The sequence below is a fragment of the Alkalihalobacillus pseudalcaliphilus genome (genome assembly GCF_028610675.1).
Classification (GTDB): domain Bacteria; phylum Bacillota; class Bacilli; order Bacillales; family Bacillaceae_D; genus Alkalihalobacillus; species Alkalihalobacillus pseudalcaliphilus.
Genome location: NZ_JAQQWS010000001.1, coordinates 1,275,377 through 1,327,703, shown reverse-complemented (window position 1 = coordinate 1,327,703; position 52,327 = coordinate 1,275,377). Strand labels below are relative to the sequence as shown.

The following is a 52,327-nucleotide window of genomic DNA, read 5'->3' as shown; positions in this document are numbered from 1 at the left end:
CGGGAGCGCAAGGAGTAACAGGAGCACCCGGTCCGACGGGAATAGGAGTAACGGGAGCACAAGGAGTAACAGGAGCAACCGGTCCGACGGGAATAGGAGTAACGGGAGCGCAAGGAGTAACAGGAGCACCCGGTCCGACGGGAATAGGAGTAACGGGAGCACAAGGAGTAACAGGAGCACCCGGTCCGACGGGAATAGGAGTAACGGGAGCGCAAGGAGTAACAGGAGCAACTGGGCCTGCAGGTGGTACAGGAGGGCCAACACCATTTTTTATTCAAACGACTACGTTGGCTAGTGTTGAAACTGAAATTTCATTTAATGAGGGTGGTGGGAATAACCAAGCCATAGGAGCATTATTTTATATACAGCAAGTCACTACTGTTTCAAATATGACTGCATATATTGTGCAAAGTGGAACAGGTACAGGGGAGTTTCAAATGGCTGTTTTGCTACCGACGTCTAATGTTGAAGCAACAGTAATTGCCATTACAGATATAGTTGACACAGTAACGAGCGGTATTTTTACATTACCATTGATCTCACCCGTTACATTAGTTGATGATACCATTTATTATCTGGCTGTCTATAATCAAGTGAATGGTTCTGCGTTAGCAGGAAAAAATTCTGGATTTGGCAGTGTACAAGAAGTCCCACCCATCAACTTTAGAGCACAGAATTTAACCGGATTTACATTAGGTCAATCAATTAATACGAGTGATGTGTCATTACAACTAAGTCCGTGGTTAGCGGCTGAATAAAAAAGGTAGTTGATTAATTCTTATCAATTGACTGAGTTTCATAATTCTCAGTCCGAGTCAATACATTCTCCCATCACTTTTCTCCTCGGGAAGTTTAAACAATGGCAAAAGCCGCAATTCCATTTTTAACTTGAATCCATGAACGACTACCTTTAAACTCTCTACGCTATCAAACAATGGGTGTTGGTTATGATTTTGAGCCGAACTATGAATAGATCTATCGTAGGGGGAACATTCCGTCATTTCCAATAAACGGAAAGCGAAAAATGGTTGGCTTTGATGAGCATTTTGCACCCTGTGTCAGGGAATATGCACAAGGTTTTGAATAAGGTGAACAGTAGTTTTGGATTGTAAGTATACGACGATTTGGACATTCGATTAATGAAGTAAACGTAACAAGTAAGCCCGCAGAATGATAAAATTCTGCGGGCTTCTTACATCATTATGCTTTCGTTTCTGTATTTTCTACTTCGAAATCCTCTTTTTCAAGTTTATCGACTAATGTAATAATCGCTCCATCCCCGGTAACGTTAGCGGCAGTGCCAAAGCTATCTTGGGCCATGTAAAGAGCTATCATTAAACCAATCGCTGCCTCGGTAAAACCTAACATTTCTGTTAATACACCAACAGCTGCCATCACTGCTCCGCCAGGAACACCCGGTGCAGCAACCATAACAACCCCTAACATGAGAAGAACAGGGAGCATTTGCATAATTGTAGGTATTTCAAAACCTGGTAACATCATCATCACGGCTGTCGAACATAAAGTAATGGTAATCATACTACCAGATAAGTGAATAGAAGCTCCTAGTGGAACACCAAAATTAGCAATACCTTCTCTTACCTTTGTTTGTTTGAGGGAACGTAGGGTAACGGGAATTGTTGCCACACTACTCATCGTTCCAAGTGCTGTAAAATAAGCAGGAAGCATTTTCCTCAAAATCGCAAAAGGATTTTGGCGTGTGATCATTCCAGCAATCGTATATTGGATAAGTAACCATACCCAATGAAGCGTAATTACCATTAATAAGACAAGGCCAAATACTTTTAGTGTTTCAAAAACGGTTCCTTCAGCTCCCATTGAGGCGAAGATACCTGCGATATAAAAAGGAAGTAAAGGAATAATAATTTTAGCAATAACGAGTTCAACAATATCTTTTCCTTCATCAAAAAAGCTTTTTAACCAAGTCCCTTCAATTTTGGTCAACCCAATTCCAAAAACAAAAGCGATCATTAATGCGGTCATAACACTCATGAGAGGTTCAATTTCTAGTTCTAAAAATGAAGTAAGTCCGGTGCTTTCTGTGATTTCTTGTCCACTAGGAGATAATAAGGGAATAACTGTAATCGCGACGAAGAAAGCTAAGGTACCAGCTATAATCGTTGATACATACGATAAGCCTACCGTTGAACCTACAAGTTTTCCAGAGCTTTTACCAAGGCCACTAACACCACTGGCAATAAAGAAAAGAATAATAAAAGGAATCATAAAGGTAATAAAACTACCGAAGATATCTTGAAATGTAATAAATAATCTTATGATACCATAAGGAGCAAATAAACCAACTAAAATACCGATAATAATTCCCATTAATAGTTTAAGGATTAATTTCATGATTGTTTCTCCTTTGTCTAGTTGATAAATACAAATGTATTTTCTAGTGTTACATGTTTTGTGTGGACAAGCAATAGCTGTGGTTTTATTCGGAATTGCAAGTTAATTAATGGATTAATTTTTTTATTTTGAACGAATTCTAAACTTCTTACGTCATATAGTTGAAAGCTAAAAAAGGGAGGTGTCTTATGAGTGAGTTATCAGATGAACAAATAATAGTAGCCGTATTAAAAGGAAATGATGAAGCATTTACAAGGCTTTATCAGAGGCACTTCCCTTTTTTATATAAATATTTGCTCAAACTAACCGTCCAGGAGGATGTGAGCCAAGATTTAGCCCAAGAAACGATGTTGAAGGCTTATTTGAAACTAACAACATTTAAAGGTGATAGCTTGTTCTCAACATGGTTGATTTCCATTGCTTCAAGGTTATATCTTGATTTGAAAAGAAAGCAAGCCAAGGAAAAGAAGAAAATGAAACAAATGAAAGAGTTAATTTCTAGACAATTAAATTGGAATGCGGATAAACACGGTGTGAGCTGGAGTGAGCATTTTATTGAATTTAATGAACTTGAACCACAATTTAAGGTACCGATTTTGCTCAAGCATTATTATGGTTATCAGTACGATGAGATTGCGAAGCTTTTACAAATTAAAGAGGGAACCGTTAAATCAAGGGTACATCATGGCTTAACAAAATTAAGGAAGGATTGGAGGGAGCAAGATGAAGAGGGAAGATGAAAAAGTCATTCAACAACTACAAAGGGATTGGCAAAAAGTAGATGATCTAAGTCAAGATGTAACTACTAGTCGTTTTGAAGCTAGTCAGCAAGTTCAACTTTTTGTGAAAGAGAAAAGAAAAAGGCTTGTTAAGGAGTTGTTGTTGTTTCTGTTAACGGCTGTTGTCCTACTAAGCACTATTAGTATCTTATTTCTCCAATCGCAAAAGCTGTTTTTAGTCATTCAAGCACTTGTTTTCTTCATGGCAGTCGTTATTGTTTTTTATCTATTTAAGAAGGAAAAAGGCAAGGAAGGACAGTGGGTCGAATGAATCAACTCAATGAATTAAATAGGACGATAGCAACGGAAATGAATTTGTATGTGCTTATTCCATTCATTGCTGCGATTTTGTTGACACAAAGCATTTTACTGTTTATTGATGCGAAAAAAAGAAATAAATATCCATGGTTTTGGGGGCTATGGGGTCTGATTCAAGCACCGACCCCAACACTATTTTATTTATTGTTTATATATATATCCAAAAGAAGACAAATCAAAAGGATGGAGGAGTAAGAAATGGATATTTTACAAGAGCTTAACTGGGGGTTAATTACACCGATTATTATTTTACAATTGATTTTAATGACATTTGCTTTAGTGAATTGTTTCAGAAGTGAAGCAACAAATGGTCCGAAGTGGGTATGGGTACTGGTGATTATTTTCATTAATATCATTGGTCCAATCCTATACTTTGTTTTTGGTAGGAGGAATGACTAATGCAAAGTGGGGAGAGGGAGGTACTCGTAAATGTCGATCAATTATCGAAAAGATATCAAGGCGATTGGGCGGTAAAAGATGTTTCTTTTAAAATTCAGCATGGTACATGTATCGCACTACTTGGACCCAATGGAGCGGGGAAAACGACAACTTTACACATGTTAGCTGGATTACTGGACGAAAGCCAAGGAACGATTCATTTCCACAATAAACAGAATGATTTTCGGAAGTCGATTGGTTTTTTGCCTCAGCAACCACAATTATTTGGTTGGATGACGGCAGAGGAATTTTTGAATATATGTGGCCAGCTTTCAGAGCTACCAAAAGCCAACAGAGAAGCACGTTTAGAGGAAGTATTGAAATTTGTAGGACTTAAGGATGTAAGAAAAAAGAAAATCGCTGGTTTTTCTGGTGGAATGAAGCAGCGTTTAGGCCTTGCACAAGCTATTTTACACGAGCCAGAATTATTAATATTAGATGAGCCTGTATCCGCTCTTGACCCAACCGGACGGAGAGAAGTACTTGAATTAATTCGTGAAATGAAAAAGAAAATGACGGTTTTGTTTTCGACTCATATTCTCCATGATGCTGAGCAGGTATGTGATCAAGTGCTGATCTTAAAAAAAGGTGAATTAAAATGGAATGGAGAGCTTGAACAGCTCCGCTCAAGTATGGAAGAACTGACAATCCAAATTAAAACGAAAACAACCTTAAAGAATGTGTTTCAGACAGGTGAAGGCATTCTACATGTAAAAGAAGTAGCGGATAATGAAGTTCTCTTACAAGTGGAGAAAGGATATGATGCTAATCTTTGCTGGAGAAGACTACTTGAAAAGGGGATGGATGTGGAATATTTTAATGCCAATCCTGTTACGTTAGAACAGGCGTATTTGGAGGTGTTACAAAAATGAATGCCATAGCTATATTGGTAAAAAAAGAATGGACGGAAAGTTTAAGAAACGGGAAATGGATATGGTTACCCATTGCCTTATGTATTTTGGGTATCTCGCAACCGTTAAGTATGTATTATTTGCCTCAATTATTAGAAGCCGCAGGTGGATTGCCAGAAGGAGCGGTTATTGATATTCCAACACCGTACGCATCAGAAGTGTTAATCGGCACCTTGTCACAATTTGCTCTACTAGGTACGTTACTTTTTGTGCTAGCTTCGATGAACTCCATTGCTCATGAGAGAAATAACGGTTCGATTGTATTTGTTCTAGTTAGACCCGTTTCGTTTGTTCACTATATTTTAAGTAAATGGATGAGTTTGCTTATATTATTTGGTGTTAGTTTTGGACTTAGTTACTTTTTGACATGGTATTATACTGTACAATTATTCGGTACTGTTACGCTAGAAAAGCTCGTATATAGTACACTTATTTATCTTTTGTGGATTGGCTTTCTTATTGCCTTAACGTTATGTATAAGCACATTCTTAAGAAACGGGGCAGGGATTGCCGGACTCACCATTTGTATTGTCGCAATTTTAGCTTTGGCAGACATGCTTATCCCCGCTTTTATGAAATGGAGCCCAACCCAATTACAAGCGGAGGCTGGTCAAATTCTAGTACGATCATCAAGTGGGGAGCTTTGGATGTCACTTATTACGACTCTCCTACTCACTGGATGTTTATTGTATATAGCTACAAAGAAAATGAGATCTTGGTCAAAAATATAATAAAAATACTCGTCTTATTGATAAGGCGGGTATTTTTTGTTTTGGTTTTTTGTGTGCGAGAGATTAGTTATGGTCCTTTTGGTCTAAAATGCTATAAACCTACTTGTGTCTTCCCTCTTTATAGTAATCATTTCTAAAAAATGGTAATAAATAGGTTTTTTTCCTTATTGAAAAGGGTAGTAATTACATGGATACTTAATAATTGAGAAAAACTAGAAAGGGAAGAGTGAAAATTGAAAAAATGGCTATTGTATGTTCTGGTTACAAGTTCACTTTTATTTATTGTTGCTTGTAATAATGGTGGTACAACATCAAGTGAAGAAGTGGAAGCAGAAACAGATGAACCTGTTATTACAGACAATAACGAAGAAGAGTCAGAAGAAACAAAGGGAACAGAGAGAAAGTCTGTTGATGTAACGGCTCTTGGTGCAGGTGACGCTCCGGATGATCAAGGGGATTTAGAAGTAAGGTTAGAAATAAAGGTAGAGGAATTTGAAGAGCATTATGAAGTAGAGGGGAAGTCCAATCTCATACCTGGAACAAAGGTCTGGGTACAGCCTGATTCGCTAGATTATACGTTTATTAATTATGGAGTATGGTTAGACGTAGAAGAGGATGGTAGCTTTTCGACAGAATTAAAGCATCCGCAAAAATATGATACTGAAATTGCTATTTCTGCCACTTTTAAATCGACTGCTACACAGCCTGATGAAGTGTATCAGCATTATGGAGAAGATTTAGGCCAAATAACAGGACCTTATACTCGTATAGACTATGAGAGCGCACAGGTGCTTGAATATATGGCTCAGGTTCTGGTGTCGCATGAACCAATCGAAGGAGAGTTTGTTGTACTTGAATCAGAAGAGCCAGTCATGAATTATCCGAATGACCAAGGAGATGTTGATGTTTGGTTGGATAATATTCAAGTTGAGCATGATAGTAAATATTATTATATAACCGGGCGTTCTAATTTGGCGGATGGGGCAGAAGTGAAAGCTAATTTGGAGATTACTGATTATGTGACAATCGGTTATTCAGATTCATCTTTCGTCAATTCGGACGGATCTTTTGCTTTAAGAATTTTGTATCCAGAGGATATTGATGATTCAGCTGAAGTAAATGTAAAAATTCAATTTGCACCTGAATTATATCAGAGGGACCATATTCTTGACATATATGGAGAGGACGGTGCGAATCTAGAAGGAGAACTTGTGGAAGAATTAAATGGAGAAAAATTTGTTGAAATAATGGTGAACATTTGATAAGCCATTTTTATATCTGGAATCAGATACCTCTTTGCTGCCGACATTCATAATAGTCATGGGGTGGTAAAGAGGTGAAACTAGCCGCCAAAGCGGAGTAAATGAAAATACGCGGTAATGAAGAGGTAAAAGCAGCCCCTCAATGTGGAGCAAATGAAAATACACAGAAATGAAGCTGAAAAAGAGCACTCAATATAGCCTGAGTGAATAAGACAGTCAATTTGATATCAAAAACAAACCCGTAATTACAACCATTAACAACAGGCATTTATCTAAGCTGATTTTGGCTTTTTTGATTAGTGGTCTTTCTTTCATTTTGGTTTTGTGCTTTTCATACTAATGATTATCCTAAGAATGTTTTTTGAACTTGAAATTTTAGACTAACCCAAGCGGGCGAATTATGCGGAGACTCCATGGGACGTAGTGACGGGCTGAGATCCGCTGGCATAGCCGATTAGCTCAGCGACACCCCGCAGGACGCGGAGCGAATATTTCTGTAGCGACGAGCAGCGCACTATGTTCGCACCAACTGTCATACAAAAGAGGCAGCCCTTAGGCTGCCTCTTTTGTATGACATAAACTAGTTAAACTTTACAATGATTGAGTCATTCTCCATGTCCACTTTAATGGATTGAACTTGTTCTTCATCTAAAATGATATCGGTTATTTTGTCTTCGAGATGTTCTTGAATAGTCCGACGAAGTGGCCTAGCACCAAACGCTTTGTGGTAACCTAGCACCGCTAGCTTTTCTTTAGCGGACTGGCTAACCTCGAGATTTACATTTTTCGACGCCATTGAATGTCTTAATTCGTTTATCATTAACTCTACAATTTCAATCAAATGCTCTTTTTCGAGATGTTTAAATTCAATGATATTATCAAAACGGTTAAGGAATTCAGGTTTAAAGAAGCTTGATAATGAATCTAGTACAGAAGCCTCTTTCATCGCTCCATTCCCTTTTTCAAAACCTACTTCTACTTTTTTAGTAGCAACGCCTGCATTACTTGTCATTATAATAACCGTGTCTTTGAAGCTTACCTTACGACCTTGACTATCCGTTAAGTGTCCATCTTCTAAGATTTGTAAAAACATGTGCTGTACATCTGGATGTGCTTTTTCAATCTCATCTAATAAAATGATGGAATATGGTTTTCTACGCACTTTTTCCGTTAACTGACCAGCTTCATCATGTCCGATATACCCTGGGGGAGAACCGATTAATTTAGAAACAGAATGCTTCTCCATGTATTCACTCATATCCAATCGAACCATTGCCTCTTTTGAACCAAATAATTCAGCGGCTAATGTCTTGGTGAGCTCAGTTTTACCGACACCAGTTGGTCCGACGAATAGGAAGGAACCGATTGGGCGATGTTTGGCTTTTAGGCCAGCTCGAGAACGACGTATTGCTTTTGCGACTTTATTGACGGCTTCTTCTTGACCAATTACTTTCCCAGCTAAAGAAGCAGCTAGATTTTTCATTTTGGCCGCATCGTTCTTTTGGATTTTACCTACAGGAATACCTGTTTTCTTTTCGATGATTTGTTCAATATCTTCGACTGTGACCTTAGTACGTTTTGTTTGAGTTGAATCTGAATGTTCCTTTTCAAGCTTGACCTCTTCATCACGAAGTTTAGCAGCTAACTCATAGTTTTCGAGTTGTAAGGCTTGGTCTTTTTCAACTTCGATTTCTGTTAAGCGTTGTTTCACATCATCTTGACTTGTTATACCTGCTTGTAAGTTCTTTTTAGAACCTGCTTCATCTAAAAGGTCAATCGCTTTATCTGGTAAGAAACGATCTTGGATATAACGTGATGATAAATGTACACAAGCGGTAATGGCCTCATCGGTAAACTTGACTTGGTGGAAATCTTCATATTTAGATTGAATTCCTTTTAAAATCTTAACCGCTTCTTCTTGATTAGGTTCTAGGACGGTTACAGGTTGGAAACGACGTTCTAAAGCAGCGTCTTTTTCGATATCACGATACTCTTTCAAGGTGGTTGCACCGACTAGCTGTAACTCACCTCGTGCTAAAGCTGGCTTAAGTATATTACCTGCATCCATCGAGCCTTCTGCTGAACCTGCTCCAACAATGAGGTGGAGTTCATCGATAAAAAGAATGACGTTTTTTCTTTGTTGTAGCTCGGAAATAAGCTGTTTCATTCTTTCTTCAAATTGTCCGCGTATTCCTGTATTGGAAACTAGTGAGGCAACATCAAGTAAGATTACCTCTTTCTTCTTTAATTTATCTGGTACATCACCTTCAGCGATTTTAAGGGCAAATCCTTCGATGATCGCTGTTTTTCCAACTCCGGGCTCTCCGATTAATACGGGGTTATTTTTATTGCGTCGATTTAATATTTCAATTACACGTTCGACCTCAGCATTACGGCCAATAACAGGATCGATTAAACCGGCTCTTGCTGCATCGGTTAAGTTGTATCCAAATTGGTCAAGAAAGCCACCGCCACCTTTTCGTTGGCTGGGCTGTGGTTGATTCTTTTGTTCGTTATTCTGACCTTGATTACCTAGTAGTGATTGGAATAAATGGTCCATTCCCATAGAATGGTCAAATCCACCATTAAATCCAGATGGTATTTGCTTGGACTTCTGTATTTCTTGGTAGCAGGCTGAACATAGTTTCATTTCGTGTTGCTCGTGGTTATATTGTAAACGAATATTTATACGTGCTTCATGTTGTTGACAGTTTTGACATTTCATTGGTTGTGCCTCCTTCAATAAATGTAAATGTTTCATCGAAGTTGAAAGATTCAATGAGTGAAGGTCAATTATTTGACTTTGACTATATTTGACCTTTATTGATTATAGTATACTCTGACCTTTTCTGACTTTCAAGTTTTTTGCTTTAAAAATTTTGTATGAAAGAGTGCGAACATGGAGCACTACTCGTCGCTACCGAAAATCATGCTCCTCGTCCCCTATGGGGTGGCACTAAGCTAACTGGCTACGTCAGTGGAGCACAGCTCTGTCACTACGTCCTATGGGATTCACCGCACGTGAATGTTTTTCTTGGTTATTTGTTCTGTTTTGTAAACCATTACCCGTTATGCCTTTGTTTATAAACATGTACGAATTATAATAATGATTAGAAGAAAGGGTGTTTTTTAGATGGGGAAACATTATGTCATTATTGGAGCGGGAATATTAGGAGCATCAGCAGCTTTTCATTTAGCCGCTTTGAACGAGAAAGTTACGTTGATCGATCGAAACGACCAGGGAAAAGCGACAGATGTAGCAGCAGGGATTATTAGTCCGTGGTTATCCCAACGTCGAAATAAGGCTTGGTATTTTTTGGCGAGAAATGGAGCCGCCTATTACCCTAAGTTAGTAGAGATGTTAGCCAAACATGACGAATACGATGTGGGCTATCAAAAGGTAGGGGCGTTACATGTACATACTGATGAAAGTAAAATTGATAAGATAATTGCTTTAGCCAAAGATAGAAAAGCTCAAGCTCCTGAGATGGGAGATGTGAGTAAGCTATCGTCTGAACAGGTTGCTCACATGTTCCCGTTATTAACAGAGAGATTATTTGCAGCGTATGCTAGTGGTGGGGCAAAGGTAGATGGGAAAAAGCTCAGTCAGGCTTTAAAAAATGCAGCTATCCAGTTAGGAGCAAATTTTATAGAAGGAGATGCGGTCTTATCGCGACAGAATGAGGAATATGTACAAGTTAATGTTAATCAGCAGACATTAACAGCTGATGAAATTATTGTAACAACAGGTGCATGGGGGCAAGAAACTTTAAGATCTCTTCATGTTGATTTTCAAGTGAAACCTCAAAAAGCACAGTTGTTAACCATGCAACTACAGGAAAGAGAAACTGAAGATTGGCCAGTTGTGATCGCCCCTTCTACGTTATATATGCTTGCTTTTGAACAAGGAAGAACGGTAATTGGGACGACGCATGAAGATGATAAGGGATTTGATTTAATTCCGACAGCTGGTGCAGCCCATGAAATACTTAGTAAAGCTTTTAGCTTAGCACCAGATATGAAAAAGGAAGAGTTAGTTGAAATTAAAGTGGGGTTTAGACCTGTAGTACCGCATGCATTACCTGTCATTGGACGACTCCCTCATGTTAAAAACGTTATGATTGCAAATGGATTAGGTTCAAGTGGTTTGACGGTCGGTCCATATTTAGGGAAGGAACTAGCACAGCTTGCACTAGGTAATGATACCGAAATTGATTTAGATCTTTATAAAATTGAGCAAGTAATAGGAGGTGGCAATGCTGTTTGATCCAACTGTTTTTGAGAATCTGAAGGTCGGATTTGAAAATGAAGTGTATGACCGTGATAACCTAGATCAAGAAATTATAATAAGCGGGAGAAAAGACCATCTCGATTTGGCGAATATGTCTCGTTCGTTTTCTCTCACATTTCAATTAGAAGAGACTAGTACGGTACAAGCTGAAATCCATTTGCATACAGATTTAGAAAATATCTCTGCAGAACTTCTAGAATTACCCGGTACTGAGCCAAGTTGTGAACTACTTATACAATTTGAATGCAAACTTGTAAACCCGGAAAGAACATGTGCTGAAATTGAGGGGGCATTCAAATCAGTTTGGGAGCGGGATTTAAACGTAGAACAAAAGTTATCGCAATTATTTAAAAGGCCTCTGCAAGCGAAACAGTGGGATAATCACATCACCTTACATTTTCAAAGAAGGATTACAGAAGAACAAATGAATGATATATCAGGATTAATTGATTATACAATCAATTCATTACATGCATTAGAACAAATAGCTGGTATCGTTTAAAGCGGTGCCGGGTGTTGTAGGAAAGGCCTGAAAGTAACAACATAGAGAGTAAAAGTGGTGCCAGTTGTTGTAGGAAAAGTAGGCCTCCATTCTCGGAGAGCTTATTGAAGAAAAGCACCTCGCCTTTAGGGTAACGTTCCAACAAAAAATACATTGACAAGTTAAGGTAAAAGGATTAAAGTAATCTTATAAATAATACAGCTGAATAAACCTCCTAAAGGGGAGTAGCTTTTACAGCAAAGTCGTCATTACGGAGCAGATGCTCTCGGCTTTGTTGGCAACTTTACATAATGTTGTTAGCAAGACCTTTACTGATAACGGTAAAGGTCTTTTTCTGTTCATTTTGACCTTTACCGAAGCGGTGAAGGTTTTTTTAGTGTTAGAGGGAGGTTACATGAAACTAAAGAGGTGAAAAAATGAAACGGTTCTTCAAACGATTATTATTTTTATTAACATTTTGGCGCTCAATACCAAAAATAGTAAGATTTTATCGCATGAAGGAGATCAAACTTTCTACAAAAGTGATATACACAATAGCTATCATAGGCTATTTGGCTTTACCGTTTGATTTAATACCTGATTTTATTGTCGGTCTTGGATTTGTTGATGATGTTTTTATTGTCGGATTTCTACTTGACCGCATGATTAGAAAGACGATAGCACAAGATAAAAAAAGATAATCTTGGTTGCCAAGAGAGGAGCTTTTAATTGGATGTTTCATTAATACTTGAATACGGTTGGGTTCTTTTATTATTAATATTATTAGAAGGTATATTAGCGGCAGATAACGCATTAGTATTAGCGATTATGGTCAAACATTTACCAGAAAAGGAGCGTAAAAAAGCATTATTTTATGGTTTAGCTGGTGCTTTTGTTTTCCGTTTTGCTTCCTTATTTATCATTTCATTTTTAGTCGATGTATGGCAAGTTCAAGCGATTGGTGGATTGTACTTATTATTCATTGCCTTAAACCATATTATTAGAAAATGGGTATTTCGAAAGCGGCCAGATGACGAAACAAAAAGACCTAAGAAAAAAGCAGGTTTCTGGGTTACGGTATTAAAAGTTGAAATAGCTGATATCGCTTTTGCGGTTGACTCGATATTGGCTGCTGTGGCACTTGCGATAGCCTTACCACCTACTGGGCTCGGAACCATTGGTGGAATGGACTCAGGACAATTTATGGTTATTTTAACAGGTGGATTAATTGGTGTTATTATTATGCGATTTGCGGCTACTTGGTTTGTAAAAGTACTTCATGCCAGACCAGGACTGGAGATTGCTGCATTTATGATTGTAGGTTGGGTCGGGGTGAAATTAATTGTCCTTACATTATCTCACGAAGATCTCGCCGTTATCCCGCATGACTTTGCTCATTCAACAGGATGGAAATTATTCTTCTATTCAGTCCTTATATTAATTGCTGTAGGTGGATGGTTCTTATCTAAGAAAGATCCTGAAGCTGAAAAGAAAGTTGAGAAAATTGAAGAAGAAGTAGAAGAGGAATTAAAAGAAGAGAATCAAGTGAAAGATCGTGAATTTTAATCCAAATAAAACGAGTGACCATAGGGTTGCTCGTTTTTTCCTATTGAAGATACTGAAAATTGTAAAAATAATAAAATTATGATATAATTAACCTTTACTTAAGGAGGGATTAGTCCAATGGTAGCTCTTTTCTAAGAGAGAATTTCTATAGCTAATTAAATTTACAACATGTAGAAAGTCTCTCGCATTCATGAGGAATATAAATGAAGAAGAGGAGATTAACATGTTAAATAAATGGAATGAACATATCTATTATTTGTCACATGATGAAAAACAGGAAAGACCAGTATTAGGGTTAGTATGTGGTGAAAAGTATAGTTTAATCATTGATGGTGGCAACTCGCCACAACATGCCCAAGAGTTTTTAAGAGAAATAGAGAAATTATCAATTCCACCTATCCGTTATCTGGTCATTACTCACGCTCATTGGGATCATTTCTTAGGAGCGAATGAGTATGATGCCACAATCATTATGAACCGACGGACGCATCAGAAATGGAAAAAATGGCAGCTAGATTCACTTACTGATGCCTCATTACAGCAATTAGTCGATCAGCAACTAATCAATGAATATGCGATGAAAGCCATTCAGGAAAATCTGATAAATGACCCTTTATTTCAATTAAGGGACCCGGACATTATTTTTGATGAGACACTGAAAATAGATTTAGGTCATAAAATATGTCAAATCGATACAGTAAGCAGTACACATACTAATGACTCCACCATTGTCTACTTAGAAGATGATGAACTAATCTTTTTAGGAGATTGTGCGTATGGTAAAACTAGAAATTCATTGTTTCACTATGAACAACAAATGTTAAACCCAATGATTGAAGATATTCAAAAGTATCAAGCTAAATATTTTCTATTGGGACATGAATCAATCTGTGACTTAGCTGAAATGGATTTATATTGGAAGGAATTACAAATAGCCAATAAGGCTGTGAAGTCAACATCTTTAGAAGAAGCAATGATTCATTTCGAAAAAGAGTTCAAACGAAAAGCAAATGAGAATGAGACTTTTTTTATACAAGCATTTGTTAACGATCAAATATTAAAACAGCATTAATCAAGTAATTGGATATATGGGACACTCCTGCTTCTAGCAAGGGGTGTCTTTTTAATGCTATAGTTAAAAAATGATAATGACTTATAAAAAAGGAGTGAAAAAATGAGAAGATTAACTACATATGACCAATATGTAAAAAAATTAACGGTTTTAGAGGAGCGAATAGAAAATAAAAAGCAGTTCCCTTTTTCTTTGCCTGCAATTCGTTCATTAGACGAGCTTATTTTTCATCCAAATGTAACGTATATCATGGGTGAGAATGGGATGGGAAAGTCGACTCTTCTAGAAGCAATTGCCGTTAACTATGGTTTCAATCCTGAAGGAGGAACGAAAAATTTTAACTTTGCAAGTTATGAAAGTCATTCGAATTTAGATCGTTATATTCGATTAAGTAAAGGTGTGAAAAGACCAAAGGATGGCTTTTTCTTTCGAGCAGAAACTTTTTATAATGTTGCAACCAATATTGAAGAGTTAGATGAAGGTGATGGAGGTCCAAAAATTATCGACCGCTTTGGCGGGAAGTCTTTACATGAGCAATCACATGGTGAGTCTTTTTTTGCTGCCTTTATGAATCGGTTCTCAGGGAATGGGTTATATATTCTTGATGAGCCTGAGGCAGCCTTGTCACCTATGCGTCAACTGTCGTTATTAGCAAGGATTCATGAATTGATCGAAAATGGTTCGCAATTCATCATATCCACACATTCACCATTGTTAATGGCTTATCCGGAATCGACATTATATCAATTAAATGAAGTTGGCATATCCACGGTTACGCTCGAGGAAACAGAGCATTATCAGATCATGGAGCAATTCTTTAATGATAAGCAGCGGTTGTTCTATCACTTGTTCCAACGTTAAAAAAATATCAGTTGCCAAAGCGAGTGAGAAAGCTATAGACTAGTAGAGTTGATCATAAAGCAAGTGGAGCTGGAAATATGAAAAAAGTGACAGAGCAAGAAGTTCAAATATGTTTGCAATTATTAATAGAAAAGTATCGAGTACCAATAAGATTGCTCATACGTATTCTTGGGAAAGAACGATTAGACGATATCCAAGACATGTTAATAGAACTGACAGGACAATCCTTAACGGAACAAAAAATAGCAGAATTAATTATTCGTGAAAAAGCTGAGTTATTATTTGCAGGAAGTGAGCTAGCGGTTCGAGAGCTAAGGAGCTATTTACTGAAGCAACTGGAAGAACCTGACCTTATCGCCCTGTATCAACGAAATCCTGATACGAAGAAGGTGATAACAGCTTCAAAATATATGGTAACACCACTCGTAAAGAAGAAGTGGTTAGTCGGTGGGAGATGGCCGAAGGATTTTGTCAGAACTTTAGGGTTTCCAACTAGTTTTGCAGGCAAATCCGCTAATAAAGTCATTAGAAAAGAATCTTTTATTGATGTTGAGCCCAAAAGGATTGTACCGCCATTAGTTCCTTTTCAAGAACAGTTGAAAAATGAGCTCTTAAAGGTTCTAAAACTAGAGGGAAACCATACGAGATGTGTCGTAACAATGCCTACTGGCACAGGGAAAACACGTGTGGCGGTTGAGAGTTATATTGAATGGATGAGAGAAGGCTTTGCAAAAGGACGTTATTTTATATGGATTGCACAAAGTGAGGAATTATGTGAACAGGCAATCGCGTGTATAACAGAGATGTGGCAGGAAAAGGATTATCCAGAATCTTTACGGTTATATCGTTATTTCTCAGGAAATCAAATCGATGAAGAAGAGCTTTGCGGTGGTGCTGTGGTGGCAAGCATTCAACAACTCTTTTATCGATTAAAAAGTAAAGACCCTATCATAGCTGAGATATTATGTGATTGCGGGGCAATGATTATTGATGAAGCACATCATGCTGTCGCTCCTATGTATCAAGAGTTATTAGAGAAAGCAGAAGAACTTTCTGGTGGACGTTCATTTCCAATATGTGGATTGACTGCTACCCCAGGTCGTAATGATGAACAAACGATGAAGCTGGTTAATAAATTTGAAGCTCATCTCATTCAACCAAAAATTAATTTAAATCAACAAGAAACACCTTTACGTTTTTTTAGGGAACATGGCTATTTAGCGAAACCTAAGCATGTAATCTATCAATCGGGACGTGTGTATGAAGTTGATGAACAATGTGTGACTGCAAATGGAGAACGTGACTTCACAGAGTTATTACGCGTGCTAGCAACTGATGTTTGGCGGAATAAACAAATCGTCTCATCGCTTGTAAAATTACCAAAAACGGCCAGCGTTCTTATTTATGCTTGTACGGTCGAACATGCAGAATTATTAGCTCAGACGATGAATGTGTTAAACAGTTCTGCGGTAGCGATTACTTCGGACACACCAAAAACGGCAAGAAGATTGTATATTGACCAATTTAAAAAAGGTCAGATCAAGTTCTTATTTAATTATGGGGTTCTAACAACAGGTTTTGATGCTCCAAAGACTGACTACATTGTTATTACTCGCCCAACTACGAGTGTCATTTTGTATGAACAAATGATAGGGAGAGGCTTAAGAGGGCCAAGGTTTGGGGGGACTGAATCTTGTACAATTATTGATTTTGCCGATAACTTGTTACGATTAGGTAAACCGCTCGCTTATGCACGATTTAAAAACTTCTGGGAGCGAGAGTCTGTACGGGAATTATCATAAGTAGAATTTAAAAAAGCTGAACAAAAATATGTTCAGCTTCCTCATGCTTATTCACCTAATAAAGCTGTTTCAAAGATTTCTAAAAGATATTCTAAAGTAATAGGGTCACTATAAGTAGAAGCTTTACTATTAATTTCAATTATTTGCTCATTTTTAACAGCAGGAATATTGTTCCATGTCTCAGTTTCCATAAAAGAATTATCAACATCTGGATTTTTACTTAAAACGATAAAGTCCCCAGCGAAGTCTGGTAATAATTCATACGATAATGTATAAACACCAGACTCTAATGCTTGTTCCTCAACTTTTTCAGGCATATTTAAATTCATTGCCTGATAAAGGATTTCTGTACCTCGTGCATAGTTGTCGCCAAATACGTAAATTTCCTTATTTCCGGTTTCTAAAACAGAGATGGTTGAATCCTCACCAATCTTTTCACGAATGGCTTTTCCAGATGCTTCGGCACGCTCTTGAAAATCAGCTACCCATTTCGTTGCTTCTTCTTCTTTATTGAGAAGCTTTCCGATTTCAACTTGTTGATCAAGGTAATCCAATTCTCCCCATGTGTAGACGACAGTTGGAGCGATATCACTCATTTTATCAAGATTCTTCATATAAGAACCTGCAATGATCAAATCAGGGTCAAGCTCAATAATTTGTTCTAAATTTTCTTCGGAAACAATTTCAACATCCTCTAATTTATCATCAAATAAAGGGTTCATATTTGTCCATTGGTCAATACCAACAACTTTACCATCTAAAGCTAGGACGTTTGGGCCGTTTGTTAAAGCGATTATACGTTGTGGATCCGCAGGTACTTCAATCGGACCCGTTTCTGAATCATATGTAACGGTTGAATCTTCAGTTTCGAGCCCATCAATCCCCCCGTTTGTTGAATTTTCATTGCCGCATGCTGTTAGAAAAACACAGGCAAATAGGATAAGCAAGCCTAATCTTTTCATGTTCATTCTCCTCAAGTAAAATTGCACTATGTACCAATAATGATAATCATTATCAGTAGTTGCATTCTTATCTTAATTCTGAGGGCAGTGAATGTCAACAAAAAAAGAATTAGAATTTAAAAATAAAAAGGTAGCTCATCATTTCTGATCAACTACCTTTCCGTATAATCCGCCTCCACCAGTCTGGAACGTAAGTCCGCCCGTTCTAGCTGCGATAATTAATTTTGCTATTTTTTCTGGCACAGCTTTTAATAGTTGTTCGGAAGGAACATGGTGGAGAATATTCATTTCTGTACCAAAATGATCCTTTAATTTCATGAGTGTTTTTGGACCTAGACCTGGTAAGTATTCAAGTGGAACTTGGTGAATGTAAGGGGGTCTTTCCCTTAAGGGTGAGTATGTGTCGGTATTGGACAATTCTTTTAAACGCTCACTTACCCCTTTGACAAAACGGTGATGACCACATTGAAGACAGGTGTTTTCATCCCTTGATTTAGGAGAAATACATTTTTCGCAAGTTGTTTGGTGATATTTACCGATTTGCGGTTTAAGACCATAGTTGGCTAAAATCGTTCTTCCTAATTCATTTTTTAAAGCCATTGCGAATTCATTAAAATTGCAATCCTTCAACCTCAATTGCTGATATTCCCTACCAATTTTACCTAGAGAATGTGCATCAGAATTAGTTAAAAACGTAAAAGAATCGAGTTCTTTAATTTGTGCTGCCATTTTTGTATCGGAACTTAAACCTAATTCAACAGCATCAATTTTATTTGGGTCAAAAACTTCTGTAAGTGATTGCTTGACACCACTCCCATATAAGCTCTTAAACGGGGTGAATATATGAGCAGGAATAAACAATCCTTGAAGGCTTTTGACCATTTTCTGTACGTCAAGTCCCGAAGTGTAAATTCGCTGTGAACTTAAATGGTGGTTTTTCATTTTAGTCGATAACCAATTTGAGAATTTCTCCATACTAGTTAGAGTAGGGAGGAAGGCAAGGACATGAATTGGACCACTACTTAACTGGTCATTGATTTCTAATTCACAACCAAGTAGTAAAGTTGTTCGTTCAAAGCGTACTCCACCTTCAGTAAGTTCCGTACAATCACCGTTACTTACTCTCTGTTTGAGTGTCTGAATTACTTCAGGAACATGACAATCAATGACTCCGATTAAATCAAGTCCTTTTTCTTGACTGGCTTCACGTAAAATAGAGTCGATGGTTAGAGATTTGGAACCGGTGATTTTTACGGGGCGTCCCGACTCAGTCCGACCAATATGGATATGTAAATCTGCAAAGTATGTATTCATTTTATCGCCCACTTCATATAAATCTCATTTTAGTCGATTATTGATGAGATGGGGAAGAAAGTCAATACATCTAAATATTTTGAAAATAAAGTCTTTACTAACGTAACAGTGTTATGTTACATTGTAATTAAGAAATCCCATTTGGAGGTGATGATTGATGGAAGAGGAGCTTATATCTAAGAAGGATTTATTAAAAGAAGCTGGAATTTCATATGGACAGCTTTATAGATGGAAGAGGAAGAACTTAATTCCTGAATCATGGTTTATTAGAAAATCAACATTTACAGGACAAGAAACATTCTTTCCAAAAGCAAAAATGATGACAAGGATTAAGCAGATCATTGATTTAAAGGATGGTTTATCACTTGATCAGTTAGCAGACCAATTATCTGGAAATTTAAATGTAAATACAACCAGTTTGTCTAAAGAATATCTGATGGAACGTAACATTGTTTCAAGTGAAGTCATGGAATTATTTCCATTAAATCAAAGTACAACATCAGAATTTCAATACTCTACGATTCTAAGCTTATTGATAGTAGAAGAGGGATTAAAGAGTGGAGAAATAAGTTTGGAAGAAGCGAAACAAATGATAACACTTCTAATAAACAATGGAAAAAAGGGTCAAGACGCAGAGGAATTACATGTATTTATATTAAGGAAGATGGGTGTTTCTTTTGTAATGATTACGGAAAACGCCAATATGATTGTAGAAGCCAATGTCAAAATCGTCATCCATATAGAAGTGAAAAATGTTAAACAAAAACTAGCAAGATTACTCGTTTAATACCGGCTTAGTGAAAGAAGACATTGTAAACAAAGATGAAAGATCGGTTAGGCTCTTTGATTGTTGGCACTTCGTTCATTTTGCCTTTGTTTTTATTATTAATGATAGTAAAGTGTTTTGTAAACTTGAGAATTAACAGTACCCCAAGCGGGTGAGTTATGCGGAGACTCCCTCGGAAGTAGTGGCGGGCTGAAATCCACTGGCAAAGCCAGTTAGTTCAGCACCACCCCGCAGGACGCGAAGCATAATTTTAGGTAGCGGCGAGTAGCGCTCTATGTTCGCACTTTTATACAAAGGAAAATAACTATGAAAAAAATAATCGAAAAACAAGAAGATTCTTGTCAGCAAGATGAGATAAAAAACCCACCATCCAAAAGCGAAAGTATCCTATTTTCAGGAAATTGGTATATTTTATTCAATCATTAAATAAGGAGTGAAATCAATGAGTAGTACATTAAAAGAAAAAGGAAATTTAATTATTTCAGGAAGTGGAAGTGCAACAGGGGGAGAGTATGATCAGGTAAAAATTAGTGGCAGTGGTAGAATTTCTGGAGATATAGAATGTGAAAAGTTTCTTTGTAATGGCTCTAGTAAAGTGGAGGGAGACATTGAAGGGGTACAAATAACAATAAACGGGAGTACTAAAGTGGGTGGCGATGTAAGAAGTAAAGAAACACTTAAAGTGAATGGTAGTACGGTTATAGAAGGGAGTGTACTGTATAAAGAGTTCAAAATCAGTGGTTCCTCCAGAATCCTTGGTGATACTTCAGGAGAACATTTAATTCTTAGAGGTAGCGTAAAAATAGAAGGCGATTGTGAGGCGGAATATGCTGAGTTTAACGGAAGTTTTAAAATAGAAGGTCTTTTAAATGCTGATAAAGTTGAAATCGAATTAAACGGTCGCTCTTATGTGAAAGAAATAGGTGGAGAAATCATCTCTGTAACAAGAACGAAGTCTAACTTGTTAGACAGACTATTTAAACCATTAGCGAAAGAACTTACTGCAGAAGTTATAGAAGGTGATAAAGTGGAAATTGAATATACACAGGCAGATGTGGTACGTGGTAATCATATTAAGATTGGACCGGGGTGTAAAGTTGATTTAGTAGAGTATAAGGGTGAGTTAGATATTCATGACAATGCAAGTGTAAAAGAAATTAAAAAGGTTTAGAAAAAAGAAACAAATAAATATATCTGGATGAGGTGGTGCTGAGGGTAAGAACTTTAGCACCACCTTATTTGTGTGATGCGAAGAAAAAAATGAAGGGAACTGTCACAGAGAGCCGGGCAGGTGCATACATTTAAATGATGAAAAAGAGTAAGTAGGTAAATGCATATGTATATGCATATGGATGATTAAGATAAGGAGGCATTATATGCAAATTCATGTCGTTCAAAGTGGACAGTCCTTATGGCAGATTGCTCAAGCCTATAGTATTAATGCAAACGAAATTACTACGGCTAATGAACTTGAATTCCCTAACCAATTAGTAGTCGGGCAGGCATTAGTTATTCCCATAACTGGTCGCTATCATTGGGTTACACCTGGGGAAAACCTGTATGGAATAAGTCAACGATACCAAATACCTTTACAAACATTATTAGCGTTTAATAATTTGAATACAAACAATCTTCCTGTGGGATATCGATTATATATCCCGGCAAATCCTGAAAACCGTCGTCAAGCAGACGTTGGAGCTTATCTGTCTATGGAGATTTCGGGAGCGAACGCAGCCAATGATGTAGATGCTGTTGGTGAGCACTTAAGTTATTTACCTATATTTAGCTATAATATACAACCAGATGGTTCACTTTCAAGTTTGAATGAAGAGCAAGTTATCCAAACCGCATATCGTCATCAAGTAGCGCCATTATTGGTATTAACAAACCTACAAGAAGGTGGTTTTAGCACAGAGTTAATCACACAAATTTTACAGGACGAATCTTTGCAAAATAAAGTGTTAGATGAAGTTGAAGTGATTATGGAACAAAAAGGGTATCTTGGACTAGATTTAGATTTAGAATATGTAGGTGCAGAAAATCGAGAAGCCTATAATCAATTTTTATTAAAAGCTCGAGAAAGAATGGATGCTCGCGGTAATTGGTTATCAAGTGCGTTACCACCTAAGACTTCAGCTGATATGCAAGGTGTTTTATATGAGGGAGCTGATTACCGGTTTCATGGAGAAGTAAATGATTTCGTCTTTCTTATGACATATGAATGGGGCTGGACAGGAGGACCACCGATGGCCGTAGCACCTCTAAATCAAGTTAGAAGAGTGTTAGATTACGCAGTTTCCGAAATACCAAATGAGAAGATTATTTTAGGTATTCCTTTATATGGTTATGATTGGACCTTACCTTTTGTTGAAGGTGAATCGAGAGCTCGTGCAATTGATCATCAACAAGCGATAGCTCTTGCGGTTACGCATAATGCTCAAATTATGTATGACGAAGAGGCACAGGCACCATATTTCTTCTATATAGATGAGCAAGGCAGACAACATGAAGTTTGGTTTGAGGATGCAAGAAGTATTCAAGCGAAATTTGATGTAGTGAAGGAGTACAATTTAAGAGGATTCTTCTATTGGGTATTAAGATGGAACTTTCCGCAAAATTGGCTACTTGTCGACGAAAATTTTACCGTAAATAAATATGTCTAGGCATTGGAAAAAGTGAAAAAGAGGAAGAAAGAGTTCGGTGAGAAAAATAACTCAGCGAACTTTTTTGTTGTGCCATTTAAAAAAGTGCTAACCGTATTGTAAATAAGTAGGCACAAAGCATACGAAGTTTAAAGGAATTTTTAGGCATAGTTAAGGTGGAAGCTGGAAAAAATAAAAGAATACATATATAATGTGGTTGATAATTATAAAAAAGAACTAAAAAAAAGTTATATTTATACTTGTTTTTGGTTTTAAATACCTAGTTTTAGTTGTATAATAATAGTTCATAAGTCCTTTATCGGATGAAGTAAAAGAGGGTGAGCATATGAATGAGGAAATGGATGTAAAAAGTGATTTTTCTGAAACAATCGAATTAATTAAGGGAGGTCTTGAACCTTATAAAAGACTCTCAAAAACACAAGTAAAGATTTTAGATGCTGCAAGAGAGTTATTTTCTACCAAAGGTTTTGAAAATAGTTCAACTATGGACATTGCCAAGCTCGCAGGTGTTGCAGAAATTACCCTTTTTCGTAACTTTAAATCAAAAACGAATTTATTATTTCAATTATTAGCACCAGCCATAGCAAAAGTCTCAATGCCAACGAAGATTAATAAAGATAAATATCTTTTACCTGAGGAAGCAATTAAAGATATTATTTTAGAAAGGGTTCGAGCTTTTAAAGAACATAATATAGAAATGACAATTTTACTCAGCGAAAGTATTTATCACGAGGAAGTAAGGAGAGCAACAAAAGAGTTTATGATTGAACCATTAAAGAGCGCGATGAGAGTATTTATTCAGGAGAAGGTCAATGAGGGATATTTCCGTAACGTTGATATCGATGCAACGATTGACTTGATCTATTATAGTGTCTTAGGTTTTATCATTAATTATTATTTGTTGAATGAATCTCCAGAAAGTGAAAATGTGGAGGAGTTAGTTCGTACTTACCTACAAGTTTTATTAAAAGGGCTGTTTCAACATACGTAAAATCTATTAAAAATGCCCTTTCTTTGAGTTATTACCTTAAATCTAGTATAATGGTCAGATAGATAGAGACAAAAAACCGTTGTATGGAATATGATTAAGCTTAGAATTTTTCAATTATTTGAAATTATCTCTTCTTATTGAAAAGCAAAATCTGAGCTGGAGAGTATGGAGGTTGGGTAAATGACAGCAATGACAGATAATAACGTATCATTACGGAATGATGTTAAGAAGTTAGGGAATATATTAGGGGAAATTTTACAGCATCATGGTGGTACAGAACTATTTAATAAAGTAGAAACTATCCGTGAAATGACCAAAAAGTTAAGACAAAATTATGACCCTAATACGTATGAAAAACTTAAAGCAGAAATCAGTAATTTAAAGCCACCTACAAGACAGCAGGTTATTAGAGCTTTTTCTGTATATTTTCATTTAGTTAACATGGCTGAACAAAACCACCGTATCCGTAGAAGAAAGCAATATCAGTTACAAGAAGGTGCCAAGCTTCAATCATTCTCATTGGAGAAGTCTGTTTCTACATTGAAGGATTTGGAAATGACTTCTGATGAAATAAAAAAAGTACTTAACAATCTGTCCATTGAATTGATCATAACAGCTCATCCGACAGAAGCTACCAAAAGAACGGTTTTAGAAATTCAAAAACGTATATCATATATTTTAAATCAATTGGACTCTCCACTTGTAACAAAAAAAGAGAGAATTCGTTTGGAAGATAGCTTATACAATGAAGTCGCAACTTTATGGCAAACAGACGAGCTTCGTCATAGAAAACCAACTGTTATCGACGAAGTTAAAAATGGTCTATATTATTTTGAGGAAACTTTATTTGAAACGATACCGGAAATACATCAAGAACTTGAACAGTATTTACAGGAGTATTATCCAGAGGAAAAGTTAGAAGTACCTAATTTCCTTCACTTTGGTTCCTGGATTGGTGGTGACCGAGATGGTAACCCAAATGTTACCCCTGAAGTTACATGGGAAACCTTACAACTTCAACGACAGTTAGTCCTGAAAAAATACCGTAAGTCGATCACTGATCTAATGAAACGCTTTAGTCAGTCAAGTTCAAGAGTAGTGGTTAACCAGGAGTTTGTATCACATGTTGAACAAGAAGAGTCAAAGTATTTGGAGTCGGGTGAAGAGTGGTCCGTCAAAAGTGAAATATATCGACGTAAATTTGCGATTATCTTAAAAAGGTTAAGTGAAGTAGGAAAATCTGACCTTGGTTATCAACAATCTGAAGAGCTTGAAGCAGACTTAATAAGAATTCGTGAACTTGTAGAAGAACATCAACCATCAGAGAAGAAATTAAAGACAATCCGTCATATCATTAGACAGGTTCAATTGTTTGGTTTCCATTTAGTAACGTTGGATATTCGTAACCATAGTGGAGAACATGAAATTGCTGTTTCTGAATTATTAAATGCTGTGAAACTATGTGATGATTACTCATCATTAACGGAAGAAGAAAAGATAAAGGTATTAACGAGTGTATTAAAAGATCCAAGGCCTATTTCTTTATTAGAAGCCGACTATTCGGAAGAAACACTAAAAGTTCTTAATGTATTTAAAATGATTCGAAAAGCTCATTTAGAATTTGGTACACGTTCAATTGAAGTATATCTCGTTAGTATGACACAATCTTCTAGTGACCTGTTAGAGGTCCTAGTATTAGCTAAAGAAGCTGGGATTTATCGTTTACATGCAGATGGTCGCGTCGAAAGTGGCTTACATGTAGCTCCGTTGCTGGAGACGATTGACGATTTAGTTGCTGGTCCACAAATCATGAGAACGTTATTTGATTTGGATTTATATCGTTATCATTTACAAGTTCGTGGCGACCACCAAGAGATTATGTTAGGATATTCTGATGGAAGTAAAGATGGAGGAACATTAACAGCGAATTGGAAGCTGTTTAATGCTCAGCTTGAAATCCACCAAATGGCGAAGAACTATGATATTCGTTTGAAGTTCTTCCATGGACGGGGTGGCTCCTTAGGTCGGGGCGGCGGTCCACTTAATCGTAGTATCGTTTCACAGCCGGTCGAAACATTAGGTGATGGTGTGAAGATTACCGAGCAAGGTGAAGTTTTGTCTTCACGATATTTATTAGAAAGCATCGCATTCCGTAACTTAGAGCAAGCAACTTCTGCCTTAGTTGAGGCGACAGCTACAGTGAACAAGAAGTCCAAGCATGGTCATTTCCGCGAAAAAGAGTGGGAACTTGCCATGGAAGAAATGTCCCAACATGCATTACGAAAATATCAATCACTTGTTTTTGAAGATAATGATTTTCTAACTTATTTTAATCAGGCAACGCCATTAAAAGAATTAGGTGAGTTAAATATTGGCTCAAGGCCAACTCGTAGAAAGAATAGCTCTAAATTCGAAGATTTACGAGCAATACCGTGGGTGTTTGCTTGGACACAATCACGCCAAATGATACCTGCTTGGTACGGAGCAGGAACAGGCTTTAGTTCTTTCTTGGAACAAGGAGCAGAGAATTTGGAAATGCTACAGAACATGTATCAGAGCTGGCCATTTTTCCACTCAACGATTCATAATTTACAAATGGCATTAATGAAGGCCGATTTGTTCACGGCGAAGGAATATTTGAATTTAGTAGAGGATTCAAACATGGCTGAGCGTATCTATTCAGATATTGCAACAGAATATCAGAAAACAAAAGAAGCCTTATTAAAAATAACAGGAAACCAAGAGTTACTTGATAACTTTTCTAATATTCAGGAGTCAGTACGCCGTCGTAATCCTTATGTAGATCCACTTAATTTCTTACAAGTTGATTTGATCCAAAAAATGCGTACAACTGATGAGGTAGACGAAGAGTTAATGACTGAAGTTCTACTCACTATCAGCGGTGTCGCAGCCGGATTAGTTAATACAGGCTGATTCATCCATAAAAAATCATATAACCTCCGAAGCACGAGTGCTTTGGGGGTTATTTATATGCAGATAGGGCAGGGGAATCTTGACAAAAAACATTTTCGTAATTTTCTAATTTTAAGTGACTCTTTTTTTGGAGTGTGAAATTACACTGGAGAGAAAATTAACTAAAATGAAGGTTTAGGATGATTAGGGCATTTGTAATAATTATTGCACTTCCAGTCATAGGGTTACTTATGTTATTGATTGGTTTTGTCACTAAGAAGAGGTCGTAAAATTACTTTCATTAATTCCACTCGTGATTTCACTATCAATAGTCTTTTTAGTATTAATAAGTCTACGCCCATAAGTAACTTTCATACAAAACAATTTACCCGAAAATTCACCCTTTTCCTTTCATTTTTGATATGATGAGAGAAAAGTGAATTGTGGGGGAGAGTTCATTGATAGCAGAAAGTATCGTACGGATATTAACCATATCCGTATACGCAGCGATCGTTATACCAATTATTCTTATTCTAGTTGCAAAGCTTAAGTTTAAAGTGTCTATGAAGTCCCTTTTATTCGGTATGCTAGCGTTCTTACTATTTTCACAAATCTTGATGAATGTGATTTTAACGCTCTTTTTCTCGACCGAAGCGACGAGAAGCCTATTTGGAGAAGGGATTTTATATGTACTGATCATTGCTATAACAGGTGCTGTTGTGGTTGAAATAGGTCGTTTTTTAACATTGAAGTATATGCTGAAAAAGGAAAGAAATGAAAAAGCTGCACTTGGTTTTGGTGTTGGTTTTTCAAGTCTTGAGACAGTTCTCGTATTGGGTTTTACAAGTGTAAGTATGTTGACAGCTGCCGTGATGATGAATGAAGGGTTATTTGAAGATCAAGCCTTGGCTGATCAATTAATGACGGTGTCTACAGGTTTTATTGTATTTGGTGTTCTAGAGCAGCTCTTTTCAATCGTAGTACATATTGCGTTATCTTTATTTATCTTATATGCTATTGCAAGCGAAAATAAGAAGTATGTTTATTATGCTATCGCTTTTCATATTGCGTTTGCCGTTCCTGGTTTGTTATATCAACAAGAAATTATAACGAGTTTAGTTATTTCCCAATTGATGATGGCTGTAATCGCTTTATGTACGTGTTGGTTAGCCAAAAGGTATTATCAAGAATTAAAAACTAGTGGATGACTGAGAACTACTTGAAATAGAGCGAGCTATTTAGTGCGTAGAAAATCTTAAAATCTAGATCTTCATATCGAATAAAGACCTGTGCCCAACTTGGACACAGGTCTTTTCATAGAATCATTCTTAATGAAATTGAGCGGCAACTTGTTTAACTTCTTCAAGTCCATCTGCGATGATTTCATCTCTTTTTTCTGGCATCGCATTATGACCTTCAATGATAACTTGGTCGATAACTTCCATACCAAAGATGTTATGGAAAACATGATACATATAATTGACTGCGTGTTCAGAAGTGGCCATTTCTGGGGCAGAGAAGTTACCGCCACGTGCATTCAAGAAAATGACTTTTTTATCGTTTAACAGCTGAAGCATCTGTCCATTTTGATCATATTTGAAAGTAAATCCTACTGAATAAATATAATCGATGAATGTATGAAGGCGTGCTGGGATGGTAAGATTCCATAATGGAAATGCAAAAACAAGGACATCAGCTTTCTCTACAGCATCCATCGCTTTTTGTTTGGCAGACATGAGGCGTTGCTCTTCTTCAGTTAACTGACCTCCTGATTGAAGTTTGCCTAATGAATCGAATAACTCTTGGCCAAGATAAGGCATGTCTTCCTTAAATAAATCATAAGTTTGTATATGTGTTGATGAACTCTTTTTAAGAGATTCCATAAAAGTTTCATACATTTTACTAGATACTGCTTCGTTTGCTGGTCGATTATTAGCTTTTATGACTAGAATATTCATTATGATAAAATCCTCCTACTAATCTTTTGAAAGTAACTTCCCTATCGTAACAAATTAAAAAGTGAGATGTAACAGGACTTATGTCCAATTTTTTGTGAGAAATTATTTGTTTTTATACTTTTAATAAAGTGTTAATGTTTATATAAAAGCCAGTTGAGGCTTGTAATAAAAGGTGTTGGAAAATGTTGTATTGACTTTCGGTGGATCTATAGTTTTAGGTCTTTGTACTCTACTGCTTTTTTCCCCGTTTATAGAAACGGTAATAGGGTAAAGTAAAGGAAAGACAGAAGAGGAGTTGATAACATGTTAAGAACAATTTTGATGATTATCGGAGCCATTGTTGTCATTAGTTTTATTATTTCATTAATCTAAATGCACCTTACTTATAAAGAGCGTGAATGATATAAAACTCCTTTTAAGGGGTTTTTTTCGTTATGAGTCAAAAAAGTAGAACTTCATACATAGTTTATCCATTTTATGGACATTCTTTATTTTGTAAAGAAATGATGAGATAAGGAGTGGTTAAGTTGTCAAAAAACGAGAATAAAGCAACAGGAACGAATGTTGAAGGGGCTGGCGGTGCTCTTGATAAGCGTTACGGAAGCAATGAAACCGAAGATACGTTAACGAACCGACAAGGTCACCCCGTTACAAATAATCAAAATATGCGAACGGTTGGAAATCGTGGTCCAACAACGCTGGAGAATTATGATTTTCTCGAAAAGATTAGTCATTTCGATCGTGAAAGAATTCCTGAGCGAGTTGTTCATGCTCGTGGTGCAGGAGCACACGGATATTTTGAAGCATATGGTTCATTTGGTGAAGAGCCGATCTCTAAATATACAAGAGCCAAGCTATTTCAAGAGAAGGGGAAACAAACGCCTGTATTTGTTCGATTCTCAAGTGTTATTCATGGCGGACATTCACCTGAAACATTACGTGATCCACGCGGATTTGCTGTGAAATTTTATACGGAAGATGGAAACTGGGATCTGGTCGGTAACAATTTAAAAATATTTTTTATCCGTGATGCACTAAAATTCCCAGATCTTGTTCATTCATTTAAGCCCGATCCTGTTACGAATATCCAAGATGGTGAACGAATTTTTGATTTTGTCTCTCAATCCCCGGAGGCTTTGCATATGGTTACTTTTTTGTTTTCTCCTTGGGGAATCCCGGCTAATTATCGAATGATGCAAGGTTCAGGTGTGAACACCTATAAATGGGTGAATAAAGACGGTGAAGCTGTTCTTGTTAAGTACCATTGGGAACCTAAGCAACCAATTAAAAACATGACACAGGAGCAGGCTGAGCATGTTCAAGGGCTAAACTTTAACCATGGGACTCAAGATTTATATGAAGCGATTGAACGTGGTGATTATCCTGAATGGGAATTATTTGTGCAAGTAATGAGTGATGATGACCACCCTGAATTAGATTTTGATCCATTAGACCCAACTAAACTTTGGTACAAAGATCAATTCCCATGGGTACCGATAGGGAAAATGGTATTAAATAAAAACCCAGAAAATTACTTTGCAGAAGTTGAGCAAGCTGCTTTTGGTACAGGGGTATTAGTAGATGGCTTAGATTTCTCTGATGATAAGCTCTTACAAGGTCGGACGTATTCTTACTCGGATACACAGAGATATCGTGTCGGTGCCAATTATCAGCAGCTACCGATTAATGCACCAAAGAAACATGTGGCAACGAATCAAAGAGATGGACAAATGGCCTATCATGTCGATCAAGGACCTAAGCAAAACCCTCATGTCAATTATGAGCCAAGTATTCTTAATAACTTAAAAGAAGCTGATCAAGAAGGAAAAGAGTATAAACCGATTGTATCTGGTCAGTTGTCGCGTGAATCAATTGAACGTACCAATGACCACGCACAAGCAGGAGAAACCTTCCGTCGTTTTGCTGATTGGGAGAAGGATGATCTCATTAAGAATTTGGTCACAACATTGAAGCCCTGTGACCAGCGAATTCAAGTTCAGATGGTCGAGCATTTTATGAAATGTGACCCGGAATATGGAAAGAGAATTAAAGAAGGTTTAATGAATAAAGAAAAGGAACATCACCAATCTCACAGAAATACGATTGGTGGAGATGGCTCTGAAGTAGCCATTGAAGATGCAATTCAACAAAGCCACGTATCAGACCCTTATTAAATTTAAGAGCAAAAGAAAAGAAAAGTTTAAACCGCCTTTATGGCGGTTTCAGATTGTAGAAAAACCCCCAATTTTTAAAAGTCTGATTTTGAAAAAGGGGGTTTTTGATGTTTTAATTGATTTTTCCACAACATATAGTTTTTAACGTATTATCAATACACTATATGTTGTATAGTAAAATTTTTAAAAGGCTGTCGAGACTTTCTCGACAGCCTGAAACCGCCTTTATGGCGGTTTTTTTTAATGAATTTCACTTAGTAATTTTTCGAGATAATATCATTATTGAAATAAGTATGCTAATGTGGTTATTTTTGTATGAAAGTTGTTTTAAGCTGATATGAGGAGCTCTATTCGTCACTAGCGAAAATTATGCTCCGATACAATCGCGTGGCACGGGTGTCTCCGCATGTTTTAGTCCGCTGGGTTACTGCTTATTCTCAAGTAAAAATAATCTGCGACCATTCTTTTGAATGAAAAAGGACAAAATCAAATTGAATGAAGTTCCACCAGTTAAAGAACAAGACACCACTTTCATGTTTGTTGGTGTCGGATCTAGTTTTGGCTGCGACATAAGGGTTTTGTATGAAAGTATACTCAGGAGCTATCCAAAAATAAAAGAATCTTTCTTTTATTTTTGGATAGGTATGGAATTCGGTATTGGATTTCTAGGGATTTCCTGAACCAAGGGAAGTTCCTTTTGTTATGGTGTTAAAGAGACAGGTTAGTGAAATAGGAGAAGCTTCAGTTTGGTCAAACTGTGTATTAGTTATTTTCTATTTTTTCTAATAATAACTCTATTTTTTGTTCTAATGTTTGCAATCTTTGTTCTAGTTTTTGTTGATCTTCATTCTCTCTAACGTTATCTTGAACAGCTTCATTAATGGCAAGATTAGCTGCATAAACTGCTATCGCATCACCAATAGTGGTGATGAGACCTCCTAAAACAGCAAGCTTTAAACTTAAGGCAATATTTAAATCTTCTTGGTTAAAGTCTGAACTATTTTTGTTTCTACCCACATTATTATCCATTTCTCTACCTCGTTTTTATAAGTTAATTCTAAGGTATTCACTTATAAATAATGGGTTCCGGTCGTGAGAAATATTGTTGTACTGTTCAGCAACCCCATCTTATTGACCAAACACCTCAAAGCCTGCTTTTGATAGCTAAGTGTATTGACCTTCATCGTCTTGCAGCTTCACTCTCTCGCATTTCCTCTGCCATCTGCATCAGCTTCGAGCCATAATGATGCTTGCGTAGCTCCTCATCCACCATAGAATATTGTATTCGAATAAATCCCACAAGAAATGGTACAGCTATTCCGCCCGCTACCTTCGTTTCGTCCTCTCCATCCTTAACAAAGAAATTAAACTCCTTTAAGTGCTCAGGTAATTTGCCGCGTATTAAATTTAGATAACATGTTCTGAATTTTAATTCAGCTATTTTTATGCTAATAACATTGAATTTCACCAGGGTTCAGTTATTATATTTATATTGACCAAATTAATTATAAATAGTCATTAAAGGAGGAGATTGTATGCCAAAGATCATAAGTGAGCAGGAGAAGGAGCATATCAAAAATGCAATGTATATCAAAGGAATAGAGCTCATTCGTAAAAAAGGCATGAAGCGAGTTACGGTTGACGATATTACAGCAGCTGTGCAAATAGCCAAAGGTTCCTTCTATACCTATTATCCTTCCAAGGAAGAATTTCTCTACTACATTATGAAGCAAAATGAACAAGCTTTATTTGACCGAATTCTTGAAATCGGGGCTAGCTCGCGACATTTTAAGGACAAGATTACGCATGCACTTTATGAAATTTATTTGTCTTCAGATAGTCTTGCACTCTATGTTCAGCCATCGGACCTGGAATATTTGCTGCGCAAGCTTCCAGATTCTATTAACAGAAAGGAACAGGATAAATCCAAAACTAATTTTCAGCGTACAATGAGTTGTTTGGGAATAGAGGATGCTCAATGTGATTACAGCGTACTTGCGAATTTAATGGATGGTTTGCATTTTATCGCATCTAATCAGAATCAATACGGTGAACAGGGGAGGGCACAAGCATTAAGCATTCTTGTAGAAGCAATTGCGGAATATCTAAGTAAGTGCAAGCAGAATTCAACAAAAAATAGTTAGAGGGGGCATTCACATGAATCAAACTTTGATTATTCTCATAGCGGCTATTGCCTGCATCAGTATGGCGGTTTATCGGTTTCTCTACACAAAGAAGCGTGCAGCAGCCTGTCATATCAATACACCCAACGGAATAGATGAGGGCGAGTATGTGACGATCGGTGGAATCCAGCAGTTTTTATATCATCGTGGTGAAAATAAGGATCATACCGTCCTCTTATTCTTACATGGAGGTCCTGGCAGTCCGATGCTTCCTTTTGCCCAAGACTTTCAGTTTCCTTGGGAAGATAAAGTAACCGTCGTTCACTGGGAACAGCGAAACAGCGGTAAAACCTTCTTTGCGAATGATCCCCAGAAAGTCACGCCGACAACTACAATTGAACAAGCATTACAGGATACATATGAAGTTGTGAGCTATTTACAAAATAAATATAATAAAGAGCGAATACTTCTGCTTGGTCATTCATGGGGTTCTGTCTTAGGCAGTCTATTTACCTTGCAGTATCCGCAGATGGTTCAAGCCTATATTGGAGTTGGACAAGTTGTAAATATGTTTGAAAACGAACGAATTGGCTACGAAAAAGTATTAGAATGCAGCAGACAAGTAGAAAATCAGAAAGATATTAGCACCTTACAGGCTTTAAGCCCTTATCCCGATCACCAATTTAGTGATATCATGATCAAGAAGCTTATGAAACTCCGTAAGTTGCAAGGTAAGTATAAGCTTGCGATGCAACCATCACCCCAGCTAGTCATGAGCGTACTATGTTCTCCCTTTTATTCGTTCAAAGATATTAAATACATGTTAATGAGCGATGTACTAGAAATAAAACAGCGTGCTATTTTGGAATCTTTGTTTAAGTCCTATGATCTAAACAGGGTAACTTCAGACTATCAAGTTCCATTATTCTATATCCACGGCGAGGATGACTGGCAAACTCCTTATTCTCTCGCTCGCACATACTTTGATCAACTCAAGGCGCCAATGAAACAATTTTACTCGATACCAAATGCTGGACATGTAACGATGCTTGATCAGAAGGAGCTATTCAACGAAGCTTTATTCGACATTATCGATCAAATCAAACATTAATTTTCAAAGTTATTCCATCATGTGCCATCATGATAGAATGGGGCTCAAATATCTTATTTCAAGTCAGTATGCAAAAGATGCACATTATATATCTACTTTTCTCAAGTGTTTTAGGCTCTATTTAGGTTTTATGACTATTGTTTAACTTTGCATTTTTGCTAATGAGAAATGATTTAAATGATAAAATAATTAAAATGATAATCATTAAAATAAATATATCATTGAGGAAGGTATTTAATATTTTATGTGGAATATTATTTGTAAAGGAGATGATTAAATGAATAATTTAAAAGGTTTTCTATCAGTTATTGTTATAATGAGTGCGTTTTGGGTTGGGTTTCCAATTGGGAGTTCTAATGTAGTCGCATCAACAGCTAATACAAACGATGTAATAGAAGTGCAGCAAACTAGAACCGTTACTGTCACAAGAGCCTATCAAGTCAATCAACCAATTCCAAGGACCATAGAATATAATTCAGGTGGCTGGAGAGGGACCTTAACGATAGCGCATCAACAATCTGCTATCGATATTATTTTTGTTACTTACAGTGGGACAGTTTCATGTCCTGGGACATGTGTAATGCCATAACATAATTATAAAGAATGGGGCTGCTACTATAGCAGCTCTTTTTCTTTAGTAATATGAATGAAAGAGAATCTTAAGTAGGCGACTATGGCATGTATTTAAACTAAAAGGGACGTTAATTCAATAGAAAATAGATTAAAAAAGATTCAGTTTTAATTAAATCTGTGGCCTTTGCTCAGATTACTTTTGAGCTAATACGGCTGCTATCTCGAATATATAATACTATAGTTTTAGTGCATTAGTTATATAATTACAAATAATAGTTTTTTTGGTATGGTATAATATAACTATTAAGATAAAGGAGGATAAAAAAATGAGAAGCACTAAAAGGTTTTTACTAGTTGTATTTATGGGGTGTATATTTATCAATTTAACAGCATGTTCATTTAGTTTTAATGATGATGATATAAAAACAGGGATAACAATTAAGGAGAATGAAGAAAGTTCAAAAGATTAATGATGTAATTATGTGTTGATACAATCGTATAGGTTTGTAGAGTGGCTTGCATACAGTTAACTTGAATCAGCCTTTGAAAGGAATCGCTCTAAGACTTAGTACCCTCTACCTTCCAAAAAAATTTTCATCATAATCTTGGTTTTCCCTATATTGGTACATTAATTAAAGATTTGTTCTAACAGCCATTTGGAGGACACTGAACGATTACGGTATAAACCTGTGATCACTCGGTGTCCTATTTCTATTTGAAAGAAGTTTCCTTATGACCCAATTAAACAAGTTGAATAATAAGCCTGATAAGAAAATAAGCTGTCTAAATGTGATTTATAAGAATTCATGGGGACGAAATGTCCAACATATAGATGTGTCACCATAGTTCTTTGCGTCCAAAAAAAGAGGGGTTCAGAGGCCAACAGGGTTGGGTGGCTCGAGTTCTTTTAACATCTTCTTAAGCTTTTAGCTATTCTACCGTGTAATTCGATATAATATTTCACGACCTTCATTAGTTAAAATTACAAACATTTTTCTTTCAATTTAATGGTTTGAACACGACCAATGGAATGTATCACCTTACGCGTTTGATTTTTCATTCTCATGCTCACCTCCTTGTCCTCTAGACGTAAAAGGGTAACTAATCAATTTTTATTTTATAATGTTGGTCTATGAGATATCAAAAGTTAATATAATATGCATTAAATATTAAGGTTTATTATAGTTATAAAAAAATTTAAGTATTAGATGATAATAATGCTTTATATTTACGATGAATGGATGAAAGAAGAACACCACGTATCTATGGTGTTCTTATCAATTAAATACCACTCGAATTAATCAACTCTTTTGCCAACAAACCAAAGGTTCTCCACTAGAGGTAGAAAGCCCACAAAACCTTGTTGAAATTTGTAATGACTCTATCAATTTAGCCATTAATGAATTAAAAAATAAATTAGGAAATGTAAATATTCTTGATGTTACCAAAGAAGAACTAATAAATATTGAAATAGCAAAAGAAGTGATAAGAAATTTGGAAAAATTAAAAATTAAGTTATAGAAAATCAAGGAGGAGTATATATGGCACATTTAAGAGCTAATGAAAGAAACTATATTGAGGATTTTCCAAGTATGGTAGGAGCTATGTTTACTAGGTTTATTTTTATATATGAATTAGTAGTAGTAAATATACATTGTAATTATTCTGATTTCAGTATACAACATGTTGGTCCATAAATTAATCGATAACGATAATTATATTCAATTTACTGATATGTTAGCCATTTTTATTAAGGTTTAAACGGCGTTGTGCGGCGGAATAAAGTTGTATAAATGAGGAATTCGAAGTGGGGAAGAATCAAAAAAAGAAAATTAGACAGTCTGTAGAATGGTTAATTTAAATATATAAGGAAGGTGAAAATAATTGAAATTAGCTGTTATTTATGATATTCATGGAAATTACCATGCTTTAGATGCGTTTTACGTGAGATCGAAAAAGAGAATATAGATAAAGTAATCGTAGGAGGCGACCTAGCGTGGGGTCCCCAGCCGAGGAAGGTCATGGATACACTCTTTATAAGGAAGGAAGATTTTATTTTTATAATGGGTAACAGTGATAGAGAGATATTCGAACAATATAAAAGTCAAAATAGTCTAGGCGGTGTATGATTGGCGAATTAAACCAATGGTGTATAGAACAACTTACGAAAGAGCAAATAGAGTGGATGGGTTCTTTTAAGTTTTCACATGTAGAAGAAGGAGTACTATTTATACATGGTTCACCTCGAGGAGATACAGAGGCGATTCGAATTGATACCCCAGAAGATGACGTTTACGAGATGGTTAAAGAAACAGACCAATCCACTATTATCTGTGGTCACACTCACATTCAATTCAAGAGAAATATTTATTCAAAGAATGTAATTAATGCTGGAAGTGTCGGACTTCAAAGTAGGGCTAAGGGGGCTTGTTGGTTACTCATTAATTCTGATGATTTCATATTAAAAGTGACAGAGTATGATTTTGTAAATGCTTCAAAAGATATTATACTTGGTGGAGCCCCTTATAAAGAAGCATTTTCTGAGCATATCCTAAATCCACCATATGAAGGGCCATAAAAAGTCATGACGTTAGTTATGAATAGGCTTTAAACTGAACATACAATGCACTTATGTGCTTAGTATGGTCAATTATCTTTAATTGATAGGTATTAATATTCTGAAAGAGATATAAGTTAAGGTTATCGTTTTACATAACTTAATAGTATTAGATTTATAGCTTCCTCTAATATAAGATTTAACTAAAGAGGATCTTATGGGAGGGACTATATGAGTATTGATTTTCATAGTAAAAAGAATAAGGATAGCTACACTACTCGGGAGGCCGATTTTTTATGGAAAGAGACTATTAAGGGGTGCATTGGCCATAAAGAATTAGCAACCGCTGTTGATATAGGGTGTGGTGGCGGGATTTATTCAAAAGCTTTATCGGATATAGGGGCTATGAATGTAATTGGTATAGATTTTTCAAAGGCAATTTTAGAGGGGGCTAAAAAGAATTGTCAGAATTACGATAATATTTCGTTCAAATTCGGGACAGCATTAGAAAGTGGTTTGTCTGATGAGAGTTGTGAGTTAGTTCTTGAAAGAGCTTTAATTCATCATTTAGATACACTTTCTTCAGCTTTTAAAGAGTCATATCGAATATTAAACAGAAATGGCTACTTTATCATTCAAGATCGAACACCCGAAGATTGTTTTTTAAGCGGAACAGAGGAACATATTAGAGGTTATTTCTTTGATTTATTCCCACGATTAAAGATAATTGAGAACAAACGTAGGTTTCATAGTGAAGAAGTGTTTAATAGCCTCTATGAAGCTGGATTTAAAAATGTACAAGAGATAAAGATATGGGAAACTAGAAATATATATAAGGAGAAGGTGTTTCTTTTAGATGATTTACAGAGAAGAACGGGGAGAAGTATTCTTCATGAATTGTCAGATAGAGAGTTAAGCAGATTAGTTGAACATATTAACAAATCAATTCCTAGCTCTCATAATCTAATAGAAAAAGATAGATGGAGTATTTATATAGCCCAAAAATAGTTCTGTATACTGATAGGGTTTCTATCCTAAATTAGATACTCTAAGGAGAGAGGAAATGTTTGATAGCAAACTGATTCATAAGCAACAAAGGTGGATTAAGGAAATTTTAAGAACGAAGTATCAATGGGTATTCGATGAAATTCATTTTCTTAACAATGGTGTCGTCAACCTAGTTTATTTAGTCAATGAAGCAAGCCTGGGAGAAATAGCGATAAGAACACCGGGTCATATTAATAAAAATGACATATCATCTTTAAAGAAAGAAGCTTTACTTTATGACTTTTGCCATCGACATAACTTTCCTGTTCCTAAACCATATTTATTACATAGCGGGGAGCATAACAATTTTTTAGCATCTGAGTATATTAATACTGATGGATCTAATGTTTCAAGTCATGAAATAGGAAGGTTAGTTTCGCTATTGCACTCCCTCCCTATAGATAATCTTAGTATTGTAGGCCAAGGTCACGTGAGTTTCACGAAGGTTATTTCACTTAGAATTATAAACAGACTACACAAGGTAAATGAGACCTTCAATATAAAAATGATGATTCCTAATGCCTGTTTAATCCAATCGATATTAGATTCGTCAGTTAATGGGGTTTGTTTATTACACCTTGATATTCGAAATGATAATATAATTTGTAGGAACCATAAGGTTAAGGCTTTGATTGATTGGGATAATGCTTATATAGGCGATCCAATTGCCGAAATTATGAGAGTGTCTGAATCAAATGAGTTAAATATAGGTGAGTTTTTAGAAGGTTATCAAAATGATCACCTTATTCAACGTACTAGTAAGTTGATTCAACAGATTTATAGGTTAGATACAGCATTGATGTTAACATTATTATTTAAAATTGAACTTAAAGATAATCGTAAAAGTGAATATTATTTAAAGCGAGTTAAAAGCCTCACTAATTTTATTTACGATATTATTTTATGATAGAGCCAATTAATTCATCTCTATAAAAAAGGTCCTTTATCCAAATTTATATTTCATATGAGTGATGAATAAGAAATACATAATCAAAAAGGTGGAGAATTATAGAACTCCACCATATTAATAAGGACGCTTTTCCCATGGTTCAATTGTTCCGACTATATTTACAAGCTTGTCATTTGAAATTGCTTCAATAACTCCATTACTGATCTCTTCATGAGTTAACCATCTAGAATGATTATTTTTGGTGATGAACCCTAGTTGGACTTGACGATAGTGACAGTTATCAGCGACATTAGCTTTGATTTTAATTTCTTTTAAGTTTGAGCTACTGCCGAGCACCTGGAATAATCTCCAAGTATGGTTATCTATTAAAAGTTCTTGAGAAACTACATTTAATACATTTTTCCCAACTGAATGTATCCAAGCTATAACTAAATCAATTGAACCGTTCTCTTTTATAACTATTCTCAGTTGCTCTTCTAGCTCAATTTCATTTTTATAATCAACAAGTAATGGTGTTATATGCCCTTGTTGCTCGGAAGTATTAATTAATTTCTTCATCCGGTCAGGATTACGCCCAATCACTGAAACCTTAAAACCTTCATTGGCTAACCATAATGAAACATTTGATAACATACCTGTACCGCCTATAACTAGTGCATGCATTATATATCGTCACATCCTATCTATGAACTCAAAGTCCCTACTATTTTGAGATTGTTTTAATGATCATTCTGTTTTTGTATATCATAAGACATTTCAACTCCGCGATACGTAGAAAGAGTGTATTGCGTCTGATAGACGAATCCTTCAGTACTTGTGCTATGAAGCATGGGGTGATAACTAAGGAACCATCCATAAAGAAACGAATCTTTGTTAGCTGTATTTGTTTTTTCATTATCCTTAAAAGTTCATATTTGTCTATATATCTAGAGGTGATTTACAAATGATGGAATGTTGAGTTTAGTTTTTTAATATGGGAATGATCTTTTTATTTTCTATCGGTGATGATAAAACAATTAGAGTCGTCGAGTCTCCAAATGTACCCATTTCATTAATTGCTGTTTCTAATGTGTGAAGTGTTTCGGAAACCATTTTAACTAAAAAATTGTATTGACCGCTAATTCTGTGTAATTCAACTACTTCATTTGATTTACTACAGGCATCTACAAAATGCTCGCAGGTTTTAGTATGAAATAAAAGAAAAGCTGTTACAGCATTATTTACCTTTTCAGCCTTAACAACAGCCCTATAATGATCAATGATTCCCTTTTCCTCAATCCTACGCACTCGCTCAGTAACTGCTGGCTGAGAAAGTAAAACTTCTTTTCCTAATTCCGTCATAGTTATTCGCCCTTTTTCTTGCAACACGAGAAGAATTTCTTTATCTAATTGATCCATACCCTTCGCCACCTTAACTTTATAAGTGAAATTAACATATTAAATTTATTTTAAATGTTTTTTCTAACAAATTACAATAAAAACGCATTTAAACCTTCTCTTATCTTTTATAAAATTTTTATGTAGAGTGAGAAATTAATAAAGGAGTTTATGCTATGGGGACAAATCAATTATTGCAAGCAGTTAAGATTAATGATTGGGAATTAAAATCAAGGGTTGTGATGGCCCCTATGACGAGGGGATTTGCGAATAATGATACTGGTGAGGTTGGGTTAGATATTCTCAATTATTACAAAAAAAGAGCAAAAGATGGTGTAGGTATCATTATTACGGAAGGGATTAACCCCTCTATTAGAGGTAAAGGGACTTTTGGAATCCCTGGGTTATATACGGAAAGTCAAGTAAAGTCTTGGAAAAGCGTAACAGAGGCTGTTCATGAGGAAGGAGGGTTAATTGTTGCGCAGCTGTGGCATGTTGGGAGATTAACTCATCGTGATTTAACTGGCGGTTACCCACCTCAAGCACCTTCACCTATAAAAGCTAATGGACTTGTACATCGTTTGCGAAAACCTTTTGAAGAGCCAGAGGAGATGTCCGTGAATGATATTAATCATGTGATTAATGAGTATGCCCTCGCTGCAAGAAATGCGGTCAAAGCTGGTTTTGATGGTGTTGAAGTACATGCTGCTCATGGTTACTTAATTGACCAATTTAATTCCTCAATTACAAATAATCGTACTGATGGGTATGGAGTGACTAGCGAAGGTCGTTTACGGTTTATGAGAGAAGTATTAGAAGCGGTTGTGAAAGAAGTCGGTAAAGAGAAAACAATTGTTAGGTTTTCAGAAATAAAAGATGATATACCTGAATTTAAATGGGTTGATCCGGTTCAGAATGTAAAAGAATTTATCCGAATTTTTAAAGAAGTCAATATTGAAATCTTACATCCTTCAACAAATGACTTCTCACAAAAAATAACGACTAACATGACTTTTCATCAGCTAGTAAGAAAATACTGGGATGGAGTGATAATTGGAGTAGGAAAATTAGACGTAGAAACTGCCAATGAAGCAATTCAGGAGGGTACGATAGATATAGCTGCTTTCGGCAGACCTTTACTAGCTAATCCAGATTTTGTACAAAAAGTTAAAATGGGGAAAGGTCTGAATTCTTATCAATCAAGTATTCATTTAAAACGGCTTAATTAGTCTAAGGAAAACATACATTTGATCTACTTAAGTAAAGCCCATTAATTTCTGTTTAATGGGCTGTTTTATGAATTTCATTAGTTGATTATCTTTTATTTTTTCAATGAGAGAAGAGAAAGCTGTATTCGCTGAAAACTGTTTAGGTTCTCTCATACTTAACATACGGGGCAGTTCCTACTACTTAGATTTGAATAAATAATCTCGTTCCACCTTACATATGCGTAAAGAAAATTGGCTGTACCACTCTTCTTTACCGAGTTTTTGAGCAACTTGATGAGCTGTGTGATTTTTCCAAGCAGTAATATCTTCTAAGGTCTTCCAATAAGAAATTGTAATGCCTAAATTCGAATCCCTAGAACTTTCTAATCCTAAAAATCCCTTTTGTTCATTAGCTAACGCAACCATTTTAGAAGCCATTTCATTGTAACCATTATCACCTTCTGTTCTTTCAGAAGCAAAAATAACCGCATAGTAAGGAATTTCAAAGGTATTTACTAAATTATTCATTGTATCACCCTTTCATTGCTTATCAGTTCATTGGATTTTGTTATTAAAAATTTTATCATTAATGCCACATTAATCGTACAACTAATGAAGGTGTTTCTTAAATATGGATCACTATTCTTATTTTACAAACGGGGCATGTTAGCGAAAAGAAGGGTAACGGTCATTTCATGTAGAATAACAAAGCAGAGCTTGTTAACCTGCAGAGGGTTAAATGAGAAAATAAGATTTAGAAAGAGTTTTTAATGAAACTATGAATCATCTCTTTAACCATGACTCAATAATACTGTTTATATATGGAGGAGAACCGTAAGGGATTTAAAGTGTTTATAAATCATATAAATATTCATGATTAATTATGAAAGGAGTGATGTGAAATGATCTACAAAGCTAGTTCAATAATTATGGAATTTCCCTTAAGAGGAGAATGGTACTCACCTAACACCCCAGGAACAAAAATTCCAAGTCACGGTACAAACCGATTAGGTGCAAGATATGCAATTGACTTTGTCCAAGTCAATTGGGAAAGAAAGGGCAGACCAGCCTATAGAAACAATTTTGTGCAATATCTATTTTTGGGTGTTCCGATAGAAAAATATTATTGTTGGGGACAAAATATATATGCTCCTTGCGATGGGGTTATTATACAAGCAGAGGACGGTTATAAAGAAAGGGAAAAAACTAATTGGATTGCAGATATGTCTAACGCTTATAAAAATGCCCGATATTTTGACCCAGAAAAAGATGATATACAATCAGTTGCAGGCAACTACATTATAATAAAGTATAAAGAAGGTATATATGCTGCATTGGTACACCTTCAAACAGGTTCAATTCAGGTATCTGTTGGTCAGCGTGTACGAAAGGGAGATTTAATTGGTAGAGTAGGTCATTCAGGGAACTCCTTCGCCCCACACTTACACTTTCAACTTATGGATAGTAGTGATATTGCAAATGCGGTTGGAGTACCTTTCGCTTTTAAAGAATACGAAATATATACAGATGGTGTATGGAAAAAAGTAACTAATGGAATTCCTACAAACATAGATAGAATAAGATTTAATAAACCTGAAAGTGAGCACTTTAACTAAACCGTTTTTTTTGTAGCCAATGGAGACTTCGTTGCAACCAATGCTGTTATGTACACCATTGCACTCGTGACGCTTGTGATTGCCATTGTGCTTCTAGTTAAAGACAAATAACCCTAGAGCTCACAACTCGTAAGGTTATTGTTGTCTTTGGATTAAACTAAACAAAGTCACTAACTGACTAGTTATTTTTCACTTAGTAAGTATGGTAGCAGCCATGTTTACTAGGTTTTTTTACTATATGAAACAATAGGTGAAAATATACGTTTAATAACATATTGTTATCATGTCTTGACTACGGTATACAACAAGTTTATTCAGAAATTAAGTGAATTGAATCATTTTAATTATTTTTATTGCATTAATATGTTCGCCAGTAGTTATTTGGTTAAACGCTGAAGGTTATTAGTGTCAAAACCATAAAAAAAGACATACAGCTGTCCACCTAAACAGAATACAATTCTAAATTGCGTTTTAGTCTGAAAAATCATATGATTATATCAACTAATTAATTGAGGTGTTTCAAGATGACTATCGATAAAAAGAGTGTTAATCCAGTTCTGAATGAGGTTGGAACAATATTTATTCCTGTAAGAGATATTGAAAAGGCACGTGACTGGTATTGTGATTTATTTGGCTTGCCAATAGATGGAGAAATTCTGCATGAACATCTGTACGTTATTCCTACTGAAGGAACTGGTATTGTTTTAGATAGTAAAATTTTCAATGAAGAAAATGTTTATAAAAGCCCACCATTTCATCTAAATACCCACGATATTTACCAAGCATATGAGTACATAAAAACAAAGAAATTAACCTCACTAAGTGAAATACAACATGGACAGTGGTTCAATTTTAAAGACCCAGATGGAAATCATTTGATGATTTGTAAGTGTTAACCCTTTTCAACCAACGGGGGTGGGTAGTGCCATAAGTGAAATAGAATTGCTTTATGTTTAAGTTTGAGTCGTGAAATTATAATAGAGGAAGATATTCAATAGGGAAGAGGTTTTAAATATGAATATTAGAAAATTCGAAGAAAAGGATCATTCGGATATATTAGAGTTAGCTAAGAGGTTTAATAATATTTATTATATGAGTTTTAGAGATGAGAGTTTAATGTGTAAAAAGCAAGAGGAGTTAGCCGTTCAAGCAGTTAATAATAATAAGGAAAATATATATATAGCTGAAGAGAGTGGAGATTTTTTAGGATATATTGAACTTAACATTCAAGAAGATTTTTTTACAAATAGAAAGCAGGCATATGTTTCAGCGATTGCTGTTACTGAAAAAGGTGAAGGAAAAGGTATAGGAAAAGTCCTAATGAAAAAAGCAGAAGAATGGGCTGTTAATCAGGAGTTATCTGAAGTAATATTAGACGTTTTTCTAAGTAACAAGAGGGCCATTGGACTATATGAACATTTAGGTTACCAACAAGAAATAGTTAAAATGGTAAAGAAGTTATAAAGTTTACTTTAAAAAAGGCAGAATAAAGGTGGATGAGTTTGCCAGGCTTTTACTTTCTGTGCGGTGAGTACCTAGTAACAAAGGCTTTTGTGCTGTTTTTTTTGACTGATATGTACATCATTGATTATTTATGATTAGAAAAGATCGTTTGATCATGTAACACATTTGGAAATGGCTCATAGAAATGATGGAGCATTTCTTTCCATTCTACATATTGCTTGGACTTACGAAAACCCACCGTATGAAGTGTTTCCCATTCTACTGTCAGTAAATATTCTCCTGGATGCTCAATACATGTTTGGAGGCGATGTTCAAGATATCCATCTATGCTTGCTATTAGTGTAGAGTCTTGTTTAAAGCATGCCTCAGATTCTTGCTCAAGGCCAGGTTTTACTGACAAGATAACAGATTCTGTAATCACTGTGATTCCCCCTTTTGTTCTTTAATCCAATCTTATCAATAAAATAAAAAATGTCATTCATTCTTTTTATCAAGTGGAGCTGTAAGTTTGCATACATATGATTGAGGGTTAAGTTGAAGCTTAAGCGGAGGGATAAGAATGACAAATACGTCTATTTTACCTGTTTCTATTAAGGCTAGGCATATTGTTGAGCCAAGAATTGATATTTATTTTCCACAAATAACGGGTCTATCACATGTAACGATTGAGCAAGAAATGAATAAGCGAATTGAATCCCAAGTGTATAGAATGATTCGGAAACAAGGTTACTTAGAAAATCCAGAAACAGAGATTACAGGTGGTTTTGATTTAAAGAATAATCAAAGAAATATATTAAGTTTCACGAACAGCCATTACTCTTACTCGGGTGGTGCCCATGGATTAACAATGGTTCGTTCTTTGACGGTGGATGTACAAACAGGAAGAGTATATGCTTTAAGAGATTTATTTAAAAAAGGTTCGAACTATCAGCAACGAATTAATGAATTGATACGTATGCAAATTAAAACGAGAAAGCTAGATTTGCTTAATGAATTTAAAGGAATTCATCCTAATCAATATTTTTATGTAGCGGATAAAACACTTGTTATCTACTTTCAGTTATATGAATTGCAAGCGTATGTGTATGGATTAACCTATTTTCCTATCTCTGTTTATGATTTAGCAGAAATCATTGATGAAGAGGGGCCACTCGGCAGAATGATGTACTAGATACGTGTAGGGGCGCCCTTTATTAATGGATGAGGGCGTTTTTTAGTGAGTCTCACAAAGGAGCACACTTGCTTCATGCTTAAAGCGGGGCATACAATATAAAAGAAAGTAAAATAAAATGATGTAAGAAGTAGAGAGGAAGGGAGCTTGTGAGATGAAGTTATTGATAAACGGGCAATGGCTAGGAGAAGAGTTAGAACAAATTAACGTCATAAATCCGGCTAATCAAAAAATCATTGATTCTGTACCAAGTGGAACAGAACAAGAAGCTGAAGCTGCCGTCGATGCTGCATATGAAGCCTTTCATTCATGGTCTTTAAAAACCGCAGAGGAGCGGAGTCAGCATTTAATGAAATGGTTTGAATTGATAGAGGAGAATGAAGAAGACCTAGCTATAACGCTCACTTTAGAACAAGGGAAGCCATTAGCTGAATCTAGAGGCGAAATTCGTTATGCTAATTCATTTATTCGCTGGTATGCAGAGGAGGGAAAGCGCGTTTATGGTGAGACGATACCCGCATCAAGTCCGAACAAAAAAATACTTGTTCAAAAACAGCCTGTCGGTGTCGTTAGTGTGATTACACCGTGGAATTTTCCGGCAGCAATGATTACAAGAAAAGTAGCACCTGCACTTGCTGTCGGTTGTACCGTTGTCATAAAGCCAGCACCACAAACGCCATTAACTGCATTAAAGCTAGCTGAACTTGCAGAAAAAGCAAACATTCCTAAAGGGGTTATTAATGTCGTGACAGGTTCTGCTCAAGTTATCTCAGGGGTTTGGCAAAAGGATGCACGAGTTCGAAAGCTAACATTTACCGGTTCCACACAGGTCGGGAAGCTTTTAATGAAAGAAGCAGCTGAAACAATGAAAAAGGTATCTTTTGAATTAGGGGGACATGCTCCCTTTATCGTGACCAAACATGCTAATTTGGATGTAGCTTGTGAACAATTAATGGTCTCAAAATTCCGTAATGCCGGTCAAACATGCGTGTGTGCTAATCGGGTCTATGTAGAAGAGTCGGTTGCCGTTAGCTTTATAGAAAAGGTTCATATGGCGATGGAAAAGTTAAAAGTTGGTAATGGTTTAGATGAGGGCGTCACGATAGGTCCTTTAATAGATGAAGCTGCTGTTGAAAAGGTGCTCGATCAAATTCAGGATGCACGGGATAAAGGTGCGAACGTTTTAGTAGGTGGAGAAAGACTTTCAGGGCTATTTGTTCAACCCACGTTATTAACGGATGTGTCAGATGAGATGATATGTATGAATGAAGAGACGTTTGGACCTGTCTTACCTATTGCTACGTTTAAGACGGAGGACGAGGTGATTAGGCGTGCAAATGATACACCATATGGTTTAGCTGCTTATTTATTTAGTGATCAGCTCGGACAGGCTATTCGTTTAAGTGAAAAATTAGATTATGGCATTATTGGTGTTAATGATGGTGCGATTTCAACTGCACAAGCTCCTTTTGGTGGGATGAAACAAAGCGGAATAGGGCGTGAGGGTGGTCATTATGGGATCGATGAGTTTGTGGAGGTTAAGTATATATCGTTGCAGTATTAAGGAGGGGTAACTACCCTCTCTTTTGGGTTGGTGGTGGCTGATTGTGTGGTGCACTGAATCTTTTGGGTATTGATATTCCCAAAAGTGGCGGGGCTACGGCTGAATTTGAGAATCCTAAAACCGATTATGAATGAATGGCCACCAGTTGAAAGATTAAGTACTACGTTTTATATTGGTTTATGGATTTTACATAACGAAAGCCAGCGACATTTAGTATGGATAAGTGCCGCTGGCTTTTTATATTAGGGTTTTATATTTATTTCAAGAATGAACGCAACATCCAATTATGTTTTTCGAGTGACTGGTGGATCGCAAGTAACATATCGGCTGTTGTTTCGTCACCTAATTCTTCTGCTACATCCATACCTTCTTTTAACTCATCAATTAATGTATCAAAGTCCTTGGATAGGTCTGCAACCATATCGTCTGCAGTTAAATCTGTTGTTGCTTCTTTGACTGAAGCAGTTTCTAGGTGCTCTTGCATTGTTGCTAATGGTTTACCTTTTAGAGCTAATAATCTCTCTGCCAATTCATCAATATGTGTAGCAGCCTCATTATACAACTCTTCGAACTTTTCGTGGAGCGTAAAAAATTGAGGACCTTTTACGTACCAATGGTAGTTGTGTAGTTTAATAAATAGGACACTCCAGTTTGCAACTTGTTTGTTAAGTATAGTTCCAACTTTATCTTGACTCATTCCGATCGTCCTCCTTATTTGTATTCCTTATACTTATTCCCATAAAAATGTGTCAATAAACCGAACACTCTACGCTTCTGGGTTTTCTATTGATAAAAGTGAAATATGAGAGGAACCACCATTTAATTGTGTAAACATGTTTGCTGCTGCTTCTAATAATTGATTAGATTCTTGTTTAGACATCTCTGGTTGTAAGTAGAAAATTTGTACAGCATTTTTGGTGTTCTCCGTTGCCCTTGTTCGAGTTGAATCAACGATCGGGCTTCCAAAGGGACCTTGTTCGTCTGCACTTAAAAGTATTCCATTCATCCATTGCTCACGGCCGTGTAAGGATTGATACATTTCATCGTTTGCTCCTATTCGGATTTGAAGGTTGCCAGAGAGGTGGTCGGAATCATAGATGCCTATCGGAATTTCGTATTTAATGGAAAAGAAATTCGTCAAATCGACCGCTGAGTCAATGGGTTTTAAATAGTTTCCTTTTTTAATCCGCCTTAATAGGGATTCTGATGACGGTCGGTATTTAGATGGTGAAAATCCGATTTCTTTAAATACTTGTCGAAAGCTTTGAATACCTGTGATTTCAGTAATTGGCTTATCCGCAAATTCTATATGTAGGCTTTCTTGAAATAGTTGAAATCTTCCTTTAAACATTTGAGGTGATGGTGTAACGGTTATTTGTTTATATTGAATAATACCTATTTTAAATTGTGGTAGCTTCAAAAAAATATCGGGCGTAACTATAAAGCATGTCATTATATCGACTCCTTGAATTTTTATCCTATGTTATCATAAAATGAGGTTTGTTGTTGAAACTTAACTATGGTAAAATTCGTTTAATTTAGTAAGGGTATGATGAATGGTCGTTATGATATCTAACACCATGGCTAAATGTGAAGAATTTTGGAAGTAAGGTGGAATATATGATAAACGCCCAGTTAAAAGAAGAACTAATTGCATATAGTGAGACTATCGGAATAGATAAAATAGGCTTTGCTTCTGCTGACCCCTTTACCACTTTAAAAGAGAGGTTGATTAAACAAAAGGAATTGGGTTTTCAATCGGGTTTTGAAGAATCTGATATTGAGAAGCGAGTAAATCCGGAATTTACTTTGCCAAAAGCACAAACGATTATTTCAATTGCTGTCGCCTATCCTTCAAAAATGAAAAATGCTCCTAAAGGGACTAAAGAAGAGAGACGTGGGATATTTTGCAGGGCTTCATGGGGCACAGATTATCATGTTGTTTTAAGGGATCGTCTAAGTAAAATAGAACAGTTTATTTTGGAGAAGGTGCCTGGCGCAAAAACAGTATCTATGGTTGACACCGGAGCTCTCTCAGACCGAGCAGTAGCTGAGAGGGCAGGTATTGGCTGGAGTGCCAAAAACTGTGCAATTATTACCCCGGAGTTTGGTAGTTATGTTTACTTAGGTAACTTATTAACAACAGTAGGTTTTGAACCAGATACACCTATAACCGATCAATGTGGAAGTTGTACTAAATGTATTGATGCTTGTCCAACAGGGGCACTCGTACAAGCGGGTCAACTTAATGCACAAAAATGTATTTCTTTTATTACACAAACAAAAGATTTTGTGAAAGATGAATATCGGAAGAAAATAGGTAATAGGTTATATGGTTGTGATACTTGTCAACAAGTTTGTCCAGTTAATAAAGGGGTTGATTTTCATAACCATCCAGAGCTTGAACCTGACCCTGAAATTGCGAAACCGAAATTATTGCCGTTATTAACAATTAGTAATAGGGAATTTAAAGAGAAGTTTGGGCATATATCTGGATCTTGGCGCGGTAAAAAGCCGATACAAAGAAACGCGATCTTGGCATTGGCTCACTTTAAAGATACGAATGCTTTTCCGACGTTGAGAGACTTAATGGTTAAAGATCCGAGGCCTGTCATTCGTGGAACGGCAGCATGGGCAATTGGGAAAATCGGAGCAGAAGATGGAGCGATTTGGTTAAAAGCAGCCAAAGATAGGGAAGAAGATGAGCAGGTATTAGCTGAAATAGCTAAAGGGCTGAATTTGCTAGAAAATCAGGATCTTGAAGATAGAAAGGTAAAGACAAAATGAGGTAAAATCAGACTAACCGAGTTGGAAAGAAGGGTATATGATGACGACGCAAGCATGTATATATTTTGATGAAATGGAGAGTCCGATTGGTCCGTTGACGATATTAGCTACAGAAATAGGCGTGTGTCATATTCATTTTGGACGTTTTGAGCAAGGCAAAGCAGCAGTGAATGCAAAGATTAAGAAGTTAGGGTTAAAAGGAAACTATGTAGCGTGCCATGACTCTTTAGATGAAGTAAAGCATCAGCTTTTACAATACTTTCATGGGGAGCGTCAAGGATTTGATATAAGCGTGGATTTACATGGAACAGTTTTCCAAAAGAAGGTTTGGCAAGCGTTAAGAGATATAGAGTACGGAAAAACGAGTACGTATAAATTAGTCGCTGAACAGATTGGTTCACCGAAAGCGGTGAGAGCTATTGGAGGAGCGAACAATCAAAATCCGATTCCAATAATCATTCCTTGTCATCGAGTAATTGGAAGTAATGGAAATATGGTCGGGTACGGTGGGGGCTTAGATAAAAAGGAAGCCTTGCTCCACTTAGAAGGCGTATTAATTAAGCAATCTTCATAACAGGATAGAGAAAACGAAAACTGCTTTAGTTAAAAACTAAGAGCAGTTTTTTTGTTTTTTTGATTTTGTTTGCAGAGTTATTGGCAATCATGAATTATCTTTTCTGTCATAAGATGAGAGCAAGTGAGGTGATTGGAATGTATGAGAAGCAATTGAAGGATTACATTGAACGTCGAAACGCAGGTATTATCCATGAGGAGTTTAATGTGTTAACACAAGAAGAAGGCGAGTTAGAAGAACGGAAGCATCTACTTAATCGTAAGCGAGGCGTTGAGCTGATTAAATCAAATGTAAAAGGTAGAATGGTATCAAAAACAAAAATAGAGCGACAAGTTCATATCATGTATATGCTACACTACGAATTATTACAAAAACAAAGGGAAAAGCTTTATTTAGAAGAGCGCTTGGAATGTAGAGTAGCGGTTTTTGAATGTGGAAAAATGATTAATGACCATGAGTATGTACCAGCTGTTCATGAGGAAACTAAAGAAGAAGAAGTTCTGAACGATGCTGTTGCTTTTCATGTTGAGGATATGGAAATGAAACACCAGTCAATTAAACGCAGTCAACCGTTTTTATTCTCCCATCATTTGTCACCAGAGCCACACTTTCGGACATTAGATCCTCAAAATCAAAGGGGTTATCGACTACCGAGAGAAACGGGGAGCCGTTATAATCGTCTCGAAGCGGTAAGGTATGCTGAATTGTGGTGGAATGATTATAATCCTATGTACCGAAAGTTTACGGATAACTGTACGAACTTTATCTCTCAATGTATGCACGCAGGAGGGGCGTACTTTTGGGGACAATCGAACCGATCAAAAGGGTGGTGGTATAGCCCTAATACATGGAGCTTTAGCTGGTCTGTTGCTCATTCCTTTCGTTGGTATTTGAGCGGATCTACAAAAGGTTTGAGAGGAATAGAGAAGTCAGAGGCACGAGAGTTAATTCCAGGTGATGTGATTTGTTATGATTTTGATGGTGATGGGCGTTGGCAGCATAATACGATTGTTGTAGCAAAAGATTTTAATGGCGAACCATTAGTAAATGCACAAACGACCAATAGTCGAATGAGATACTGGAGTTATGAAGACTCAAGTGCCTATACGCCGGAAATTCAATACAAATTCTTCAGAATTGTCGTCGATTAAGGTGAACGTTAAGTATATGTTCGTAAAAAGATGAAGGAAAGTAAGAGGCGGAGCCATGGTAGCAAGTATCTCAACAAAGTAGTAGTTAATGTGCAGTTTCCGAAGCCAAGCACGATAAAAGGCCGGTAGTGTTGTAGGAAAAGCCATAAAGTAACAATATAAGCAGCGGAAAAGGCCGGTAGTGTTGTAGGAAAAGGCGTAAAGTAACAACATAAGCAGCGGAAAGGGCTGGAGTGATGTAGGAAAAGGCATAAAGTAACAACATAAGCAGCGGAAAAAGGAGATAGTGTTGTAGGAAAAACTAGAGATCCTCTGGCAACGCCAACTTCTTAAACTGTTCGCACGTTTACAAAATGTGAAGATACTGAGGCTAAACTTTGAAGTATCTGCACAAAGAGGAGGTTAATGTGAAGATACTGAGGCCAAATCTCGGAGTATCTGTACAAA

53 protein-coding genes and 2 pseudogenes are annotated in these 52,327 nt (G+C 36.3%); 41 read left to right on the top strand and 14 right to left on the bottom strand.

Annotation, left to right across the window (positions count from 1 at the left end):
* Positions 1–758, top strand: a 758-nt coding sequence (locus PQ479_RS06650; RefSeq protein WP_273716835.1) for a collagen-like triple helix repeat-containing protein, incomplete at its 5' end; no start/stop codon positions are given.
* 55 nt (positions 759–813) lie between these two features.
* Positions 814–1,084 (top strand): annotated as a pseudogene (locus tag PQ479_RS06645) (IS5/IS1182 family transposase); the annotation flags it as partial.
* Between the two features lie 116 nt (positions 1,085–1,200).
* On the opposite strand, the gene PQ479_RS06640 reads toward PQ479_RS06645, so the two are convergent.
* Positions 1,201–2,373, bottom strand: a complete 1,173-nt coding sequence (locus tag PQ479_RS06640) for a dicarboxylate/amino acid:cation symporter (protein WP_047988466.1) — start codon at positions 2,371–2,373, stop codon at positions 1,201–1,203.
* A gap of 188 nt (positions 2,374–2,561) precedes the next feature.
* Here PQ479_RS06640 and sigY point away from each other — a divergent pair, with 188 nt between their 5' ends.
* From sigY to PQ479_RS06605, 7 genes are all read left to right on the top strand, one after another.
* Positions 2,562–3,113 carry an RNA polymerase sigma factor SigY gene (sigY, locus tag PQ479_RS06635; RefSeq protein ID WP_047988467.1) on the top strand — a complete coding sequence of 184 codons (552 nt, stop codon included), beginning with the start codon at positions 2,562–2,564 and terminating at the stop codon, positions 3,111–3,113.
* Entirely contained in the window at positions 3,097–3,423 is a 327-nt protein-coding gene (locus PQ479_RS06630; protein WP_047988468.1) for a DUF5345 family protein, read from the top strand. The genes sigY and PQ479_RS06630 overlap by 17 nt, the downstream gene beginning before the upstream one ends.
* Complete coding sequence (locus PQ479_RS06625) at positions 3,420–3,665, top strand: transcriptional regulator (RefSeq protein WP_420535530.1); 246 nt, start codon at positions 3,420–3,422, stop codon at positions 3,663–3,665. Before PQ479_RS06630 ends, PQ479_RS06625 begins: the two co-directional genes overlap by 4 nt.
* A gap of 3 nt (positions 3,666–3,668) precedes the next feature.
* Complete coding sequence (locus PQ479_RS06620; protein ID WP_047988469.1) at positions 3,669–3,869, top strand: PLDc N-terminal domain-containing protein; 201 nt, start codon at positions 3,669–3,671, stop codon at positions 3,867–3,869.
* A complete protein-coding gene (locus tag PQ479_RS06615) occupies positions 3,869–4,780 on the top strand; it encodes an ABC transporter ATP-binding protein (RefSeq protein WP_047988470.1) in 912 nt (303 codons plus the stop codon). Before PQ479_RS06620 ends, PQ479_RS06615 begins: the two co-directional genes overlap by 1 nt.
* Positions 4,777–5,550 (top strand): ABC transporter permease, encoded by a 774-nt coding sequence (locus PQ479_RS06610; protein ID WP_047988471.1) that lies wholly within the window; start codon positions 4,777–4,779, stop codon positions 5,548–5,550. The genes PQ479_RS06615 and PQ479_RS06610 overlap by 4 nt, the downstream gene beginning before the upstream one ends.
* Before the next feature lie 233 nt (positions 5,551–5,783).
* Positions 5,784–6,812: a hypothetical protein gene (locus PQ479_RS06605; RefSeq protein WP_047988472.1), complete on the top strand. Its 1,029-nt coding sequence runs from the start codon at positions 5,784–5,786 to the stop codon at positions 6,810–6,812.
* 580 nt (positions 6,813–7,392) lie between these two features.
* Here PQ479_RS06605 and PQ479_RS06600 read toward each other — a convergent pair.
* On the bottom strand, positions 7,393–9,537 hold the full coding sequence (locus tag PQ479_RS06600; RefSeq protein WP_047988473.1) for an ATP-dependent Clp protease ATP-binding subunit: 2,145 nt from the start codon (positions 9,535–9,537) through the stop codon (positions 7,393–7,395).
* 408 nt (positions 9,538–9,945) lie between these two features.
* Between PQ479_RS06600 and PQ479_RS06595 the strand changes: the two genes are divergently transcribed.
* The 7 genes from PQ479_RS06595 to PQ479_RS06565 all read left to right on the top strand — a co-directional run bounded on the left by PQ479_RS06595 (position 9,946) and on the right by PQ479_RS06565 (position 16,885).
* Complete coding sequence (locus tag PQ479_RS06595; protein ID WP_047988474.1) at positions 9,946–11,079, top strand: NAD(P)/FAD-dependent oxidoreductase; 1,134 nt, start codon at positions 9,946–9,948, stop codon at positions 11,077–11,079.
* Positions 11,069–11,605, top strand: a complete 537-nt coding sequence (locus tag PQ479_RS06590) for a hypothetical protein (protein ID WP_053070376.1) — start codon at positions 11,069–11,071, stop codon at positions 11,603–11,605. The genes PQ479_RS06595 and PQ479_RS06590 overlap by 11 nt, the downstream gene beginning before the upstream one ends.
* A 416-nt stretch (positions 11,606–12,021) precedes the next feature.
* Entirely contained in the window at positions 12,022–12,285 is a 264-nt protein-coding gene (locus tag PQ479_RS06585) for a YkvA family protein (RefSeq protein ID WP_047988475.1), read from the top strand.
* Between the two features lie 28 nt (positions 12,286–12,313).
* Positions 12,314–13,150 (top strand): TerC family protein, encoded by an 837-nt coding sequence (locus PQ479_RS06580; protein ID WP_047988476.1) that lies wholly within the window; start codon positions 12,314–12,316, stop codon positions 13,148–13,150.
* 223 nt (positions 13,151–13,373) lie between these two features.
* Positions 13,374–14,222, top strand: coding sequence for an MBL fold metallo-hydrolase (locus PQ479_RS06575; RefSeq protein ID WP_047988477.1), 849 nt, complete (start codon positions 13,374–13,376; stop codon positions 14,220–14,222).
* Positions 14,223–14,324: 102 nt separating this feature from the next.
* The gene (locus PQ479_RS06570) at positions 14,325–15,083 is read left to right on the top strand and encodes an AAA family ATPase (RefSeq protein WP_047988478.1); all 759 of its coding nucleotides are present in this window, start codon (positions 14,325–14,327) and stop codon (positions 15,081–15,083) included.
* A gap of 77 nt (positions 15,084–15,160) precedes the next feature.
* Complete coding sequence (locus tag PQ479_RS06565) at positions 15,161–16,885, top strand: DEAD/DEAH box helicase (protein ID WP_047988479.1); 1,725 nt, start codon at positions 15,161–15,163, stop codon at positions 16,883–16,885.
* 47 nt (positions 16,886–16,932) lie between these two features.
* Here PQ479_RS06565 and PQ479_RS06560 read toward each other — a convergent pair whose 3' ends face one another.
* Both PQ479_RS06560 and PQ479_RS06555 read right to left on the bottom strand, forming a co-directional pair.
* Entirely contained in the window at positions 16,933–17,847 is a 915-nt protein-coding gene (locus tag PQ479_RS06560) for an iron-hydroxamate ABC transporter substrate-binding protein (protein ID WP_047988480.1), read from the bottom strand.
* Between the two features lie 138 nt (positions 17,848–17,985).
* Entirely contained in the window at positions 17,986–19,161 is a 1,176-nt protein-coding gene (locus PQ479_RS06555) for an endonuclease Q family protein (RefSeq protein WP_047988481.1), read from the bottom strand.
* Positions 19,162–19,318: 157 nt separating this feature from the next.
* On the opposite strand from PQ479_RS06555, the gene PQ479_RS06550 reads away from it, so the two are divergent.
* From PQ479_RS06550 to PQ479_RS06525, 6 genes are all read left to right on the top strand, one after another.
* The gene (locus tag PQ479_RS06550; RefSeq protein WP_047988482.1) at positions 19,319–19,948 is read left to right on the top strand and encodes a DUF4004 family protein; all 630 of its coding nucleotides are present in this window, start codon (positions 19,319–19,321) and stop codon (positions 19,946–19,948) included.
* A 442-nt stretch (positions 19,949–20,390) separates the two neighbouring features.
* Positions 20,391–21,119 carry a polymer-forming cytoskeletal protein gene (locus tag PQ479_RS06545; RefSeq protein ID WP_047988483.1) on the top strand — a complete coding sequence of 243 codons (729 nt, stop codon included), beginning with the start codon at positions 20,391–20,393 and terminating at the stop codon, positions 21,117–21,119.
* Between the two features lie 205 nt (positions 21,120–21,324).
* Positions 21,325–22,611 (top strand): glycoside hydrolase family 18 protein, encoded by a 1,287-nt coding sequence (locus PQ479_RS06540; RefSeq protein ID WP_047988484.1) that lies wholly within the window; start codon positions 21,325–21,327, stop codon positions 22,609–22,611.
* A gap of 325 nt (positions 22,612–22,936) precedes the next feature.
* Entirely contained in the window at positions 22,937–23,602 is a 666-nt protein-coding gene (locus tag PQ479_RS06535) for a TetR/AcrR family transcriptional regulator (protein ID WP_047988485.1), read from the top strand.
* Between the two features lie 180 nt (positions 23,603–23,782).
* Positions 23,783–26,536, top strand: a complete 2,754-nt coding sequence (gene ppc / locus PQ479_RS06530; protein WP_047988486.1) for a phosphoenolpyruvate carboxylase — start codon at positions 23,783–23,785, stop codon at positions 26,534–26,536.
* A 437-nt stretch (positions 26,537–26,973) separates the two neighbouring features.
* Positions 26,974–27,723: a YhfC family glutamic-type intramembrane protease gene (locus tag PQ479_RS06525; protein WP_047988487.1), complete on the top strand. Its 750-nt coding sequence runs from the start codon at positions 26,974–26,976 to the stop codon at positions 27,721–27,723.
* A gap of 120 nt (positions 27,724–27,843) precedes the next feature.
* Here the strand turns inward: PQ479_RS06525 and PQ479_RS06520 are convergent, their stop codons facing one another.
* A complete protein-coding gene (locus tag PQ479_RS06520; protein ID WP_047988488.1) occupies positions 27,844–28,473 on the bottom strand; it encodes an FMN-dependent NADH-azoreductase in 630 nt (209 codons plus the stop codon).
* 527 nt (positions 28,474–29,000) lie between these two features.
* Between PQ479_RS06520 and PQ479_RS06515 the strand changes: the two genes are divergently transcribed.
* On the top strand, positions 29,001–30,647 hold the full coding sequence (locus PQ479_RS06515) for a catalase (protein WP_047988489.1): 1,647 nt from the start codon (positions 29,001–29,003) through the stop codon (positions 30,645–30,647).
* A 762-nt stretch (positions 30,648–31,409) separates the two neighbouring features.
* On the opposite strand, the gene PQ479_RS06510 is transcribed toward PQ479_RS06515, so the two are convergent.
* Complete coding sequence (locus PQ479_RS06510) at positions 31,410–31,676, bottom strand: hypothetical protein (protein ID WP_047988491.1); 267 nt, start codon at positions 31,674–31,676, stop codon at positions 31,410–31,412.
* A gap of 151 nt (positions 31,677–31,827) precedes the next feature.
* The gene (locus PQ479_RS06505; protein WP_047988492.1) at positions 31,828–32,115 is read right to left on the bottom strand and encodes a GNAT family N-acetyltransferase; all 288 of its coding nucleotides are present in this window, start codon (positions 32,113–32,115) and stop codon (positions 31,828–31,830) included.
* A gap of 67 nt (positions 32,116–32,182) precedes the next feature.
* Between PQ479_RS06505 and PQ479_RS06500 the strand changes: the two genes are divergently transcribed.
* From PQ479_RS06500 to PQ479_RS06465, 9 genes and pseudogenes are all read left to right on the top strand, one after another.
* A complete protein-coding gene (locus PQ479_RS06500; RefSeq protein WP_053070377.1) occupies positions 32,183–32,791 on the top strand; it encodes a TetR/AcrR family transcriptional regulator in 609 nt (202 codons plus the stop codon).
* A 13-nt stretch (positions 32,792–32,804) separates the two neighbouring features.
* Positions 32,805–33,881: an alpha/beta fold hydrolase gene (locus PQ479_RS06495; RefSeq protein WP_053070378.1), complete on the top strand. Its 1,077-nt coding sequence runs from the start codon at positions 32,805–32,807 to the stop codon at positions 33,879–33,881.
* A 277-nt stretch (positions 33,882–34,158) separates the two neighbouring features.
* Entirely contained in the window at positions 34,159–34,470 is a 312-nt protein-coding gene (locus PQ479_RS06490) for a hypothetical protein (RefSeq protein WP_047988493.1), read from the top strand.
* Positions 34,471–34,780: 310 nt separating this feature from the next.
* A complete protein-coding gene (locus PQ479_RS06485) occupies positions 34,781–34,924 on the top strand; it encodes a hypothetical protein (protein ID WP_273716834.1) in 144 nt (47 codons plus the stop codon).
* A 1,071-nt stretch (positions 34,925–35,995) separates the two neighbouring features.
* Positions 35,996–36,151, top strand: coding sequence for a hypothetical protein (locus PQ479_RS06480; protein ID WP_273716832.1), 156 nt, complete (start codon positions 35,996–35,998; stop codon positions 36,149–36,151).
* A 243-nt stretch (positions 36,152–36,394) separates the two neighbouring features.
* Positions 36,395–36,583: pseudogene (locus tag PQ479_RS21885) on the top strand (metallophosphoesterase family protein); the annotation flags it as partial.
* Positions 36,580–37,032 (top strand): metallophosphoesterase family protein, encoded by a 453-nt coding sequence (locus tag PQ479_RS06475; RefSeq protein ID WP_053070379.1) that lies wholly within the window; start codon positions 36,580–36,582, stop codon positions 37,030–37,032. The pseudogene PQ479_RS21885 and the gene PQ479_RS06475, both read left to right, overlap by 4 nt.
* Before the next feature lie 210 nt (positions 37,033–37,242).
* On the top strand, positions 37,243–38,019 hold the full coding sequence (locus PQ479_RS06470; RefSeq protein ID WP_047988494.1) for a class I SAM-dependent methyltransferase: 777 nt from the start codon (positions 37,243–37,245) through the stop codon (positions 38,017–38,019).
* Positions 38,020–38,074: 55 nt separating this feature from the next.
* On the top strand, positions 38,075–38,965 hold the full coding sequence (locus PQ479_RS06465; protein ID WP_047988495.1) for a phosphotransferase: 891 nt from the start codon (positions 38,075–38,077) through the stop codon (positions 38,963–38,965).
* Positions 38,966–39,082: 117 nt separating this feature from the next.
* Here PQ479_RS06465 and PQ479_RS06460 read toward each other — a convergent pair whose 3' ends face one another.
* Complete coding sequence (locus PQ479_RS06460) at positions 39,083–39,631, bottom strand: short-chain dehydrogenase (protein ID WP_047988496.1); 549 nt, start codon at positions 39,629–39,631, stop codon at positions 39,083–39,085.
* A 297-nt stretch (positions 39,632–39,928) separates the two neighbouring features.
* On the bottom strand, positions 39,929–40,366 hold the full coding sequence (locus tag PQ479_RS06455; protein ID WP_047988497.1) for an Lrp/AsnC family transcriptional regulator: 438 nt from the start codon (positions 40,364–40,366) through the stop codon (positions 39,929–39,931).
* Between the two features lie 155 nt (positions 40,367–40,521).
* Between PQ479_RS06455 and PQ479_RS06450 the strand changes: the two genes are divergently transcribed.
* Entirely contained in the window at positions 40,522–41,574 is a 1,053-nt protein-coding gene (locus PQ479_RS06450) for an oxidoreductase (RefSeq protein WP_053070380.1), read from the top strand.
* A 27-nt stretch (positions 41,575–41,601) separates the two neighbouring features.
* Here the strand turns inward: PQ479_RS06450 and PQ479_RS06445 are convergent, their stop codons facing one another.
* Positions 41,602–41,736, bottom strand: a complete 135-nt coding sequence (locus PQ479_RS06445) for a hypothetical protein (protein ID WP_273716830.1) — start codon at positions 41,734–41,736, stop codon at positions 41,602–41,604.
* A gap of 15 nt (positions 41,737–41,751) precedes the next feature.
* Entirely contained in the window at positions 41,752–42,081 is a 330-nt protein-coding gene (locus PQ479_RS06440; RefSeq protein WP_047988499.1) for an antibiotic biosynthesis monooxygenase family protein, read from the bottom strand.
* A gap of 374 nt (positions 42,082–42,455) precedes the next feature.
* Here PQ479_RS06440 and PQ479_RS06435 point away from each other — a divergent pair, with 374 nt between their 5' ends.
* The 3 genes from PQ479_RS06435 (at position 42,456) to PQ479_RS06425 (ending at position 44,633) form a co-directional block, all read left to right on the top strand.
* Positions 42,456–43,169, top strand: a complete 714-nt coding sequence (locus PQ479_RS06435) for a M23 family metallopeptidase (RefSeq protein ID WP_047988500.1) — start codon at positions 42,456–42,458, stop codon at positions 43,167–43,169.
* 524 nt (positions 43,170–43,693) lie between these two features.
* The gene (locus tag PQ479_RS06430; RefSeq protein WP_047988501.1) at positions 43,694–44,065 is read left to right on the top strand and encodes a VOC family protein; all 372 of its coding nucleotides are present in this window, start codon (positions 43,694–43,696) and stop codon (positions 44,063–44,065) included.
* Between the two features lie 118 nt (positions 44,066–44,183).
* Positions 44,184–44,633, top strand: coding sequence for a GNAT family N-acetyltransferase (locus PQ479_RS06425; RefSeq protein ID WP_047988502.1), 450 nt, complete (start codon positions 44,184–44,186; stop codon positions 44,631–44,633).
* Between the two features lie 124 nt (positions 44,634–44,757).
* Here the strand turns inward: PQ479_RS06425 and PQ479_RS06420 are convergent, their stop codons facing one another.
* The gene (locus PQ479_RS06420) at positions 44,758–45,054 is read right to left on the bottom strand and encodes an antibiotic biosynthesis monooxygenase family protein (RefSeq protein ID WP_047988503.1); all 297 of its coding nucleotides are present in this window, start codon (positions 45,052–45,054) and stop codon (positions 44,758–44,760) included.
* Between the two features lie 138 nt (positions 45,055–45,192).
* Between PQ479_RS06420 and PQ479_RS06415 the strand changes: the two genes are divergently transcribed.
* Both PQ479_RS06415 and PQ479_RS06410 read left to right on the top strand, forming a co-directional pair.
* Complete coding sequence (locus PQ479_RS06415) at positions 45,193–45,804, top strand: DUF3298 and DUF4163 domain-containing protein (protein WP_047988504.1); 612 nt, start codon at positions 45,193–45,195, stop codon at positions 45,802–45,804.
* 154 nt (positions 45,805–45,958) lie between these two features.
* Complete coding sequence (locus tag PQ479_RS06410) at positions 45,959–47,368, top strand: NAD-dependent succinate-semialdehyde dehydrogenase (RefSeq protein WP_047988505.1); 1,410 nt, start codon at positions 45,959–45,961, stop codon at positions 47,366–47,368.
* Positions 47,369–47,624: 256 nt separating this feature from the next.
* Here the strand turns inward: PQ479_RS06410 and PQ479_RS06405 are convergent, their stop codons facing one another.
* Both PQ479_RS06405 and PQ479_RS06400 read right to left on the bottom strand, forming a co-directional pair.
* The gene (locus tag PQ479_RS06405; RefSeq protein WP_047988506.1) at positions 47,625–48,065 is read right to left on the bottom strand and encodes a Dps family protein; all 441 of its coding nucleotides are present in this window, start codon (positions 48,063–48,065) and stop codon (positions 47,625–47,627) included.
* A 69-nt stretch (positions 48,066–48,134) separates the two neighbouring features.
* Positions 48,135–48,821 carry a B3/B4 domain-containing protein gene (locus tag PQ479_RS06400; protein ID WP_047988507.1) on the bottom strand — a complete coding sequence of 229 codons (687 nt, stop codon included), beginning with the start codon at positions 48,819–48,821 and terminating at the stop codon, positions 48,135–48,137.
* A 167-nt stretch (positions 48,822–48,988) separates the two neighbouring features.
* On the opposite strand from PQ479_RS06400, the gene queG reads away from it, so the two are divergent.
* The 3 genes from queG (at position 48,989) to PQ479_RS06385 (ending at position 51,880) form a co-directional block, all read left to right on the top strand.
* Positions 48,989–50,155, top strand: coding sequence for a tRNA epoxyqueuosine(34) reductase QueG (gene queG, locus PQ479_RS06395; RefSeq protein WP_047988508.1), 1,167 nt, complete (start codon positions 48,989–48,991; stop codon positions 50,153–50,155).
* 40 nt (positions 50,156–50,195) lie between these two features.
* Positions 50,196–50,729 (top strand): methylated-DNA--[protein]-cysteine S-methyltransferase, encoded by a 534-nt coding sequence (locus PQ479_RS06390; protein WP_047988509.1) that lies wholly within the window; start codon positions 50,196–50,198, stop codon positions 50,727–50,729.
* A 137-nt stretch (positions 50,730–50,866) separates the two neighbouring features.
* Complete coding sequence (locus tag PQ479_RS06385) at positions 50,867–51,880, top strand: amidase domain-containing protein (protein ID WP_047988510.1); 1,014 nt, start codon at positions 50,867–50,869, stop codon at positions 51,878–51,880.
* The last annotated feature ends 447 nt before the right edge of the window (positions 51,881–52,327 follow it).

What these genes read in the sequence shown, in the direction of transcription:
- PQ479_RS06485 (WP_273716834.1), top strand. Translation starts at nt 34,781, where the DNA reads ATGAGAAGCACTAAAAGGTTTTTACTAGTTGTATTTATGGGGTGTATA.
- PQ479_RS06460 (WP_047988496.1), bottom strand. Translation starts at nt 39,631, where the DNA reads ATGCATGCACTAGTTATAGGCGGTACAGGTATGTTATCAAATGTTTCA.
- PQ479_RS06410 (WP_047988505.1), top strand. Translation starts at nt 45,959, where the DNA reads ATGAAGTTATTGATAAACGGGCAATGGCTAGGAGAAGAGTTAGAACAA.
- PQ479_RS06615 (WP_047988470.1), top strand. Translation starts at nt 3,869, where the DNA reads ATGCAAAGTGGGGAGAGGGAGGTACTCGTAAATGTCGATCAATTATCG.
- PQ479_RS06480 (WP_273716832.1), top strand. Translation starts at nt 35,996, where the DNA reads ATGGCACATTTAAGAGCTAATGAAAGAAACTATATTGAGGATTTTCCA.
- PQ479_RS06585 (WP_047988475.1), top strand. Translation starts at nt 12,022, where the DNA reads ATGAAACGGTTCTTCAAACGATTATTATTTTTATTAACATTTTGGCGC.
- PQ479_RS06415 (WP_047988504.1), top strand. Translation starts at nt 45,193, where the DNA reads ATGACAAATACGTCTATTTTACCTGTTTCTATTAAGGCTAGGCATATT.
- PQ479_RS06475 (WP_053070379.1), top strand. Translation starts at nt 36,580, where the DNA reads ATGATTGGCGAATTAAACCAATGGTGTATAGAACAACTTACGAAAGAG.
- PQ479_RS06630 (WP_047988468.1), top strand. Translation starts at nt 3,097, where the DNA reads ATGAAGAGGGAAGATGAAAAAGTCATTCAACAACTACAAAGGGATTGG.
- ppc (WP_047988486.1), top strand. Translation starts at nt 23,783, where the DNA reads ATGACAGCAATGACAGATAATAACGTATCATTACGGAATGATGTTAAG.
- PQ479_RS06545 (WP_047988483.1), top strand. Translation starts at nt 20,391, where the DNA reads ATGAGTAGTACATTAAAAGAAAAAGGAAATTTAATTATTTCAGGAAGT.
- PQ479_RS06510 (WP_047988491.1), bottom strand. Translation starts at nt 31,676, where the DNA reads ATGGATAATAATGTGGGTAGAAACAAAAATAGTTCAGACTTTAACCAA.
- PQ479_RS06590 (WP_053070376.1), top strand. Translation starts at nt 11,069, where the DNA reads ATGCTGTTTGATCCAACTGTTTTTGAGAATCTGAAGGTCGGATTTGAA.
- PQ479_RS06430 (WP_047988501.1), top strand. Translation starts at nt 43,694, where the DNA reads ATGACTATCGATAAAAAGAGTGTTAATCCAGTTCTGAATGAGGTTGGA.
- PQ479_RS06385 (WP_047988510.1), top strand. Translation starts at nt 50,867, where the DNA reads ATGTATGAGAAGCAATTGAAGGATTACATTGAACGTCGAAACGCAGGT.
- PQ479_RS06620 (WP_047988469.1), top strand. Translation starts at nt 3,669, where the DNA reads ATGGATATTTTACAAGAGCTTAACTGGGGGTTAATTACACCGATTATT.
- PQ479_RS06565 (WP_047988479.1), top strand. Translation starts at nt 15,161, where the DNA reads ATGAAAAAAGTGACAGAGCAAGAAGTTCAAATATGTTTGCAATTATTA.
- sigY (WP_047988467.1), top strand. Translation starts at nt 2,562, where the DNA reads ATGAGTGAGTTATCAGATGAACAAATAATAGTAGCCGTATTAAAAGGA.
- PQ479_RS06640 (WP_047988466.1), bottom strand. Translation starts at nt 2,373, where the DNA reads ATGAAATTAATCCTTAAACTATTAATGGGAATTATTATCGGTATTTTA.
- PQ479_RS06495 (WP_053070378.1), top strand. Translation starts at nt 32,805, where the DNA reads ATGAATCAAACTTTGATTATTCTCATAGCGGCTATTGCCTGCATCAGT.
- PQ479_RS06470 (WP_047988494.1), top strand. Translation starts at nt 37,243, where the DNA reads ATGAGTATTGATTTTCATAGTAAAAAGAATAAGGATAGCTACACTACT.
- PQ479_RS06555 (WP_047988481.1), bottom strand. Translation starts at nt 19,161, where the DNA reads ATGAATACATACTTTGCAGATTTACATATCCATATTGGTCGGACTGAG.
- PQ479_RS06520 (WP_047988488.1), bottom strand. Translation starts at nt 28,473, where the DNA reads ATGAATATTCTAGTCATAAAAGCTAATAATCGACCAGCAAACGAAGCA.
- PQ479_RS06400 (WP_047988507.1), bottom strand. Translation starts at nt 48,821, where the DNA reads ATGACATGCTTTATAGTTACGCCCGATATTTTTTTGAAGCTACCACAA.
- PQ479_RS06575 (WP_047988477.1), top strand. Translation starts at nt 13,374, where the DNA reads ATGTTAAATAAATGGAATGAACATATCTATTATTTGTCACATGATGAA.
- PQ479_RS06405 (WP_047988506.1), bottom strand. Translation starts at nt 48,065, where the DNA reads ATGAGTCAAGATAAAGTTGGAACTATACTTAACAAACAAGTTGCAAAC.
- PQ479_RS06500 (WP_053070377.1), top strand. Translation starts at nt 32,183, where the DNA reads ATGCCAAAGATCATAAGTGAGCAGGAGAAGGAGCATATCAAAAATGCA.
- queG (WP_047988508.1), top strand. Translation starts at nt 48,989, where the DNA reads ATGATAAACGCCCAGTTAAAAGAAGAACTAATTGCATATAGTGAGACT.
- PQ479_RS06455 (WP_047988497.1), bottom strand. Translation starts at nt 40,366, where the DNA reads ATGGATCAATTAGATAAAGAAATTCTTCTCGTGTTGCAAGAAAAAGGG.
- PQ479_RS06560 (WP_047988480.1), bottom strand. Translation starts at nt 17,847, where the DNA reads ATGAAAAGATTAGGCTTGCTTATCCTATTTGCCTGTGTTTTTCTAACA.
- PQ479_RS06540 (WP_047988484.1), top strand. Translation starts at nt 21,325, where the DNA reads ATGCAAATTCATGTCGTTCAAAGTGGACAGTCCTTATGGCAGATTGCT.
- PQ479_RS06600 (WP_047988473.1), bottom strand. Translation starts at nt 9,537, where the DNA reads ATGAAATGTCAAAACTGTCAACAACATGAAGCACGTATAAATATTCGT.
- PQ479_RS06490 (WP_047988493.1), top strand. Translation starts at nt 34,159, where the DNA reads ATGAATAATTTAAAAGGTTTTCTATCAGTTATTGTTATAATGAGTGCG.
- PQ479_RS06390 (WP_047988509.1), top strand. Translation starts at nt 50,196, where the DNA reads ATGACGACGCAAGCATGTATATATTTTGATGAAATGGAGAGTCCGATT.
- PQ479_RS06465 (WP_047988495.1), top strand. Translation starts at nt 38,075, where the DNA reads ATGTTTGATAGCAAACTGATTCATAAGCAACAAAGGTGGATTAAGGAA.
- PQ479_RS06610 (WP_047988471.1), top strand. Translation starts at nt 4,777, where the DNA reads ATGAATGCCATAGCTATATTGGTAAAAAAAGAATGGACGGAAAGTTTA.
- PQ479_RS06445 (WP_273716830.1), bottom strand. Translation starts at nt 41,736, where the DNA reads ATGTTAAGTATGAGAGAACCTAAACAGTTTTCAGCGAATACAGCTTTC.
- PQ479_RS06450 (WP_053070380.1), top strand. Translation starts at nt 40,522, where the DNA reads ATGGGGACAAATCAATTATTGCAAGCAGTTAAGATTAATGATTGGGAA.
- PQ479_RS06570 (WP_047988478.1), top strand. Translation starts at nt 14,325, where the DNA reads ATGAGAAGATTAACTACATATGACCAATATGTAAAAAAATTAACGGTT.
- PQ479_RS06595 (WP_047988474.1), top strand. Translation starts at nt 9,946, where the DNA reads ATGGGGAAACATTATGTCATTATTGGAGCGGGAATATTAGGAGCATCA.
- PQ479_RS06435 (WP_047988500.1), top strand. Translation starts at nt 42,456, where the DNA reads ATGATCTACAAAGCTAGTTCAATAATTATGGAATTTCCCTTAAGAGGA.
- PQ479_RS06440 (WP_047988499.1), bottom strand. Translation starts at nt 42,081, where the DNA reads ATGAATAATTTAGTAAATACCTTTGAAATTCCTTACTATGCGGTTATT.
- PQ479_RS06535 (WP_047988485.1), top strand. Translation starts at nt 22,937, where the DNA reads ATGAATGAGGAAATGGATGTAAAAAGTGATTTTTCTGAAACAATCGAA.
- PQ479_RS06625 (WP_420535530.1), top strand. Translation starts at nt 3,420, where the DNA reads ATGAATCAACTCAATGAATTAAATAGGACGATAGCAACGGAAATGAAT.
- PQ479_RS06550 (WP_047988482.1), top strand. Translation starts at nt 19,319, where the DNA reads ATGGAAGAGGAGCTTATATCTAAGAAGGATTTATTAAAAGAAGCTGGA.
- PQ479_RS06425 (WP_047988502.1), top strand. Translation starts at nt 44,184, where the DNA reads ATGAATATTAGAAAATTCGAAGAAAAGGATCATTCGGATATATTAGAG.